Genomic DNA, 57,671 nt, shown 5'->3' with positions numbered 1-57,671 from the left:
CTTCGTCCCTGGCGACAAGGTCACCAAGAAGTGCACGTTCAAGATCGCCGCCACCGGTGACAACCTGAGCGCCGCGGTCACCGCGCCGGCCACCGTGCCGGTCACCACGACGCCCGCCGCGGCGTCCTTCTCGATCGACCTCGGTGCCACCTACGCGCTGTCGGGCGTGACCACGCCGCGCGCGATCGCCAACGGCGGCACGATCACCTCGGCCGACAACAACGGCACGCTGACCGCGACGTTCCTGGCCACGATCCCGTTCGGCACCAACGAGACGGGCACGCCGAAGGTCAACGCCAACGACACCAAGAGCATCAACGCGGCGCTGGCCGGTCTGACCGTCTCGGTCGCCCAGACCAACCCCAACCCGTGATCGGCTGAGTCTCCTCCGAGTCTGAGAACCCGACATCATGTCGACCCTTGTGGCCCCGAGCCGTCACCGCGCCGAGGCATCGCCCTCGACCGGTGACGGCCCGGTGCGATGGATCGTGCGCATCGTCGCCTGGATGCTGATCCTGGCCGCTGCGTTCGTCCTCGCCGCCACCGTGCTGGTGCCGCGCCTGGGCGGAGCCACGCCCTACACGGTCCTGACCGGGTCGATGCAGCCGGGCATGCCGCCCGGCACGCTCGTGGTGGCCAAGCCGGTCGACCCGACCGACATCGCCATCGGCACCGTCGTCACCTACCAGCTCGAGTCCGGCAAGCCGACCGTCGTCACGCACCGCGTCGTGGCGGTTCGCAGCACGATGCAGGGCGAGCTCGAGTTCCAGACGCAGGGAGACGCGAACTCCACGCCCGACCCGAAGTGGGTCCGGCACGAGCAGGTCCGCGGCGAGCGGTGGTACTCCGTTCCCCACCTCGGTCGCCTCAACGCGCTGCTCAACGGGCACGAGCGTCAGCTGCTCGTCTACACCGTGGCCGGAGGCCTCGCGCTGTACGCCGGAGCGATGTTCGCCGGCGGCGCACGTGACCGGCACCGCCGCCGGAGGTCCGCATGACCGTCGTCGGACGCGTCGCTGTCGCCGCCGCGATCGCCTCGCTCGCCCTCGCCCCAGCTCCGGCCCGGGCGGACGGCGACCAGCCGCTCGGCGTGAGCCGCGACGGCATCCACTGGTCCGACGACGTCGACCGCCCGCTGTTCGATCCTCAGGTGCGCTGGGTGCCCGGCGACGTCCGCACGGCGACGTTCTGGGTGCGCAACCAGCGGTCCGACCGCGGCCACCTCACCATCGACCTGCTCCGCACCCGCCGCGACTCCCTCATCGAGACCGGCTGGCTGCACGTCTCGGCCCGTACCGGTGACGGCAGCTGGACCACGGTGTCCGACACCGGCACCCACCGTCTCGACACGTCGGACCTCGAGCCCGGCGTGCCCCTCCCCGTCGAGGTGCGCGTCGGCCTCGACTGGGCCGCCCCCAACGGCACCATGGTGCTCGGCACCGACCTCGACCTCCGGGCCACGCTCGTCGACGCCGACGTCGTCTCTCCCGGAGGCGGCACCGGCAACGGTGACGGCGACGGGGGCGTTGACGGCACCGGCGCGAGCGGCGGCCCCGGCGGAGGAGGCCTGCTCCCCGGCACCGGTTCCGTGGTCCCACCCTGGCTCCCGCCGCTGGCGGTGCTGCTGATCGGTACCGGCGGCTACCTCGTCGTCCGGCGTCGCCGCGAGGACGACGACCACCCCGCGACCGCAGCCGTTGAGCCGATCTTGAGCAACGGCGCCATCGCACTTGAGCCCGGCTTGAACGGCCGTCCGTAGCGTCGGGACCGACGCTCCACCTGGCCCCCCAGCCACCCCCCACCCAGGAGAACGAGATGAGCAACCACCGCGCTGCGACCCCGCGCCGCCGTCGTCGGTCGGGTCGAACGCGCGCGATGCTGGCGCTCGGCGCCGTGGCCGTGCTTGCCTCCGGCATGAGCGTGCAGGGCACCTTCGCGTTCTGGACCGACTCAGCCACCGTCAACGCCGGCGGCTTCACCTCCGGCACGCTCGACATCACCGTCAACGGACAGCTCAGCGGTCAGGGCGGCACCACGGCGATCGCCAACCTCGCACTGGCCAACATCACCCCGGGTGAAAGTGTGGCCGCCTCGTTCCCGATCGCCAACGTGGGAACTACGCCGCTGACCTACAACCTCACCGGGACGGGTTCCGGGGACTTGGCCGTCGCCAACGGGCTCCAGTACCTCGTCGTCTTCGGGACCACCGCGACGAACAGCGGCACGTCGACCGCCGGCAATCGGACGGGTGCCTGCGGGTCGACGACGGCGACCGACGCCAACACCACGCTGCTTAACGCCACCGCTGCGACGCTGGCCAGCAACCGGGCGCTCGCTCCCGGTGCGTCGGAGAACGTGTGCGTGATCGCCCGACTGAACTTCCAGGCGCCGAACGCCCTGCAGAACAAGGCCGGCAACGCACAGCTCCTGTTCGACGCCAAGCAGGTCGGTGCCTGATCGTGGGTCACCGCTTGCGCGAGGCCGTCCTGTGGCTCGGTGCATCCACCGGACTCGTCGCCATCGCCGCCGGCATCGCCGTTGCTATCGGGGGTTTCGGGTTCCTCGTCTTCCGGTCAGGCTCCATGTCTCCCGACATCCCCACCGGCGGCATTGCCCTGTCCCGCACCGTCGACGCCGTCGACATCCACGTGGGCGACGTCGTCAGCGTGACGGCGTCGAACGGTGAGCGGGTCACCCACCGCGTGGTCGAGACGACGCTGCGTGGTGACGAGGCGACCCTCGTCCTCCAGGGCGACGCCAACGAGCGTCCCGACGCCGAGCTCTACGTGGTCGACTCCGCCGAGCGCGTCGTGGCGTCTGCGCCGTGGGGCGGTTACGTCGTCGCTCACCTCCTCACCCCGCCGGGACTGGTCGCCCTCGGCGCACTCAGCCTGATGCTCTTCCTGCTCACCGGTTCGCGGCCCGACGAGGACGACGAGCTGGACGACGATCGGCCCGACCGACAGCGTGGCCCACGGGCAGCCCCCCGTCATCGGGGCGCAGCCGCGACGCGAGGGAGTCGCCGACTCGTCGTCGGGGTGGCGGTGCTCGCCGTCGCGGCCAGCGCCGGGACCGTGCTGGCCCGCACGAGCGGCACCTGGGCCAGCTTCACTGACAGTGCGGCCGTCACGACGGGCACCTTCGGGTCCGCGACCGTCGCGACACCGGGGCAGCCGGCGGTCATCACGCAGCAGACCGGCACGGGTGCGGCGCCGATCTCGTGGACTTCCGTCGGGGTCGGCGGGACCACGGCGCAGGCGTACGACGTCGTCCGCTACGCCCAGGCCAGTGGCGGGACAGGCACGGTGGTCTGCGCCGATGTCACCACCACCAGCTGCACCGAGCCGAAGCCGCCGACGGCCACGTCCGTCACCACCTACTACTACGCGGTCCGTGCCAAGTACGCCGCGAACTGGACGGCGGAGTCCGCCACGCGGAGGCCCTACACGCCGGACGTCGTCGCGCCGGGCGGCTCGATCAACACCCCGGTCCTGACGACGACCGCGTGCGGCATCGACCAGCTCGCCTGCGGCACCGCGACGGACACCGGCGGTGGCGCCGTCGCCCTGATGGAGTACAGCCTCCTGCGACAGCGGACCGCCGCAGGCCAGACGGCCTACGAGTGCTGGAACGGCTTGTCCTACGGTGCCGCCACGAACAACGCCTGTCCGACCTTCAACCAGATGAACGGCACGGCCACGTGGTCCGTGCCCGGGCTCCGGGCCATTGCCTACCCGCCGGCCGCCACGGGTGTGACGCAGAACTGGACCCTGCTGATCCGGCTGACCGACTCGTTCGGCAACAGCCGCGTCGCGGCGCCCTTCACCTTCAACAACTGACGGGCCGCAGAGCCTGGATCAACGGCACTGCACGGCCAATCTCTGGAACTTCTCCGCGTCGGCGGGGTCGCTGGAGCTCAGCTCGGCGATGGTGAGCTCCTGCACGGCACGGGTGGCGAAGCACCGCGCGACGTCGTCGGGCGCGCCGCTGTCGACCAGCTGCGTCGTGAGCGTGGTGCGGATGGCGGGCAACGAGATGATCTCGTCGGCCCTGCCGGACGGCGGCGTCTCGCCCGACTCGCAGGAGGCGAAGGTGAGGCCGTCGTCGGTGCGCTGCAGCAGCGCGGTGTCGGGGCTGTCGGCGATCCACTCCTCGAGCGCGGCGGCCATCTGGTCGACGTCCTGCGGGGTGTCGCCGCGGTAGGCGATGCGCAGGCAGGTCCCTCCGTCGCGCTCGAAGGCCGAGTAGGCGTCGCCGCCCCAGCCGTCGGCGGCCTCCAGAGCCGTGGCGACGTCGACGCGTTGGGCGAGCACGACGTACCAGCCGAACGCGCCGAAGGGCCCGGAGTCGGTCTGCTCCTCGCCCTCCCCGGTCTCCGGGACGTCGACGTCGACCGGCTCGGCGGCGTCCTGGTCGCGCAGCAGCACCCAAGGGTCGAGGATCTCCTCCTCGGTGGTGGGCGGTGCGTCGAAGAGCCCGTCGAGGGCGGCGACGTCGTCGAGGGCCACGGCGAGGTCGACCATCGTCTCGCCCAGGGCGTACGGCGCCCCGAGGAGCGCGACGAGCACCGGCGGGATGTCGGCGGAGGCCGACTCGAACGCCTCGGTCTCAGCGGTGGTCTCCTTCTCCAGCGCCGCCTTCTCCTCGTCGTCGAGCTGCGCCTTCCACGCCGTCCCGACCCGCGAGGCGTCGCCCTCGACGAGCGCACGGAACGCCGTCGACGAGCCGTCCTCCCTCTCGCTCAGCTCCTCGGCACGGTCGCTGATGTCGAAGTGCTGGTCCTGCAGGGCGTGCACGAGCTCGTGCACCAGCGTCGCGCGCGTCGAGGGTGTCAGCTCCGTGCCGCGGACCTTGATGTCGCGGTCGTCGAAGGAGTAGAAGCCGACGACGCCGGCGCCCTGCAGGCGCTGCGACTCGGCGTACAGGTCGACGTCGGGTCCGACGAGACCGAGGGCGCGGAACTGCTCCTGGGCCTGCTCGATCTCGTCGCGGTCCTCGTCGGTGAGCTCCTCGTCGTCGGTGACGGCCTGCTCGAACGCCTTGTCCTTCATGAGCTCGACGTCGACCACCTCGAGGAAGCGCAGGTCGCGCTCCTCCTCGACGAACTCCACGAACGGGCGCAGCTCCTCGGGCCACTCGTCGACGTCGACCGGCTCGCCCACCTCGACCCCGTCGTCGCCGCCGAGGTCGAGGCGCGGGACGACGAGCCACGCGACGACGCCGATCGTCGCCATCACGGCCACGGCCGGGATGACGCGGGCCAGGACTCCGATGGACCTCACGCGCGCAGCGTAGGTCACGGCTCGCCCACCATCGGGTGACCGCGAGCCCCTGCCTACGATCACCCGGGTGACGGTGATCGGTGTCCTCGCCCTGCAGGGCGACGTGCGCGAGCACCTGCGTGCGCTGACCGCTCTGGGCGTCGAGGCCGTCGCCGTCCGGCGTCCAGCCGAGCTCGCCGCCGTCGACGGCCTGGTGCTGCCCGGCGGTGAGTCGACGACCATCGCCCGCCTCGCCCGGACCTTCGACCTGCTCGAGCCGCTGCGCGCCGCGGTGCGGGACGGCTTGCCGGTGCTCGGTACCTGCGCCGGGATGATCCTGCTCGCCGACCGCATCCTCGACGGCGCCGCCGGCCAGGAGACGATCGGCGGGCTCGACGTCACCGTGCGCCGCAACGCCTTCGGGCGCCAGACCGACTCCTTCGAGGGACCCGTCACGGTGCGCGGGCTCGACGCGCCTGTGCACGGTGTGTTCATCCGCGCACCGTGGGTCGAGGCCGTCGGGAAAGGGGTCGAGGTGCTCGCGCGGGTCGAGGTGGCCACGCCGCACGGGGTCCTCGATAGGATCGTCATGGTGCGACAGGGACCGCTGCTTGCGGCGTCCTTCCACCCCGAGGTCGGCGACGACCACCGGGTCCACGGCCTGTTCGTGGATCTCGTGACCCAGACCGTCACCCAGACCTCCTGACGCAGACGTAGATCGGAAGAGGAACGCATGTCCGGGCACTCCAAGTGGGCGACCACGAAGCACAAGAAGGCCGCGCTCGACTCCAAGCGCAGCAAGATGACCGCGAAGCTCATCAAGAACATCGAGGTCGCGGCGCGCATGGGCGGGGGAGACCCCGCGGGCAACCCCACGCTCTTCGACGCCATCCAGAAGGCGAAGAAGTCGTCGGTCACCAAGGACAACATCGAACGCGCGGTCAAGCGCGGCTCCGGCGCCGAGACCGGCGGCGCCGACTACCAGACCATCATGTACGAGGGCTACGGCCCGGCCGGCGTCGCGATCCTCATCGAGTGCCTCACCGACAACAAGAACCGCGCCGCCATGGAGGTCCGCACCGCCATGAGCCGCAACGGCGGCTCACTCGCCGACCCCGGCTCGGTCTCGTTCCTGTTCAACCGCAAGGGCGTCGTGCTCGTGCCGGTCGACCAGGACGGCAAGACCGTCTCCGAGGACGACGTCCTCGAGGCCACGCTCGAGGCCGGCGCCGACGAGGTCAACGTGCTCGGCGACGCGCTCGAGGTCATCTCCGAGAGCAGCGACCTCGTCGCCGTCCGCACCGCGCTGCAGGCCGCCGGCATCGACTACGACTCCGCCGACGCCTCGTTCGTGCCCGACAACAAGGTCGAGCTCGACGCCGACGGCGCCGCCAAGCTGTTCAAGCTCATCGACGTGCTCGAGGACCTCGACGACGTCCAGAACCTGTTCGCCAACTTCGACGTCCCCGACGAGGTCATGGCCGAGCTCGAGGACGCCGACGCCTGACCCACGGTGATCGAGGTGCGAGCGGAGCGAACCTCGAGATCACCGGACCTGGATGCCCGAGCCGAGCAGGGCCGGGTGGTCTCGAGGCTCCTCGCAGAGCTCGTCGCACCTCGACCAGCGTCGACCCTGCGTGTCGCGCACACGGCGGGCCGTCGACGTCGTAACGTTCTCCGAACACACGTTCGACGTCGAGAGGACCTGCAGGTGCGCGTGCTGGGCATCGACCCCGGGCTGACCCGGTGCGGCATGGGCGTCGTCGAGGGCTCGGTCGGCCGGCCGCTCACCCTCGTCGACGTCAACGTGCTGCGCACGACGTCGACGCTGCCGGTGGCCGAGCGGCTGGTGACCATCGAGAAGGGCATCGACGCCTGGATCGAGGAGCACCGCCCCGACGCCGTCGCCGTCGAGCGGGTCTTCGCCCGCTCCGACGTCTCCACCGTCATGGGCACCGCCCAGGCCAGCGGCATCGCGCTGGTCTGCGCGGCCCGGCGCGGGCTGCCGGTCGCGCTGCACACACCGAGCGAGGTCAAGGCCGCGGTCTCCGGCAACGGCCGCGCCGACAAGGCCCAGGTCGGCGCGATGATCACCCGCATCCTGCGGCTCGACGCCGCGCCCAAGCCGGCCGACGCCGCCGACGCCCTGGCGCTCGCCATCACCCACATCTGGCGCGGGGGAGCGCAGTCGCGCATCGACGCCGCACTCGCCCAGCAGAAGTCGCGGCTGCGCGCCGCCGCGGCTGCCTCGAGGAGTCCCCGATGATCGCCTACGTCCGCGGCCAGGTGGCCGCCGTGCACCTCACCAGCGCCGTCGTCGACGTCGGCGGCGTCGGGCTCGAGGTGCTCTGCAGCCCCGGCACGCTGGCCACGCTGCGCACCGGCCAGCAGGCCACGCTGCCCACCAGCATGGTGGTCCGCGAGGACTCCCTGACGCTGTTCGGCTTCGTCGACGACGACGAGAAGTCGATCTTCGAGCTGGTGCAGACCGCCTCCGGCGTCGGGCCGAAGGTGGCCCAGGCGATCACCGCCGTCCTCAGCCCCGACGACCTGCGCCGCGCCATCTCCTCCGACGACGTCAAGACCCTCACGCGGGTGCCCGGCATCGGCCAGAAGGGCGCGCAGCGCATCATCCTCGAGCTCAAGGACCGCATCGGCGCGCCCGTCGGCAGCCGGACCGCAGGGCTGCCGGTCGCGGCGCCGTCCGAGGCCTGGCGCGAGCAGGTGCACGGTGGCCTCGTGGGGCTGGGCTGGTCGGCCAAGGACGCCGACAAGGCCGTGGACGCCGTCGCCGACCAGGCCGGCGACCAGCCCGACGTCGGTGCCCTGCTGCGGGCCGCGCTCCGCACGCTGAGCAAGGCCTGACAGGCTCGCTGCCATGCACGACGACGATCTCGACGTCGCGGAGGAGGCCCATCTCCGCTCGCTCACCGCGGCCGAGGCCGAGGGCGACGAACGCGCCATCGAGGCCGCGCTGCGCCCGCGCACCCTCGACGAGGTCGTCGGCCAGACCCGGGTGCGCGAGCAGCTCGGCCTGGTGCTCGACGCCGCCAAGGGCCGCGGACGCGCGCCCGACCACGTGCTGCTGTCGGGCCCGCCGGGTCTCGGCAAGACCACCCTGGCCATGATCATCGCCGCCGAGCTCACCATGCCCCTGCGTCTGACGAGCGGGCCGGCGATCACGCACGCCGGCGACCTGGCCGCCATCCTGTCCGGGCTCAACGAGGGCGACGTGCTCTTCATCGACGAGATCCACCGGATGAGCCGACCGGCCGAGGAGATGCTCTACCTCGCCATGGAGGACTTCCGCGTCGACGTGGTCATCGGCAAGGGCCCTGGCGCCACGGCGATCCCGCTCGAGATCCCGCCGTTCACGCTCGTCGGCGCCACCACGCGCGCCGGGCTGCTACCGGGCCCGCTGCGCGACCGGTTCGGCTTCACCGCGCACCTCGAGTTCTACGACCCCGCCGAGCTCGACCTCATCGTGCACCGCTCGGCCGCGCTGCTCGGCGTCGAGCTCACCGACGAGGGCTCGGCCGAGATCGCCTCGCGCTCGCGCGGCACCCCGCGCATCGCCAACCGCCTGCTGCGCCGGGTGCGCGACTACGCCCAGGTCCGCGCCGACGGCGTCGTCACCCTCGACGTCGCCCACCGCACCCTCGACCTCTACGAGGTCGACCCGCTCGGCCTCGACCGGCTCGACCGCGCGGTCATCGACGTCCTGTGCCGCCGCTTCGGCGGGGGACCGGTCGGCGTCTCGACGCTCGCCGTCGCCGTGGGCGAGGAGCGAGAGACGGTGGAGGAGGTGGCCGAGCCGTTCCTCGTGCGCCTGGGCTTCCTGGCCCGGACGCCCCGCGGCCGCATCGCCACCCCGGCGGCGTGGCAGCACCTCGGTCTCACGCCCCCTCGACCCGCCGACGAGGGAACTCTCTTCGAGGCCTGACACGTTGGGCATGCTGGCGGCTCGCTCACGAGACGCGGGAATTGGTCCTCGGGACCACCCTCGCGGCTAGACTTGCCCGTCGGCCGGACGGCGCTCCGTCGTCCTGTGCTCCTGCTCGACTGTTGAGAGGTCTCGTTCGTGGAAGGGCTCGTCCCGCTCTTGCCCCTGCTGGGCATCCTGCTCGTCTTCTGGTTGCTGGTCATCCGACCCGCCTCGCGGCGGCAGCGGGAGATGCGCACCATGCAGGCCGCCCTCGCCGTCGGCGACCGCGTCATGACCACCTCCGGCTTCTACGGCACGCTCCTGGTCCTGCACGACGACCGCGCCGAGATCGAGCTGGCACCCGGCACCATCGTGACGATCGCTCGTGGCGCGATCGCCGGCCCCGACCCCACGTCGGCGCCGAGCGAGGAGCCCGAGCCTGACACCGAGTCCAGGCCCCGCCTGGACAAGACCCCCGAGGAGAGCTGACCCGTGGCGAAGAGCAAGGCCCGACCCGGACGCACCCTCGTGGTGTTCCTCCTCGGCGTCGGCATCCTCTACGGCCTCGTGGCCCTGGCCGGCTCCTGGAAGCCGACCCTGGGTCTCGACCTGCAGGGCGGCACCCGGATCACCCTGCAGTCGCAGGGCAACCCGAGCGACGACAACCTCAACGAGGCGCGGCAGATCATCGACCAGCGTGTCAACGGCTCCGGTGTCTCCGAGGCCGACGTCACGACGTCCGACAGCAACATCGTCGTCGAGATCCCCGGCGACCCGCGTCGCGACCTCGTCGAGACCGTGCAGCGCACCGCCCAGCTCCGGTTCCGTCTCGTCGCCTGCTCCGAGGCCCGCGGTGGCTGCCAGCCGCCGGCCGGCGCCACGACCGAGCCGCTCGCGCCCGACGCCCCCGCCGAGGAGGTGCCGGTCCCCGAGCCGAGCGCCACCGGCACGCCGGCCCCCGGCGACGCCCCCGAGGCCACCGGCACGCCCGCGCCCCGCGTGGCCCCCTTCGGCCGCACCGGCACCGGCACGCCCGAGGCCCCGGCCACGACGCCGACGGCTCCCGACGCGGCGCCGACCGACGGCGCCACCGACGGCGCGACCGACGGTGCCACGCCCACCGACGGTGCGACGCCGTCCTCGCCGCCGAGCGAGGACGAAGCCGCCTTCGACACCAACGCCGTCGTGCCCGTCGACGAGGCGATCGCGTTCATGAACGGCGGCTACAGCCAGGCCGACTACGACCTCTTCAACGCCTATGTCTGCAACGACGACGGCACGCTCGCCAAGGCCGACCCGAGCGACACCTCGATCCCCGACGCCCCGGTCGACGACCCGACCAAGGGCCTGGTCGCCTGCGAGGCGGCCACGGAGGCGCGCGGCGAGCAGAACCCGGCCCAGCCCCCGATCAAGTACCTGCTCTCGCCGGCCGTCATCCAGGGCACCGACCTCGACGACGCCAGCTACGGCATCCCGCAGAACCAGTTCAACTACGCGGTGTTCCTCGACATCGGCGGCGCCGGCCAGAAGGCGTTCGCCGACGTGTCCACGCAGTTGCGCAAGGGCCAGAACGGCGACAACTTCGCGATGGTGCTCGACGGCGTCGTGCTCTCGGCGCCCTACTTCGAGAACCCGATCACCAACGGCGACGCACAGATCTCGGGCAACTTCACCGAGTCCGAGGCGCGCAGCCTCTCGACCAGCCTGAAGTACGGCTCGCTGCCGATCGTCTTCGACGCCAACACCGAGGTCATCGGCCCCTCGTTGGCCGGCGACCAGCTCTCGGCCGGCATGATCGCCGGCGGCTTCGGCCTCGGTCTCGTGCTCATCTACTGCCTGCTGTACTACCGCGGCCTCGGTCTCGTGGTCGTCGCCTCGCTGCTCGCCGCCGCCGCCGTGTCCTACGCGCTGGTGCTGCTGCTCAGCGAGACCGCCGGCTTCGTGCTGACCCTGCCCGGCATCGCGGGCCTCATCATCGCGGTGGGTGTCACCGCCGACTCCTTCATCATCTTCTTCGAACGCATCCGCGACGAGATGCGTGAGGGCAAGTCGATGCGGGTCGCGGTCGAGACCGGCTGGAAGCGCGCGAAGGTCACCCGACTCGCCGCCCAGGTCGTCTCGCTGCTCTCGGCCGCGGTGCTGTACATCTTCGCCACCGGCGCGGTGAAGGGCTTCGGCTTCGCGCTCGGCCTGACCACGATCGTCGACCTCGCGATCCTGTTCTGGTTCACCAAGCCGATGGTGTCGTGGCTGGCGAAGTTCCACTTCTTCAACTCCGGCAGCAAGCTCTCGGGCCTCAGCCCCGAGACCCTGGGCATCGACCGACCCGACGAGCCTGCACGACCTACGAAGACCGCGGCGACCGCTGGAGGTAAGGCCTGATGGGCAAGGCATCACGGCTCGGCAACGACCTCTACACCGGTCGGAAGTCCTACGACTTCGTCCACCGGCGCACGCTCTGGTACGCCATCACCGGCGGCATCGTGGCGCTGGCCTTCGTGGCGCTGTTCGTCAAGGGCCTCAACTTCGGCATCGAGTTCACCGGCGGCACCGAGTTCCGCGTGCCGGCCCAGAACGCCTCCCAGACGCTGGCCGAGGAGGTCCGCGACGCGGTCGCCGAGTCTGGCGTCCCCGCTGCGGAGCAGGCCACCACGACCACGGCCGGCAACTCGGTCCTGGTCCAGGTCGAGGAGCTCGACGCGCAGGAGACCGACCAGGTCCGCGCCGCGATCCAGACCGTCCTCGACGTGCCCGACGACGACGTCACCACCTCCGAGCTCGGCGCCAGCTGGGGCCAGGAGATCGCCAACCGCGCGATCCTCGGCGTCATCGTCTTCCTGGTCCTGGTGCTGATCTTCATCGCGTTCTACTTCCGTGAGTGGAAGATGTCGATCGCCGCGCTCGTCGCGCTCGTGCACGACGTCGTCATCACCATGGGCGTCTACGCGCTCTCCGGCTTCCAGGTCACCCCGGCCGCCGTCACCGGCCTGCTCGCGATCCTCGGCTTCTCGCTCTACGACACCGTCGTCGTCTTCGACAAGATCCGCGAGAACACCGCCGACATGCGCAAGAACCGCCAGACCTACGCCGAGGCGGCCAACCTCGCCGTCAATCAGACGCTCGTGCGCTCGATCAACACCGGCATCGTGGCGCTGATCCCCATCGGCGCCATCCTCTGGGTCAGCGCCGTCCAGCTCGGTGCGAGCTCGCTCCAGGACCTCGCGCTGTCGCAGTTCGTGGGCATGGCGGTCGGTGTCTACTCCTCGGTCATCCTCGCCCCGCGCGTGCTCGTGCACCTGAAGTCCAACGAGAGCGAGGTCAAGCTGGCCGAGCGCCGTGCCAAGGCGCGGGCCCGGGCCGGCGACCGCTACGCCTCGGTGCCGGCGTTCGTCGAGGACATGCCCGTCGAGGACGACCCCGACGGCGGCGACGACCTCGACGACGACGAGGTGCGCGCCAGCGGCACCCCGACGCTCACCAAGGCGCGTCCCACGACCTCCTCCGAGCCGGGTCGCGGTCGCACCGTGCCCGAGAACCGGGCGCCGGTCGAGCGCAGCGGCAGCTCGGGCCGCAAGCAGCCCAGCCGCCAGCCCAAGTCGAAGCGCGGTAAGTAGCCGCCGTGGGGGGCGTCGAGAGTGCCGCCGAGGTCCTCGAGCGGCTCGTGCTCGACGTCCCGGACTTCCCCGAGCCGGGCGTGCTGTTCAAGGACATCACGCCCGTGCTCGCCGACGCGGCCGGGCTGGGCGTCGTCCTCGACGCCCTGGCTGCGGCCGGGCGCGGGCCCGACGGCGAGGTCGTCGTCGACAAGGTCGTCGGCATGGAGGCGCGGGGCTTCATCCTCGCCGTCCCCGTGGCGCAGGCACTCGGCGTCGGCTTCGTGCCGGTGCGCAAGGCCGGCAAGCTGCCACGCGAGACCCACGCTGTCTCCTACGCCCTCGAGTACGGCGAGGCCACGCTCGAGCTGCACCGCGACGCCATCGCGCCCGGCGAGCGCGTACTGCTCGTCGACGACGTGCTGGCCACCGGCGGCACCGTCGCGGCCACCCGTCAGCTCGTCGAGGCGTGCGGCGCCGTCGCCACCGCGGTGGCCGTGCTGATGGAGCTGTCGTTCCTGCCCGGGCGGGCCACGGTCGGTGACCTGAGGGTCTCGTCGTTGCTCACCATCTGAGCGCCCCTAGTATCGGTACATGACGGAGGAGCGCACCGCACCGGCGACCGGTCGACGCGCGCCGTCCGCGCCCGATCGGACCTCGCGGCACGACACCGCCGCCGAGCCCACCGGCCCGGCTGGCCCGGGTCGCGGCATGCGGGCCAAGCTGGCCCGTATCGGCAACCGCAGCACCGTGTCGAACCCGGTGCTCGAGCCCTTGTTCCGCGCGGTGCGGGCCAACCACCCCAAGGCCGACCTGGCGCTCCTCGAGCGGGCCTACACCACCGCCGAGAAGCTGCACGGCACGCAGATGCGCAAGAGCGGCGACCCGTACATCACCCACCCCCTCGCCGTCACCACGATCCTCGCCGGCATCGGCATGACCGAGGCGACGCTGGTCGCGGCCCTCCTCCACGACACCGTCGAGGACACGCCCTACACCCTCGAGCAGTGCCGCGACGACTTCGGCGACGAGGTCGCGCAGATGGTCGACGGCGTCACCAAGCTCGACAAGGTCGTCTACGGCGACTCGGCCCAGGCCGAGACCATCCGCAAGATGATCGTCGCGATGTCGCGCGACATCCGGGTGCTCGTCATCAAGCTCGCCGACCGGCTCCACAACATGCGCACCCTGCGCTACGTGCCGCTCAAGAGCCAGGAGCGCACCGCCCGCGAGACGCTCGACATCTACGCGCCCCTGGCCCACCGCCTCGGCATGAACACCATCAAGTGGGAGCTCGAGGACCTCGCGTTCGCGACCCTCCACCCGAAGATCTACGACGAGATCGTGCGCATGGTCGCCGAGCGCGCGCCGTCGCGCGACAGCTTCCTCGCCGAGGTGATCAGCCAGGTCGAGAAGGACCTCCGCGACAACAAGGTCAAGGCCACCGTCACCGGCCGGCCGAAGCACTACTACTCGATCTACCAGAAGATGATCGTCGGCGGCCGCGAGTTCTCCGACATCTACGACCTCGTCGGCATCCGCATCCTCGTCGACGAGGACCGCGACTGCTACTCCGTCCTCGGCGTGCTGCACTCGCGCTGGAACCCGGTGCTCGGCCGGTTCAAGGACTACGTCGCGATGCCGAAGTTCAACATGTACCAGTCGCTGCACACCACCGTGATCGGCCCGCAGGGCAAACCGGTCGAGATGCAGATCCGCACCTTCGGCATGCACCGCCGAGCCGAGTACGGCGTCGCCGCGCACTGGAAGTACAAGGAAGACGGCCGCGAGGGCCGCGACACCGAGAAGATGGGGGACCAGTCCGACATGGGCTGGGTCCGCCAGCTCCTCGACTGGCAGTCCGAGGTCGAGGACCCGGGCGAGTTCCTCGAGTCCCTCCGCTTCGAGATCAACCGTGCCGAGACCTACGTCTTCACCCCCCGCGGCGACGTCATCGCGCTGCCGTCGGGCTCCACTCCCATCGACTTCGCCTACGCCGTCCACACCGAGGTCGGGCACCACACCATCGGCGCCCGGGTCAACGGCCGCCTCGTGCCGCTCGAGTCGACCCTCGACAACGGCGACGTCGTCGAGGTGTTCACCTCCAAGGCCGTCAACGCCGGCCCGTCGCGCGACTGGCTGACCTTCGTCAAGTCGCCCCGGGCCCGCTCGAAGATCCGCCAGTGGTTCACCAAGGAGCGCCGCGAGGAGGCGGTCGAGCGCGGCAAGGACTCCATCGCCAAGCTGATGCGCAAGGAGGGGCTGCCGATCAAGCGGCTCCTCACCCACGAGTCGTTCACCCAGGTCGCCGAGCACTTCAAGCTGCCCGACGTCACCGCGCTCTACGCCGCCGTCGGCGAGAACAACCTCTCGGCCCAGGCCGTCGTGCGTCGCGTCATCGAGATGAACGGCGGCGACGAGGGCGTCCAGGAGGACCTCGCCGAGGCCGTCACCATCACCGGACGCCGCGGACGCGGCAAGGCCGGCGGCGGCGCCGACTCCGGCGTCATCGTCAAGGGCTCACCCGACGTCTGGGTCAAGCTCGCCAAGTGCTGCACCCCGGTCCCGCCCGACGACATCCTCGGCTTCGTCACCAAGGGCGGCGGCGTCTCCGTGCACCGCACCGACTGCACCAACGCCGGCGACCTGCACCGCCAGCCCGAGAAGCTGCTCGAGGTCGAGTGGGCACCCACCGGCCAGTCGTCGTTCCTGGTCAACATCCAGGTCGAGGCCCTCGACCGCGCCCGCCTGCTGTCCGACATCACGATGGTGCTCTCCGACGCGCACGTGAACATCCTCTCGGCCAACCTCTCCACCACCCGCGACCGCGTCGCGAAGTCGAGGTTCACCTTCGAGATGGCCGAGGCCAAGCACCTCGACACCGTGCTCAAGGCGGTCCGCGGCGTGCCGGGCGTGTTCGACGCCTACCGCATCACGAGCTAGTTGGTCCTCGCTTCGCTCGGACGGGCGCGCCGCCTGGAGCGAACGCGCCACGCCGCGTGGCGTGAAGCCCTCGCTCGCGGCGCTCGCGTCGGGCTCCCCGCCACGCGACCTGGCGCGCCCGCGCGGCGCGCCGAGCAGAGATGGTGAGGTCCGGTCCTGGTTGGCGCTGACCGGCGATCCGGCCGCGCTTCTCCCAAGGCGCACGGTGCACCGGCGCCCTGACCACGGGCCGTCTTCACGGCAGGGCGCACGTCGTGGGTGTGCGGCGGCGCCGGGTGCCGGTCCTGCCCGCGTGGTCAGACCTGCGGCAGCGTAGCCAGATATCGCGGGCAGGCGGCACGAGCCGCATGCCCACGACCATCAGGAGGAGTAGTCGGCCGAGACGCGCCGGGCCATCTCGAGGAAGCCGCGACGGGACTCGAGATTCTCCTCGAGCTCGCGCACCTTCTTGTCGTTGCCGGCGGCGTGGGCCTTCTCGAGGTCGGCCTCGACCTTGGTGATGGCGTCCTGCAGCTGGGTGACCATGTCGTTGGCGCGGGCCGACTTCTCGGGGTCGGAGCGCTTCCAGGCGTCGTCCTCGGCGCCGCGGATGGCCTGCTCGACGGCGCGGATGCGGCCCTCGAGCTCCTTCATCCGGTCGCGGGGGACCTTGCCGGCCGCCTCCCACTTCTCGCCGATGTCGCGGAACGCCTTCTTGGCGGCGTCGAGGTTGTCGGCGGTGACCGGCAGCAGCGCCTCGGCCTCGACGATGAGGGCGTCCTTGACCTCGGCGTTCGCGGCGAACTCGGCGTCGAGCGCCGCGTTGGCGGCGTCGCGCGCGCCGAAGAACTTGTCCTGAGCGCCACGGAAGCGCTTCCAGAGGGCGTCGTCGACGTCCTTGGGTGCGGGGCCGGCGGCCTTCCACTCCCGCATCAGGTCGCGGTAGCGGCCCGCGGTCGGGCCCCACTCGGTGGAGTCGGCGAGGGCCTCGGCCTCCTTGCAGAGACGCTCCTTGACGACCCGCGCGCCGGCACGCTTCTCGTCCTGCTCGGCGAAGTGGGTCTTGCGGGCCTTCGTGTACGTCGTCCGGGCGCTGGAGAACCGCTTCCAGAGCGCGTCGTCGGAGGCACGGTCGATGCGGGGGAGCGCCTTCCAGGCGTCGAGGAGCTCGCGTAGACGGTTGGCGCCGTTGCGCCAGTCGGTGCCGGTGGCGATGGCCTCGGCCTCGGCGACCAGCACCTCCTTGGCGTCCTTGGCCTCGGCGGCCTTCTCGGCCCGCTCGGCGCGCCGGGCCTCACGCTGGGTGGCCAGCACCGGGCCCAGGGCGTCGAGGCGTCCGCTGAGGGAGGCGAGGTCGCCGACCGCGTTGGCGTCGGTGACCTGGGTGCGCACGGTCTTGATCGATTCGGCGGCCTCCTCGGGGGAGAGCTTGCCGGAGTTGACCCGCTGCTCGAGCAGCTGGACCTCGAAGGACAACGCCTCGAACCGTTCGGTGAAGAAGGCCAGTGCCTCCTCGGGGGTTCCGGCGGGGTAGGACCCCACGGCGCGTTCGCCGTCGGCGGTCTTCACGTAGACGGTGCCGTCGTCGTCGACGCGGCCCCATTCGCTGCTCGTCACTGCTGTCCCTCTTCGTCGGTCCGTGCGCTGCCCCACCCTAAGGGAAACCTCGCCCGGGGTCAGCGTCGCGCCACCGAGTCACCCTCCTGCGCGCATACCCGGGCGACCCGGGCGCTCCCGGCTCGCTACCCTGACCGCGTGCTGATCGCCGCCTTCCCCGCCGGACCGTGGGGCACCAACTGCTACGTCGCCGCGACCGGCGCCGGCAGCGAGTGCGTGGTGATCGACCCGGGCAAGGACGCCGCCGACGGCGTCGCCCAGGTCGTGCGCGAGCACAGGCTCAAGCCGGTGGCGGTGCTGATCACCCACGGCCACGTCGACCACATGTGGTGCGTCGCGCCGGTCGCCGGCACCTACGACGCCACGGCGTGGATCCACCCGCGCGACCGGCACCTGCTCGCCGACCCGATGCAGGGGATGTCGCGCGAGACGACGCAGATGCTGCTCGGCGGCAAGCACGAGTTCGCCGAGCCCGACGACGTCCGAGAGCTCACCGATCTGCAGGCCCTCGAGCTGGCCGGCCTCACGTTCGTCGTCGACCACACCCCGGGCCACACGGAGGGCTCGGTCACCTTCCGGACGCCGTACGGCGAGTCGAACGGCCTCGCCGACGTCTCCGAGCTGCTGTTCTCCGGCGACCTGCTCTTCGCCGGCTCGATCGGCCGCACCGACCTGCCCGGCGGCGACCACCCCACGATGCTGCGCAGCCTGCGCGACAAGGTGCTGCCCCTCGCCGACGACATCGTGGTGCTGCCCGGTCACGGCGAGCAGACGTCCATCGGTCGCGAGCGCGCGACCAACCCCTTCCTGCGCGACCTCATCGAGACGGACGACGCGGGAACCGTCACCCGAGGTCTCTGAACACATGGCTACCAAGACCACCGCGCTGAGCGGTTTCCCCGAGCTGCTGCCCGCCGCCCGCGTCGTCGAGCGCGAGGTGATCGCCTCGCTGTCGAGCACCTTCGAGCTGCACGGCTTCGCCAACATCGAGACCCGCGCGGTCGAGCCCGTCGACGTGCTGCTCGGCAAGGGCGAGACGTCGAAGGAGATCTACCTCCTCGAGCGTCTTCAGAAGGACCAGGCCGGGACCGACGCCGGGGTGGGTCTCCACTTCGACCTCACCGTGCCGTTCGCCCGCTACGTCCTCGAGCACGCCGGGCACCTCGAGTTCCCGTTCCGTCGCTTCCAGATCCAGCCCGCGTGGCGGGGCGAGCGACCCCAGGAGGGCCGCTACCGCCAGTTCACGCAGGCCGACGTCGACATCGTCGGACGCGATGTCCTGCCGTTCCACCACGACGTCGAGGTGATGCGGGTGATGGTCGAGGCGCTCGAGGCGCTGCCGATCCCGCCGGTGAGCTTCCAGTTCAACAACCGCAAGCTCATCCAGGGCTTCTACCAGGGTCTCGGCCTGCCCGACGTCGAGGCGGCCATCCGCACCATCGACAAGCTCGACAAGGTGCCGGCCGACAAGGTCGCCGAGCTCTTGGTCAGCGACGCCGGCGCCACCCCCGAGCAGGCGCAGCAGTGCCTCGCGCTCGCCACCGTCCGCGTGGCCGACACCTCGTTCGTCGAGCGGGTGCGCGCGCTCGGGGTCGAGCACGACCTGCTCGACGAGGGTCTCTCCGAGCTCGCCGCCGTCGTCGAGGGCTGCTCGCGCGATGGGTCCGAGCAGGCCAGCCCGCGCGTCACCGTCGAGGCCAACCTGCGCATCGCGCGCGGCCTCGACTACTACACCGGCACCGTCGTCGAGATCTTCATGGCCGGCTACGAGCGGCTCAAGTCCGTCGGCGGCGGTGGTCGCTACGACGCCCTCGCCACCGACGGCCGGACGACGTACCCGGGCGTGGGCGTCTCGTTCGGCGTCTCGCGCTCGATCATCCCGCTGCTCGCCGACGGCGTCCTCGCCGGCAGCCGGCCGGTGCCCAGCGCCGTGCTCGTCGCGGTCACCGACGAGTCGTCGCGCTCGCAGAGCGATCTCGTGGCCGCCTCGCTGCGCGCCCGTGGCGTGCCGTGCGAGGTGGCCGCCTCCGCCCAGAAGTTCGGCAAGCAGATCCGTGCCGCCGAGCGCCGGGGCATCCCCTTCGTGTGGTTCGTCCAGGAGGACGGGTCGCACCAGGTCAAGGACATCCGATCGGGGGACCAGGTCGTCGCCGACCCGGCCGCCTGGACCCCGCCAGCAGAGGACCTGCGACCCCAGGTCCTGACCAAGGAGCAACCACAGTGATCCGCACCCACGACGCCGGCGCCCTGCGCGCCGAGCACGTCGGCCAGACCGTCGTCCTCGCCGGCTGGGTCGCCAACCGCCGCGACCACGGCGGCGTCGCCTTCATCGACCTGCGCGAGGCCAGCGGCGTCGTCCAGGTCGTCATCCGCGACGAGGACGTCGCCCACAGCCTGCGCGCCGAGTACTGCCTCAAGATCACCGGCGAGGTGGTCGCGCGCAAGGAGGGCAACGAGAACCCCAACCTCGCCACCGGCGCGATCGAGGTCGTCGCCTCCGAGGTCGAGGTGCTCAGCGCCGCCGCGCCGCTGCCCTTCCCCATCAGCGACCACGTCGACGTGGGGGAGGAGGCGCGGTTGCGCCACCGCTACCTCGACCTGCGCCGCAGCGGCCCGGGCGACGCGATCCGCCTGCGCAGCAAGGTCAGCAAGGCCGCCCGCGAGGTGCTCGACGCCCGCGACTTCGTCGAGATCGAGACGCCGACGCTCACGCGCTCGACGCCCGAGGGCGCACGTGACTTCCTGGTGCCGGCCCGGTTGCAGCCGGGCAGCTGGTACGCCCTGCCGCAGAGCCCGCAGCTGTTCAAGCAGCTGCTCATGGTCGCCGGCATGGAGCGCTACTATCAGATCGCGCGGTGCTACCGCGACGAGGACTTCCGCGCCGACCGCCAGCCGGAGTTCACCCAGCTCGACATCGAGATGAGCTTCGTCGAGCAGGACGACGTCCTCGCCCTCGGCGAGGAGATCGTCTCGGCGCTGTGGGCGCTGATCGGCGTCGAGCTGCCGACCCCGTTCCCGCGGATCACCTACGCCGAGTCGATGGCCCGCTTCGGCACCGACAAGCCCGACCTGCGCATGGGGCTCGAGCTCGTCGAGTGCACCGAGTTCTTCGCCGACACCCAGTTCCGGGTCTTCCAGGCGCCCTACGTCGGCGCCGTCGTCATGCCCGGCGGGGCGAGCCAGCCGCGCAAGAAGCTCGACGCCTGGCAGGAGTGGGCCAAGCAGCGCGGAGCGCGCGGCCTGGCCTACGTCCTCGTGCAGGACGACGGCAGCCTGACCGGCCCGGTCGCCAAGAACCTCACCGAGGCCGAGACCGCCGGCATCGCGGCCCACGTGGGCGCCGCCCCGGGCGACTGCATCTTCTTCGCCGCCGGCCTGCCCAAGCCGAGCCGGGCGCTGCTCGGTGCCGCACGCCTCGAGATCGGCCGCCGCGGCGGCCTCATCGACGAGTCGGCATGGAGCTTCCTGTGGGTCGTCGACGCCCCGCTCTTCGAGCCGGCCGACGACGCCACCGCCGCGGGCGACGTCGCCGTCGGCAGCGGGGCCTGGACCGCCGTCCACCACGCCTTCACCTCGCCGCAGGACGTCGACGGCTTCGACGCCGACCCCGGCAACGCGCTGGCCTGGGCCTACGACATGGTCTGCAACGGCAACGAGATCGGTGGCGGGTCGATCCGTATCCACCGCGAGGACGTGCAGAAGCGGGTCTTCGCGATCATGGGTCTCGGCGAGGAGGAGGCGCAGGAGAAGTTCGGCTTCCTGCTCGACGCCTTCGCCTACGGCGCCCCGCCGCACGGCGGCATCGCCTTCGGCTGGGACCGCATCGTCGCCCTGCTCGCCGGCACCGACTCGATCCGCGACGTCATCGCGTTCCCCAAGTCCGGCGGCGGCTTCGACCCGCTGACCTCCGCCCCGGCGCCGATCACGGCGCAGCAGCGCAAGGAGGCCGGCGTCGACGCGTCGGCGAAGCCCGCCGAGAAGGACGACGACGCCACGGCTCCGGCCTGACGACGAGCGCCCGACGACCTCCCGCCGTGCCTGAGGCCCGGAACGCCGCAGGGCGTCCGGGCCCCAGCGCATTTCGGCGAACACCCCGGGGGGAGTCCACGCGCTGAGACCCAATTGTTACGGCCACCGCGCCCCATCCTCCGGTGTATTCCCCTAAGGTCGCTGCGGGCGCCCGCCAGGGCGTGTCTCGAACCGATGAAGGAGAACGACGCATGCGACGTGTTTCACGTTCCATGACCACCGTCCTCGCCGTCGGCGCCCTGGGCCTTGCGCTCGCGGCGTGCGGTGGCGACAGTGACAGTGACGGCGGCAGCAGCAACAACAACTCGAGCGAGGGCTCCGGCGGAGGCGGCGGCGAGATCGTCGTCCGCGGTTGCAACCCCGAGAACCCGCTGGTGCCCGGCAACACTGCCGAGACCTGTGGTGGCGACGTGCTCGACACGACCACGGCGAAGCTCATCCACTACAACGCCGAAGACGCCGCGCCGGAGATGGACATCGCCGAGTCGATCGAGACCGACGACAACCAGAACTTCACCGTCACGCTCAAGTCCGACTACAAGTTCTCCGACGGCACGCCGGTCACGGCCAAGAGCTTCGTCGACGCGTGGAACTACACCGCCTACGGCCCCAACGCCCAGCAGGGCAGCTACTTCTACGAGCCCATCGAGGGCTTCGCCGACGTGCAGTGCACCGGTGAGGGCGACGACCCGTGCGCCGACGCCGGCGCTCCCAAGGCCGAGACGATGACCGGTCTCACCGTCGTCGACGACACCTCCTTCACGATCAAGACCACCAACAAGGTCTCGAACCTGCCGGTCCGCCTCGGCTACTCGGCCTTCGCGCCGCTGCCCGAGTCGTTCTTCGCCGACCCCGAGGCCTACGCCGACAACCCGGTCGGCGCCGGCCCGTACATGGTCGAGTCCAACACGCCCAACGACTCGATCGTGGTCGTCAAGAACCCCGAGTACACCGGCGACCACCCGGGCACGGCCGACAAGATCACCTTCAAGATCTACGCCGACGCCAGCGCCGCCTACGCCGACCTGCTCGGTGGCCAGCTCGACGTGCTCAACGAGATCCCGACCGACGCCCTGCCCGACGAGCGCTGGAAGCAGGAGCTCGACGGCCGTGGCACCTCGCGCGAGATCGGTGTCATCCAGATGGCCGGCATCGACCCGACCGTCGACACGCGCCTCGAGAACCCCGACCTGCGCAAGGCCATCTCGATGGCCATCGACCGCCAGTCGATCATCGACGCGGTCTTCGCCGGTACCCGTGAGCCCGCCACCGGCTGGGTCTCCCCGGTCGTCGACGGCTACAAGGCCGACCAGTGCGGCGAGGCGTGCGTCTTCGACCCCGAGGCCGCCAAGGACCTCTGGGACTCCGCCGGCGGCATCGAGGGCGACCTCACCCTGACCGTCAACGGCGACGCCGACCACGGCCCCTGGGCCGAGGCCGCCTGCAACTCGATCCGCCAGACGCTCGACGTCGAGTGCACCGTCACCCCGACCGTCGACTTCTCCACCTTCCTCACCGACCTCGGCGAGAAGAAGGTCAAGGGCCTGTTCCGCCAGGGCTGGCAGATGGACTACCCGTCGATCGAGAACTTCCTCGTGCCGCTGTACTCGAAGGACGCCGCGTCGAACTACTACAGCTACGACAGCCCGGACTTCCAGCGCCTGACCACCGAGGCCGCCGCGGCCGAGGACCTCGACACCGCCAACGGTCTGTACCAGCAGGCCGAGGCGCTGCTCGCCGAGGACATGCGCATCATCCCGCTGTGGTACTCGGTCGGTAACGTCGGCTGGTCCGACCGCGTCGACAACGTGTCGATCAACGCCTTCGGCGTGCCGAACTACGGCGAGATCACCGTCAACTGATCCACCCGGTGCGCGCCGGCCGGCCGCGGACGGCGCGCACCACCCCCACGACGACCCGACCCGGAAGGGCACCATCTCCGGGTCGGGTCGTCGTGCGGTGCACGACCGCGCCCGGGCCCGTCTGTTCGGCCCGGCGTCCTCGGACTCGACCTCCTGCCCCCGAACGTGGCAGTCTCGGAGGTCGCGTCGCCCTGACTTGATGTGGAGGCATGGTGGGCAAGTACACCGTTCGCCGGTTGCTCCAGATGATCCCGGTCATCCTCGGAGTCACCTTCTTGATCTACGCGATGGTCTACGCCCTCCCGGGCGACCCCACCGCCGGCAAGTGCGGCGAGCGGCCGTGCCCGCCGACCTTCGTCGCCGAGTTCCGCGAGAGGTACAACCTCAACGACCCGCTGTGGATGCAGTACGTCAAGTACCTCGGCAACCTCCTGCAGGGCGACTTCGGCACCAGCCAGTACGGCGTGCCGATCAGGGAGGAGCTCGTCGAGCGGTTCGGCGTCACCTTGAAGCTCGGCATCGTGGCGCTCGCCTTCGAGGCGATCATCGGCATCCTGGCCGGCATCCTGGCCGGTCTGCGCCGCAACGGCTTCTTCGACAACCTGGTCCTGGTCAGCACCCTGTTCGTGATCTCGGTCCCGATCTTCGTGACCGGCAACGTGCTGCAGCTGTGGATCGGCGTCAACCTCGGCTGGGTGCCGCCCACCGTCTCCTCCGAAGCACCCTGGAACGAGCTGCTGCTCCCCGGGTTCGTGCTCGGCTCGACATCACTGGCCTACCTGGCCCGGCTGATGCGCACCAACCTCGGCGACAACATCAAGTCCGACTACGTGCGCACCGCCCACGCCAAGGGCCTGCCCGAGCGACGCGTGATCGGCATCCACACGCTGCGCAACTCGATGATCCCGATCGTGACCTTCCTCGGCTACGACTTCGGCGGCCTGCTCGGCGGCGCGGTCATCACCGAGGGCATCTTCAACATCCCCGGCGTGGGCCAGTACGTGTTCCGCGCCATCGGCGACCGCGACGGCGGGGTGGTGGTCGGCACCGTCACCGCCCTGGTGCTCGTCTTCCTGCTGGCGAACCTGCTCGTCGACCTCGTCTACGGCTACCTGGACCCGAGGATCTCCCATGACTGAGTCCGTCCCTCCCGACCTGATGGTCGAGACCACCGAGAAGGCTCCCGAGGGCGAGCCCAGCAAGCTGGTCGTCCGCTCGCTGCGCCAGGACGCCTGGCGCGAGCTGCGGGCCAAGCCGCTGTTCTGGGTCTCGGCGTTCATCATCGCCGTCTTCGTGCTGATGGCCGTCGCACCCGGCCTGTTCACCAACACCGATCCGCGCGAGGCCGTGCTCAGCGAGTTCTCGAAGGCTCCGGACGGCGAGAACTGGTTCGGTCGCGACCGGCAGGGCTACGACATCTACTCGCGCTGCATCTACGGCGCGCGCGCCTCGATCCTGGTCGGCCTGCTCGCCACCATCGGCACGGCCGCCCTCGGCTCGGTGCTCGGCCTGATCGCCGGCTACGCCGGTGGCGCCGTCGACGGCATCATCAGCCGGGTCTCGGAGATCTTCTTCGCCCTGCCGCTGATCCTCGGCGCGATCATCATCCTCTACACGCTGCGCGGCGACGACGACGGCTACTTCTGGATCATCGGACAGGTCGTCGTGGTGCTCGTGGTGCTCGGCTGGCCCGGCATCTTCCGGCTCATGCGATCGTCGGTGCTGCAGATCAAGCCCAACGACTACGTGCAGGCCGCGCGCGCCCTCGGCGCCTCGCCGACCCGCATCTCGTTCAAGCACATCCTGCCCAACGCCGTCGGCCCGGTGATCGTGGTGACGACCATCAACCTCGGCGCCTACATCTCGGCCGAGGCCGCCCTGTCCTTCCTGGGCATCGGCCTGCGGCCGCCCACGGTGTCGTGGGGCGTCATGATCTCCGACGCCACCCAGTCGATGCGCTCCGCGCCGTGGACGCTGTGGTTCCCGGCGGCGTTCCTGAGCATCGCGGTGCTCGGCTTCATCATGCTGGGCGACGTCGTGCGCGACGCCTTCGATCCCAAGTCCCGAGCACGCTGAGAGGCGACGGCCACATGACCAGCTCCATCCAGCTCTCCGAGTCCGAGGGCGGCCCGTCGCTGCGCAAGCGCGAGCGGGTCCTCGAGGTCCAGAACCTGCACGTCGAGTTCCACAGCCGCGACGGCGTCGCCAAGGCGATCAACGGCGTCGACCTCTACCTCGACCAGGGCGAGACGCTCGCCATCCTGGGCGAGTCCGGCTCCGGCAAGTCCGTCACCGCCCAGGCGATCATGGGCATCCTCGACATGCCCCCGGCCAAGATCCCGCAGGGCAAGATCCTCTTCCAGGGTCGCGACCTGCTCACGATGAAGCCGGCCGAGCGCCGCAAGCTCCGCGGGCCGGGCATCTCGATGATCTTCCAGGACGCCCTGTCGTCGCTGAACCCGGTCTTCCCGGTCGGGTGGCAGATCGGCGAGATGTTCCGGGTGCACCGGGGCACGAACCGCTCCGACGCCAAGGCCGGCGCGATCAAGCTCATGGAGCGCGTCGGCATCCCGGCGGCCAAGCAGCGCGTCAACGCCTACCCGCACCAGTTCTCCGGTGGCATGCGCCAACGCATCATGATCGCCATGGCGCTCGCGCTCGACCCGACGGTGCTCATCGCCGACGAGCCGACCACGGCTCTCGACGTGACGGTCCAGGCCCAGGTCATGGAGCTGCTCGCCGAGCTGCGCGACGAGTACGACATGGGTCTGATCCTCATCACCCACGACCTGGGCGTCGTCGCCGACATCGCCGACCGCATCAACGTGATGTACGGCGGGTCGATCATGGAGACCGCCGACGTGCGCGACCTCTACGCCAAGCCCGGCCACCCCTACACCCAGGGGCTCCTCGACTCCATCCCGCGGCTCGACATGAAGGGCCAGGAGCTCTTCGCCATCAAGGGCCTGCCGCCGAACCTGCTCGACATGCCGAAGGGTTGCCCGTTCAGCCCCCGGTGCGTGCACGTGCAGGACCTGTGCCGCCAGGAGTTCCCGCCCGTCGTCGACCTCGGTGCCGGCCACACCAGCACCTGCCACTACGCCAAGGAGGTCGTCCGTGACTGAGACCGTCCTGACCGCCGAGAACCTGGTCAAGCACTACCCGATCAAGAGCGGCATCCTGCGCCGCACCATCGGGCACGTCCGCGCCCTCGACGGCGTCTCGTTCGAGCTGAAGGCCGGCGAGACGCTGGGCATCGTGGGCGAGTCCGGCTGCGGCAAGTCGACCCTCGGGCGCATGCTCATGCGGCTCGAGGAGCCGACCGACGGCACGCTGACCGTCGACGGTGTCGACGTCTACTCGCTGGGCCGCTCGGAGATGCGGCGCATGCGCCGCGACATCCAGATCGTCTTCCAGGACCCCTACACCTCGCTCAACCCGCGCAAGACCGTCGCCGACATCATCGGCGAGCCGTTCGACATCCACCCGGAGGTCGTGCCGAAGGGCGGACGTCGCAAGCGCGTGCAGGAGCTGATGGAGCAGGTGGGTCTCGCCCCCGAGCACATCAACCGCTACCCGCACCAGTTCTCCGGCGGCCAGCGTCAGCGCATCGGCATCGCGCGCGGCATCGCGCTCAACCCCAAGGTGCTGGTCTGCGACGAGCCCGTCTCGGCGCTCGACGTCTCGGTGCAGGCCCAGGTCGTCAACGTGCTCGAGAAGCTGCAGGACGAGCTCGGCCTGGCCTACGTCTTCATCGCCCACGACCTCGGCGTGGTGCGCCACATCTCCGACCGCGTCGGCGTGATGTACCTCGGCAAGATGGTCGAGCTCGGCACCGAGGACGAGATCTACGAGCGGCCCACGCACCCCTACACGCGGGCGCTGCTGTCCGCCGTCCCCGTGCCCGACCCGACCCTGCGCGGCACCCGCGACCAGATCAAGCTGCAGGGCGACGTCCCCTCGCCGGCGAACCCGCCGAGCGGGTGCCGGTTCCACACCCGGTGCTGGATGGCGCAGGACATCTGCTCGAGCGACGAGCCGCAGCTGATCGCCCGTGCCGACCTCGGCGGCGCCCACCCGTCGGCGTGCCACTTCGCCGAGGACTCCGTCGTCTCCGGCACGCGCAAGGCCAGCGACTGAGCACACGATCGCGCACAGCCACGACAGGGTGCCGCTCGTCCCTCACTAGGCTGGGGGCATGAGCGGCACCCTGTTCGACGTCCCCGGGGCGGGTGACTCCGCGTCCGGCGGCGGGTCGCTCAGCTCGACGGTGCACGCCTCGGCCCCGCTGGCGGTGCGCATGCGACCGCGCACCCTCGACGAGCTCGCCGGGCAGGAGCAGCTGCGCGCCCCCGGTGCCCCGCTGCGCCAGCTGATCGAGGGCGACCAGTCGATGTCGCTGCTGCTCTGGGGCCCGCCCGGCACGGGCAAGACGACGATCGCCTCGATCCTGTCCGGCCAGACCGGCCGTCGGTTCGTCGAGGTCTCGGCGGTCTCGGCGGGCGTCAAGGAGGTGCGCGCGGCCATCGACGCGGCCCGGCGCGACCTCGTCGCCGGGCGTGGCGAGACGGTGCTCTTCGTCGACGAGGTCCACCGCTTCAGCAAGGCCCAGCAGGACGCCCTGCTGCCCGGCGTCGAGAACCGCTGGGTCACCCTCGTGGCCGCCACCACCGAGAACCCGTTCTTCTCGGTCATCTCCCCGTTGCTCTCGCGCTCGCTGCTGCTGCGCCTCGAGTCGCTGACCGACGACGACGTCCGCAGCGTGATGCTCGCCGCGATCGCCGACGAGCGCGGGCTCGACGGCGCCGTCGAGGTCGACGACGACGCGCTCGACCACCTCGTCCGGCTCGCCGGCGGCGACGCCCGGCGCTCGCTGACCTACCTCGAGGCCGCGGCCGGTGCGGCGACGTCCCGGGGCTCCGAGCGCGTCGACCTCGAGACCGCCGAGACCGCCGTCGACCGGGCCGCCGTCCGCTACGACCGGCAGGGCGACCAGCACTACGACGTCACCAGCGCCTTCATCAAGTCGATCCGCGGCTCCGACGCCGACGCGGCGATGCACTACCTGGCGCGGATGATCGAGGCGGGGGAGGATCCCCGCTTCATCGCCCGGCGCCTGGTGATCCTGGCCTCGGAGGACATCGGGCTCGCCGACCCGACGGCGCTGCAGACCGCCGTGGCGGCCGCGCAGGCGGTGCAGCTGATCGGCATGCCCGAGGCGTCCTTCAACCTCGGTCACGCCGTGATCGCGCTCGCCGTCGCACCGAAGTCGAACGCGGTGACGATCGCGCTGGCCGAGTCGCGCGCCGACGTGCAGCAGGGCAAGGTCGGGCCGGTGCCGCCGCACCTGCGCGACGCGCACTACGCCGGGTCGAAGAAGATCGGGCACGGCACCAGCTACACCTACAGCCACGACGAGCCCTACGGCATCGCCGAGCAGCAGTACGCCCCCGACGTCGTCGCCGACCGCGACTACTACCGGCCGAAGGAGATCGGCGCCGAGGCCGGGATCAAGGAGCGCTGGGAGCGGGTCCGGCGCATCATCCGCGGTCGGTAGGCTTGCTGCCCATGACCGACGCAGACCTCAGCGTGCCCGCCTGGGCCGTGCTGGCGACGCTCGTCGCGCTGGTGCTCGTCGTCGTCGGTCTCACCGTCGCCCTGGTCCGGTCCCACTCCCGCACCCGGGCCGCGGTGGCCGAGGCCCGCGCCGACGCCGCCGGGCTCGCCGAGCAGGTCGCGGCCATCGAGCGCCGGCTCGACCAGGCCGCCCGTCCGGCCAAGGTCGACGAGCACGAGTACGTCGTCACGATGCTCGGCCGCGACGACGACCGCGTGCCGGCCGAGCCCGCGCCCGTCGTCCCGGGGCCGCTGTTCGCCGACCTGGTGCTGCGCGAGAGCGCCGTCCAGGCCGCCTCCTACGCCGCCGGGCTGCGTCGTGCCCTCGCTCCCGAGGTGCGGCACCGCATCCGCTGGGCGATGAAGCGCGAGGTCAAGCGTGCGCGCAAGCAGCGCAAGGCCGACCTGCGCCAGGCCAAGCGCGACTTCGACGCGCGCGAGCGCGATGGTCTCGCCACCGAGGAGAACGCTGCATGAGCCCGACCCCACGACGTTCTCCGTCGACGGGGCTCCACCGTGGAGCAGGACGACGCCGCGGGAGCCCCGAGTGAGCCGCACCCTCTGGTTCGCCGCCGGCACCGGGGTGGGCCTCTACGCCGCCGCGCGCGCCCGCCGGCTGGCCGAGACGTTCACCGCCGAGGGTCTGCAGGACCGCGTCGGCGCCGCCGTCGTCGGGCTGCGGATGTTCCGCGACGAGGTCGCCCAGGGCAAGGCCGACGCCGAAACCGGCTTGCGGGAGCGGATGGGCCTGGCGCTCCATGAACACCACGAGCTGACGTCGTCGGCCCGTCACGAGCTGGCCGGCACCGAGCCGGACCCGGCACCGAGCATCGAGAAGGAAGTAGGCAGCAGCTGATGGACACCTCGGAGATCCGACGGAGGTTCGTGGCGCACTTCGAGCGCGCCGGTCACACCCCCGTCCCGTCGGCCTCCCTGCTGCTCGACGACCCCAACCTGTTGTTCGTCAACGCCGGGATGGTGCCGTTCAAGCCGTACTTCCTCGGGCAGGAGACGCCGCCGTACGACACCGCGACCAGCGTGCAGAAGTGCATCCGCACGCCCGACATCGAGGACGTCGGCAAGACCACCCGTCACGGCACGTTCTTCGAGATGTGCGGCAACTTCTCCTTCGGCGACTACTTCAAGGAGCGGGCCATCGAGCTCGCCTGGGAGCTGTGCACCAAGCCGCTGGCCGACGGCGGCTGGGGCCTCGAGGAGAGCCGGCTCTACCCGAGCGTCTACGCCGAGGACGCCGAGGCGCTGGCGCTGTGGGTGAAGGTCACCGGCCTGCCCGCCGACCGGATCCTCAAGCTCGGCAAGCGCGAGAACTACTGGTCGATGGGCGTGCCCGGCCCCGGCGGTCCGTGCTCGGAGATCCTCTACGACCGCGGCGACGCCTTCGGTCCCTCCTTCGACCCCACGCAGCTCGGCCCCGACATGCCGGTGCCCCTCGAGGACCGGCTGCTGGAGATCTGGAACCTCGTCTTCATGCAGGACGAGCTCAGTGCCGTGCGGTCGAAGGAGGACTTCGACATCGCCGCGTCGCTGCCCAAGAAGAACATCGACACCGGCATGGGCCTCGAGCGCGTCGCGCTGCTCCTGCAGGACGTCCACAACATGTACGAGGTCGACGTCGTCTTCCCGGTCATCGAGCGCGCCATGGCGCTGACGGGCAAGAAGTACGGCGCCGACCCGGTCGACGACGTGCGGTTCCGCGTCGTCGCCGACCACGTGCGCAGCTCGATGATGCTCATCGGTGACGGCGTCACCCCCGGCAACGAGGCGCGCGGCTACGTGCTGCGCCGCCTGCTGCGCCGCGCCGTCCGCTCGATGCGCCTGCTCGGCTACGACGACCCCGCGCTGCCCGAGCTGCTCCCGGTGAGCCGCGACAAGATGGGTGAGACCTACACCGACCTCGTCTCCGACTGGGACCGCATCTCGCGGGTCGCCTACGCCGAGGAGGACACGTTCCGCAAGACGCTCCAGGCCGGGTCGACGATCTTCGACCAGGCGGCGCTCACGGTGAAGCGGTCCGGCGGCACGGTGCTCGGCGGTGCCGAGGCGTTCCAGCTGCACGACACGTTCGGCTTCCCGATCGACCTGACCCTCGAGATGGCGAGCGAGGCCGGGCTCACCGTCGACGAGGACGGCTTCCGCGGGCTCATGGCCGAGCAGCGGCAGAAGGCGAAGGACGACGCCCGGGCCAAGAAGGGCCAGCACGCCGACACCACCGTCTACCGCGGCGTGCTCGACGAGAACGGCCCGACCGAGTGGCTCGCCTACGAGACGCTCGAGACCGAGTCCCGTCCGCTGGCCCTGCTCTCGGGCGGTGCCCGTGTCGACGTGCTCGGCAACGGCGAGGTCGGCGAGCTCGTGCTCGACCGCACCCCGTTCTACGCCGAGTCGGGCGGCCAGGCCGCCGACGCCGGCACGATCGAGTTCGACGGCGGGCGACTCGAGGTGCTCGACGTCCAGCGGCCGATCAAGGGACTGGTCGTGCACCAGGTGCGAGTGGTCGACGGCGAGCTGCCGGCGTCCCTCGGCTCCGGCGCGCTGCACGCCCGGGTCGACCCCGAGTGGCGCACGGGCGCGCGCCAGGCGCACTCCGGCACCCACGTCGTGCACGCGGCGCTGCGCCAGGTGCTCGGCCCGAGCGCGCTGCAGTCCGGCTCCTACAACCGGCCCGGCTACCTCCGCCTCGACTTCGGCTGGACGACGTCGCTGACGCCCGCGCAGGTGCGCGACATCGAGCAGGTCTCCAACGAGGCGCTGCGGGCCGACCTGCCGGTCGGCTGGCAGTACATGACGCTCGAGGAGGCCAAGGAGTGGGGCGCCGTGGCGCTCTTCGGCGAGACCTACGACACCACGAAGGTGCGCGTCGTCGAGATCGGCGGCCCGTGGTCGCGCGAGCTGTGCGGTGGCACCCACGTCGAGCACTCCTCGCAGATCGGCACCGTCGTCGTGACCGGCGAGGCGTCGGTCGGCTCGGGCAACCGCCGCATCGAGGCGTTCACCGGCGTCGAGGGGTTCGCCTACCTCGCCCGCGAGCGCGACGTCGTCGGCCAGCTCACCTCCCTGCTCAAGATCCAGCCGCAGGACCTCGTGCCGCGGGTCGCCGACCTCGTCGAGCGTCTCCGCGCCGCGGAGAAGGAGATCGAGAAGGCCCGTCTGCAGCAGCTGCTCGCCGGTGGGGCCGAGCTGGCGGCCGCGGCCACCGACGTCGACGGCGTCCGGGTCGTGGCGCACCGGGTCGACGGCGCGGGCGGCGGCGACGTCCGCACGCTCGCGCTCGACGTCCGGGGCCGGCTCGGCAACGACGCGCCCGGCGTGGTCGTCGTGCTCGGCGCGGCCGACGGCAAGGTCTCGGTCGTCGCGGCGCTCAACGAGGCGGCGCAGGCGCGTGGACTGAGCGCCAACGACCTCGTGCGCGCCGTCGGGCCGTTCGTCGGCGGCAAGGGCGGCGGCAAGGCCGACGTCGCCCAGGGGGGCGGCACCGACACCTCCCGCCTCGACGAGGCGCTGGCCGCGGTCACCGCGGCGGTCGCGGGCTCGTGAGGCCGGGGATCCGTCTCGGGATCGACCCCGGCGACGCCCGGATCGGCGTCGCCAGGAGTGACCCGTCGGGCTTCCTCGCCACCCCCGTCGAGACGGTGCGGCGCGGCAAGGGGGACCTGAAGCGGATCCGTCAGATCCTGCGCGAGGCCGGCGACGACACCGTCGACGGCGTCCTGGAGGTCGTCATGGGCCTGCCGCGCTCGCTGTCCGGCGGCGAGGGACCGGCCGCGACGAAGACGCGCGAGTTCGCCGTCCGGCTCGCGGCGTCCGTCGCCCCGGTCGGCGTGCGGCTGGTCGACGAACGACTGACCACCGTGTCGGCGGAGGCTATGCTGCGCGAACGTGGCACCAAGGGCGCCCAGCGCCGCGCGGTCGTCGACCAGGCCGCCGCCGTCCTGATCCTGCAGCACGCGCTCGACACCGAGCGAGCCACCGGACTCCCGCCCGGGGAGCTCGTCCCCAGCACCGAGGAGCCCGATGTCTGACCAGTACGGCGCGTCGCCGACGTCCCGGGGCGGGCGTCGCCGCCGGCGCAAGCGGTCGGGCTGCCTGCCGATGCTCGTAGTCCTGGCCGTGCTCGTCGCCGGCGGCTACTTCCTGGTGCGCTCGATCGACCTGTCGAACCCGTTCGCCTCCGACGCCGAGGACTTCGACGGTCCAGGCACCGGCTCGGCGGTGTTCACCGTCTCCGGCGGCGACTCGATCCGCGTGATGGGCCAGAACCTCGAGGACCTCGGCGTGGTCGCCTCCGACGACGCGTTCGTCGAGGCCGCCGACGGCGGTGGGGCGATCACCGAAGGCGTCTACAAGGTGCAGAAGCAGATGAAGGCCGCCGACGTCGTCGACCTGCTCGTGAGCGGCACGACCCGCGGCTCGTCGTACACCTTCACCTCGGGCAAGACGGTGCGCGAGATCGTGGCCCTGCTCGCCGAGGACACCGACAGCACCCGGCAGCAGTACCAGGCCGTGCTCGACGCGCCCGAGTCGATCGGGCTGCCGGCGAGCGCCGAGGGCAACGCCGAGGGCTACCTCTCGCCCGGCAGCTACACCTTCTTCCCCGACGACGACGCCGCCACGATCCTCTCGGCCATGGTCGCACGCACGACGCAGACGCTCGGCGAGGTCGACCTCGCGGCGGCCGCGGAGCGTCTCGGCTACTCCGAGCACGACCTGATGACCGTGGCCAGCCTGATCGAGACCGAGGGCAGCCTGCTGAACGAGCAGGGCAAGGCCAAGATCGCCCGGGTCATCTACAACCGCCTCGCCGACCCGACCGCCGAGACGATCGGCCGGCTGCAGCTCGACGCGACGGTCAACTACGCGCGCGGCGAGAAGGTCGCCGTCCCGACGCAGGCGCAGATCGACGAGGTCGCCGACAGCCCGTACAACACCTATACCAACGCCGGGCTGCCGCCGGGGCCGATCGCCACGCCGAGCAACGACGCCCTGCAGGCGGCCATGGCGCCGGCCGACGGGCCGTGGTTCTACTACGTGACGGTGAACCTGGAGAGCGGACAGACGAAGTTCGCCGTCGACTACGACGAGTTCCTCGAGCTCAAGGGCGAGCTGCGCTCGTACTGCGACACCTCCGACCGCTGCTGAGGCGGGGCTCGAACGTGCGCTGTGCTGTTCTCGGGGACCCGATCGGCCACTCGCTGTCGCCGGTCCTGCACCGTGCGGCCTACGCCGCCCTCGGGCTCGACTGGTCCTACGAGGCGGTGCGCGTGCCGTCCGGTGGGCTGGCCGGCTTCCTGGCCGGGCTCGACGACGCCTGGCGCGGCCTGTCGCTCACGATGCCGCTCAAGCGCGAGGTCGTCGCGCTCGGCCCCAGGTGGGCGGGGGAGTCGTCCGACGTCGTCCGGCTGACCGGCGCGGCCAACACCGTCGTCCTCGACGGCGACCGCCTGCTGCTCGACAACACCGACCTCCCGGGCGCCGCGGCGGCCATCCGGGAGCGCTGGGACGGCGACGTCTCGCGCGCGGTCGTGCTCGGCGCCGGCGCCACCGCCGCCTCGGTGGGCCTGGCGATGTGCGACCTCGGCGCGCGCGAGGTGCACCTTCTGGCCCGCTCGCCCGGACGGGCCGCCGAGACGGTCGCGGTGGTCTCGGCCCACGCGTCGGCCCCGCGCGTGAGCGTCGGTGGCCTCGACGAGCCGGTCTCGGGCGACGTCGTCGTCTCGACCATCCCGGTGGCCGCCCAGACCGACGACCTGGTGCGTCGCTGCGGCGAGGTGCCCGTGACGTTCGAGGTGGTCTACGACCCCTGGCCCACGCCGTTGGCCGCGGCGGCCGAGGCCGGCGGCCGCGTGCTCGTCGGCGGTCTCGACCTGCTCGTGCACCAGGCGGTGCTGCAGGTCGAGCGCTTCACGGGCACGCCAGGCCCGCTCGAGGTGATGCGCACCGCCGGCGCCGAGGCGCTGGCCGCGCGGGTGAGGTCGTCGTGAGCGGCGACGTGGTGCTGGTCGCCGCCCTCGCCGCGATCGCCGCCGGCCTGGCCGGCCTGTTCGTTCCGCGCGCCATCGCCGCGCTGCGCGAGCCGCCCCCCGACCCCGTGCTCGCCGAGCTCGAGGCCAAGGCGCTCGAGGGCCCGCTGACACCGCGCCAGCAGGTCCGGCTCGACGAGGGCCCGAAGCGGCTCTACCGCGACATCGGCGCCGAGCCCGGACTCGCGGCGATCACGAGCGTCGTCGCCGCCCTCGTCGCGGTGGCGATCGTGCTGGCCGTCGGCGTCGACCCCGACCTCGTGGTGCTGCTGCCCGTCGTCCCGATCGGGGTGCTGCTCGCCGTCGTCGACCTACGCACCCGGCTGCTGCCGTCGCGGGTCGTGTGGGCCGGCCTCGGTCTCGCGCTGGTCTGCGCGGCGGCCCTGGTGCCGTTCACCGACACCGCCGGCGCCGACCTGGTGCGCGCGCTGATCGGCTTCGTGCTCGGCTTCGGGTTCTTCTTCGTCCTCTGGTTCGTCTACCCCGCCGGCATGGGCTTCGGCGACGTCCGGCTCGCCGGCCTGTGCGGTTTCCTGCTGGCCCACCAGGGCTGGGGGGAGTGGGTCGTCGGGCTCTACTCGGCGTTCCTGCTCTCGGGCGTGCCAGCGCTCGTGGTCGCCCTGCTGCGCCGCAGCACGACGGTGCTGAAGTTCAACATCCCGCTCGGTCCGTTCCTGCTGGTCGGCGTCCCGATCGGTCTGGCGGTCGGCGCCTGGGTCGGGCAACGTCTCGTCGGCGGGTGAGGGGTCATCGGCGCCGCGGGGCCGATGACAGACTGACCCCATGTTGCGCTGGTTGACCGCGGGTGAGTCCCACGGCCCGTCCCTGGTCGCGATCCTCGAGGGCCTGCCGGCCCACGTCGAGGTGACGACGTCCGACATCGCCGACTCGCTGGCCCGGCGCCGGCTCGGCTACGGCCGCGGCGCCCGGATGAAGTTCGAGCAGGACGAGGTGACCATCAACGGCGGCGTCCGCCACGGGCGCACGCAGGGCGGCCCCGTCGCGATCACCGTCGGCAACACCGAGTGGCCCAAGTGGGAGACCGTGATGGCGGCCGACCCGGTCGACCCGTCGCTGCTCAAGGAGACCGGCCGCAACGCCCCGCTCACCCGCCCTCGGCCCGGCCACGCCGACCTCGCCGGCATGCAGAAGTACGACTTCGAGGAGGCGCGGCCGATCCTCGAGCGCGCCTCGGCCCGCGAGACGGCGGCACGGGTCGCGCTCGGCCGCGTGGCCTCCAACTTCCTCGAGCAGTCGGTCGGGGCCCGCATCGTCTCGCACGTCATCGAGCTCGGCGGGGTGCGCGCGCCGTCCGGGCTGTGGCCCGCGGCCGACGACGTCGAGCGGCTCGACGCCGACCCCGTGCGCTGCCTCGACCCCGACACCTCGGCCGCGATGGTCGAGCGCATCGACCAGGCCCACAAGGACGGCGACACGCTCGGTGGCGTCGTCGAGGTCGTCGTCCACGGGCTGCCGCCGGGGCTCGGCTCCCACGTGCACTGGGACCGCCGCCTCGACTCGCGCCTCGCCGGCGCGCTCATGGGCATCCAGGCCATCAAGGGCGTCGAGGTGGGCGACGGCTTCGAGCTCGCGGCCACGCCGGGCTCGCTCGCGCACGACGAGATCGTGCCGACCGACGACGGCATCCGCCGCGTCTCCGCTCGCTCCGGCGGCACCGAGGGCGGCATGACCACGGGCGAGGTGCTGCGCGTGCGGGCGGCGATGAAGCCGATCGCCACCGTGCCGCGCGCGCTGCGCACCGTCGACGTCGCCACCGGCGAGGAGGCCGTGGCCCACCACCAGCGCTCCGACGTGTGCGCCGTCCCGGCGGCCGGCATCGTCGCCGAGGCGATGGTGGCGCTCGTCGTCGCCGACGCCGTCGTCGAGAAGTTCGGCGGCGACTCCCTCGGCGAGACCCGCCGCAACTGCGAGACCTACCTGTCGTCGCTGAGGTACCGGTGACCGCACCGGGCCCGCGCGTCGTGCTGGTCGGGCCCATGGGGGCCGGCAAGACGACGGTCGCCGGCGTGCTGGCCGCGCGGTGGGGCGTCGAGGCCCGCGACACCGACAGCGACGTCGAGGCCACCGACGGGCGGGCGGTCTCCGACATCTTCGTCGAGTCGGGCGAGGCGCACTTCCGTGGCCTGGAGCGTGAGGCGGTGGCCGCCGCGCTGGCCGACCACGACGGCGTCCTGTCGCTCGGCGGCGGGGCCGTGCTCGACCCCGCCACCCGCGAGGCTTTGGCCGGACACAGTGTCGTCTTCCTCCGCGTCGGGCTGAGCGAGGCGGTGAAGCGCGTCGGCCTCGGCACCGGTCGCCCGCTGCTGCTCGGCAACGTGCGGGCCCGCATCAAGGCGCTGCTCGACGAGCGCACCCCGATCTACGAGTCGGTCGCCACGATCGTCGTCGACACCGACGACGCCTCGCCCGACGACGTCGCCACCCGCATCCAGGAGGCCCTCGCATGACCGACGCCGACGAGACCGTGCTCCACGTCGGCGGCGCGTCGCCCTACGACGTCGTCGTCGGTCACGACCTCGCCGACCACCTGCCGGCGATGGTCGGCGACGCGCTGCGGGTCGCGGTGATCGTGCCCGAGTCGCTGGTCGAGCTCGCCGAGGACGCCGCCCACGGACTCGTCGAGGCGCTCGCCGAGCGCGACGTCACGATCCTGACGGTGCCCGACGGCGAGGAGGCGAAGTCGGCCGACGTGCTCAACGGCTGCTGGGAGGCGCTGGGCGAGGAGGGCTTCACCCGCTCCGACGTCGTCGTCACCCTCGGCGGCGGCGCCACCACCGACCTGGGCGGGTTCGTGGCGGCGTCCTGGCTGCGGGGCGTGCGGGTCGTGCACGTGCCCACCACGCTGCTCGCCATGGTCGATGCCGCCGTGGGCGGCAAGACCGGCATCAACACCGCCGCCGGCAAGAACCTGGTCGGGGCGTTCCACGAGCCGTCCGGGGTCATCTGCGACCTCCACCTGCTCGAGACGCTGCCCCGCGAGGAGCTCGTCGCCGGGCTCGGCGAGGTCGTCAAGTGCGGCTTCATCGCCGACCCCGAGATCCTGCGTCTGGTCGAGACCACCGCCCCGGCCGACCTCGTGCCGTCGTCCCCGGTGCTGCGCGAGCTCGTCGAGCGCGCGATCAAGGTGAAGATCGACGTCGTCGTCGCCGACCTCAAGGAGACCGGCGGGGCCGGGGGCGGGCACCCCGGGCGCGAGGCGCTCAACTACGGCCACACGCTCGCGCACGCCATCGAGCGCGCCGAGGACTACGTGATCCGCCACGGCGAGGCCGTCGCCATCGGCTCGGTGTTCGTCGCCGAGCTGGCCCACCGCGCCGCCGGCCTGCCGGCCGAGGTGGTCGAACGGCACCGGACGGCGTTCGGCCGGGTCGGCCTGCCGACCACCTACGACGGCGCCCCGTTCGAGGACCTGCTGGCCACGATGCGCATCGACAAGAAGTCGCGCGGCGCGACCCTGCGCTTCGTCGTCCTCGACGACGTCGGGTCGCCGACGATCCTCGCCGGCCCGTCGGAGGAGCACCTGCGCGAGGCGTTCGAGGCGATCGCGGGCGATCCGCTGTGAGGACGCTCGTGCTGAACGGCCCGAACCTCGGCCGTCTCGGCCGCCGTCAGCCCGAGATCTACGGCCACACGAGCCACACCGAGCTCGCCGAGCAGTGCGTGGCGTGGGGGAGCGCGCTCGGCCTCGACGTCGAGGTGCACCAGACCAACCACGAGGGCGTCCTGCTCGACCTGCTCAACACCGCCGCCGACGACGCGACCCCCGTCGTCCTGAACGCCGCGGCCTGGACCCACTACTCCTGGGCGATCTTCGACGCCTGCGCCCAGCTCACCGCGCCGCTCGTCGAGGTCCACATCAGCGACCCCCGCCAGCGACCCGAGCAGTTCCGCCACACCTCCGTCGTCACCACCCACGCCGCCGAGGTCATCGCCGGTCACGGTGTCGACGGGTACCGGCTCGCTCTCGAGTCGATCGCGCGCCTGACCGCCTGCGGGGGATAGTTCGACACTCAGTCGACCTGCTCGGGGGCCGCGGAGGTCGACCAGGTGTCGAACTACCCCGGCGCGGCCTGTTGAAGGAGCCACGAATCGTCCACAGGCGCCTCCCGGCTCGGGGTTCTCCACAGCTCGCGAGCGAGTCGTTGGAGTCCGGTGCTCTCGATCGGAACCTCGATCCATGGAACGAGGATCGTGGAGTGCCACCTGTCCTAGACCTGACGGCCTGGTGCGTCCGATGCGTACCGGAGGGCGCACGGGCGACATCACCTGGCGCGTCGCCAACGGGTCGGGGTACGACAAGGTAGGGCCCGGCCTGTACGCACCGGTGGATCGACCACCCGTGGTCGAGCAGCGGATCCTGGAGGCAGGTGCGAGGCTCCCACCCGAGGGGTGCGTGTCCGGGTGGGCGGCGCTTCGTTGGCGGGGTGCGGCCTACTTCGACGGGCTCGGTCCAGAGGGGAGGGGCGAGGTCCCGGTCGAGCTGGTCATTCCGACCTACCGGAACATGCGGGCGTCGCCCGGCGTGCTACTTCGCCGGCGAGCGATCGGGCCTCGTGAGCGAGAGATCATCGGTGGACTGCCGGTCGCCACCGTCGGACGCGCGCTGTTCGACGAGATCGCCACTCGGGACGACCTGTGGTCGGCAGTCCAGGCCATCGACATGACGGCGGCGGCCCGCCTCATCTCGGTCTGGCTCTTCGCGACGTTCGTCAGCAACTGCACGTCGCGCATCGGTGCGCCACTGGCTCGCGAGGCGGCGTCGTACGCCGTCGACGAGTCCCTCTCGCCCCGAGAACCCTGGCTGCGGCTGGTCTGCGAGCTCCGAGCCGGCCTCTGGGGCCTGCTCGTCAACCGACCGGTCTTCGACCTGTCGGGCCACCTGATCGGCATGCCCGACCTGTTCGACGCGGTCGCCGGACTGGTCATCGAGTACTTCGGCGAGGTCCACCGCAGCGCCACACGCCACCGCAAGGACCTGGTGCGCGAGGAGCTGTTCCGCTCGCACGGGCTCGAGTACGTCGCGATCGCGCGAGGCGACTCACGACAGGAGGCGGCGTCCCGCATCCTCGCCGCAAGGTCTCGCGCGGGGTTCCTCGAGCCCGCCGCCCGAGCGTGGACGGTGGAGCCGCCGTCCTGGTACCGGGAGCCGGAGACCCTCGATGCCTTCCTGGAGCGGACCGGTCAGGCGGAGCGGCTCGTCGCGAGCGACGGCGGGCTCGGCTTCGTCGGCATCGAGGTGGCAGGAGGGGATACCTCGACACTCCATCGACCTGATTCCGCCGAATGAGGTCGACTGAGTGTCGAACTATCCCCGCCCGGGCCGGGTTAGGGTCCGAGGAGGTCGAACCGAGCCAGGAGGAGCACCGATGACACAGCACGTAGGTCACCGTCGTCCCGTTCGTACGTTCACGGTCGTGGGTGCGGCACTCGCGGCCGCGGTGGCGTGCCTGGTGGGGCCCGGGACGTCGCCGGCGTCGGCCGAGTCGAAGACCTTCGAGCCGGCGAAGCCGCGACCCTACCTCGAGAGCGTCACGGTAGCCAGCACGCCGAAGGCGTGGCGGTTCACGATCAGGACCAAGCAGCCGCAACGGGTGATCGGCTACGAGATCTACCTCGACTTCGGGCCGTCGGGGCGCGACCCGGGCGCGTCGGCCGACTACATCCTGCAGTCGGTGCTCGGCACCACGCGGCTGTACCAGACCTTCGACGGCACGCGGCAGGTCAGCCGGCCGGCGAACTGCGCCGGCAAGAAGTCGGTGAGGCTCAAGGGCGCGGCCGGGCCCGGACGACGCTTCGTGATCCCGCAGAGCTGCCTGCGTGAGTTCGACGCCGTCGCCGGGACGACGGGTGGCCCGGTCGGGCGGCTGCGCGCGCGGGTCGCCGTGATCGCGCAGCCGCCCGAGGGCAACTGCGTCTACAGCTGGTCGCCGAAGCGCGGGCGGTCGGTGTTCCACGGCTGGGTGCGCAACGACCTCCCGCCGGCGGCGGTCGAGCCGCCTGCGAGGACGCGCGGCGCGTCGATCCCGACGTCCGCACCGGCCCGCCGGGGCTGCTGACGCACCGATCGGCCCAGCCCGTCCGGGCGGCCGACCGGCGCGATTGAGGGTGTTCGGGCGTCGTCCCGATAGACTCGCTCGCTGTTGTCCTGGCGCCGTGGCGCCGACGACCATCGACCACTCCTCGATCGGGGCGTCCGCGCCCGCCGATCCCTACGACGAAGGCTGACCTGCGCGCATGGCTACCACCAACGACCTCAAGAACGGCATGGTCCTCAACATCGACGGCCAGCTCTGGGCCGTCGTCGAGTTCCAGCACGTCAAGCCGGGCAAGGGCCCCGCGTTCGTGCGCACCAAGCTGAAGAACGTCGAGTCGAACAAGACCGTCGACAAGACCTTCAACGCCGGCACCAAGGTCGAGACCGCCACGGTCGACCGCAGCACGATGCAGTACCTCTACAACGACGGCACGAACTTCGTGTTCATGGACACCTCGACCTACGAGCAGCTCGAGATCAGCCCCGAGATCGTCGGCAACGCCGCCAACTTCCTCCTGGAGAACCAGGAGGCCGTCGTGGCCACCAACGAGGGCCGCGTGCTGTTTATCGAGCTGCCGGCCTCGGTCGAGCTCGTCATCACCTTCACCGAGCCCGGCCTCGCCGGCGACAGCGCCACCGGTCGCACCAAGCCGGCCACGCTCGAGACCGGTCACGAGATCCAGGTGCCGCTGTTCATCAACCAGGGCGAGAAGGTCAAGGTCGACACCCGCGACTCGTCGTACATGAGCCGCGTCAAGTCCTGATGGGGGCTCGTTCCAAGGCGCGCAAGCGCGCGCTCGACACGCTGTACGCCGCCGACCTCCGGGGGGAGTCGGCGGTCGAGGCGCTCGACCGCGCCATCGCGGCCGGTGAGGGCCCGCCGAACGACTACACGGCCACGCTGGTGCGCGGCGTCGTCGCCGAGTCGGCGTCGATCGACGCGCTGCTCAGCCGCTACTCCACGGGCTGGACGCTCGACCGGATGCCGGCCGTCGACCGCAACGTGCTGCGTCTCGGCGTCTGGGAGCTCCTGCACGCCGACGACGTGCCGGGCACCGTCGCGATCACCGAGGCGATGGCGCTCGTGCAGGACCTCTCGACCGACGAGTCGCCGCAGTTCGTCAACGGTGTCCTCGGGGCCATCCAGCGGGCTGAGGCGGCCGAGTAGTCATCTACGCCATGCTGGCGTCATGACAGATCCCTACGACGTCGTCGTCATCGGACTCGGACCCGGCGGCGAGTCGCTCGCCACCACCGTCGCGAAGGCCGGACGCCGCGTGCTCGCGATCGACAAGCACCTCGTCGGCGGCGAGTGCCCCTACTACGGCTGCATCCCCTCGAAGATGATGGTGCGCGCCGCCGACACCCTCGCCGAGGCCCGCCGTGCCTCCGAGCTGGCCGGCGACGTCACCCTCACCCCGAGCTGGGAGCCGGTGGCGCGCCGCGTGAGCGAGCAGGCCACCGCCGGCTGGGACGACGAGGTCGCCGTCCGCCGTCTCGAGGACGCCGGCGCCGAGGTCGTGCACGGCGTCGCCCGGCTCACCGGACCCCGGTCGGTCGAGATCGAGCTGGCCGACGGCACCCGGCGCTCGGTGACCGCCCAGGTCGGCGTCGTGCTCAACCCCGGTACCCGTCCCGCGGCGCCACCGGTCGACGGCCTCGAGGGCACGCCCTACTGGACCAACCGCGACGCCGTCCGGACGACGTCGCGCCCCGGCTCGCTGCTCGTCCTCGGAGGTGGCCCGATCGGGTGCGAGCTGGCGCAGGTCTTCGCCCGGTTCGGCAGCCGGGTCACCATCGTCCAGCGCGGCGACCGGCTCGTGCCGGGCGACGAGCCCGAGGCGAGCGCACTGCTCGCCGACGTGCTCGCGGGCGAGGGCATCCGGGTGCTGACCTCGGCCATCACGCAGCGCGTCTCGCACGCCGACGGCACCTTCACCCTCGCGCTCACGACCGACGGCGGCGACGAGGAGGTGCGTGCCGACCAGCTGCTCGTGGCCGCCGGACGCACGCCCAACCTCGACGACCTCGGCCTCGAGACCGTCGGGCTCGACCCGACGGCCCGCACGCTCGACGTCGACGAGCGACTCCGCATGAGCGGCGTCGACGGCCTGTGGGCGATCGGCGACGTCACCGGCAAGGGCGCCTTCACCCACGTCTCGATGTACCAGTCGGCCATCGCCGCGCGCGACCTGCTCGGCGACGACGGCCCGCCCGCCAGCTACCACGCCCTCCCGCACGCGACGTTCACCGACCCCGAGGTCGCCGGCGTCGGACTCACCGAGCAGCAGGCCCGCGACGCCGGCCTCAGCGTGCGGGTGGGCCACGCGAAGCTGGAGGAGTCCTCGCGCGGCTTCACCCACGGCCCCGGTGCCCGTGGCCTCGTCAAGGTCGTCGAGGACGCCGACCGCGGCGTGCTCGTCGGCGCCACCGCCGTCGGTCCGGCCGGGGGAGAGATCCTCGGCTACCTGGCCGTCGCCGTGCACGCCGCGGTGCCGGTCGAGACGCTCCGCACGATGATCTTCGCCTACCCGACCTTCCACCGGGCGATCGAGACCGCGCTGGGAGACCTGTCGTGACGTCGTCGGCGACCGACGCCGCCCGCGACGCGAACGACAGCGAGTGGCTCGACCGTCTCGCGCGGGTCGGCCTCGTCGCGCTCGGGGTCGTGCACCTCGTGCTGGCCTGGCTGATGATCACCCTCGCGCTCGGCGACCGGGAGGGCTCGGCCACCAGCGAGGGCGCGATGCGCCAGCTCGCCGACACCCCGCTCGGGGCGGGGCTGGTGTGGGCCGTCGCGATCGGGCTCTTCCTGCTCGCGCTGTGGCAGGGCCTCGAGGCGGCGGTCGGCCACCGTGACGCCGACGGCACGACCCGGCTGCGCAAGCGCGCCGTCTCGGCCGGCAAGGCGGTGGTCTACGTCGTCATCGGCGCCAGCGGCGTCTCGGTCGCCACCGGCTCGGGCGGCGGTGGCGACGGCACCAAGACCTGGACGGCGCGACTGCTCGACGCCCCCGGTGGCCAGGTGCTCGTCGCCCTGGTCGGACTCGCGGTGATCGGGGTCGGCGTGGCGCTGCTGGTCTACGCCTGGCGCGAGAAGTACCTCAAGCACCTCGACGGCCAGGGCCGCTCCGGCGACACCGGGACGGCGTACCGCTGGCTCGGGCGCATCGGTCACGTCGCCAAGGGCCTCGCCCTGGGCGCGGTCGGCGCGCTGTTCCTCCACGCCGCCGCGACCCACGAGGCCGACAAGTCGGGCGGGCTCGACCAGGCGCTGCGTCGTCTGCTCGACGCCACCGGTGGCCCGGCCCTGGTGATCGCCGTCGGGCTCGGCTTCGGGGCCTACGGACTCTTCTGCTTCGCCTGGTCCCGCCACCTCGACCGATGACCCCGACCACCCGGGCCCAGCCCGGCTCCACGACGTTTCCCCCGGCCACGCGACGGGCACGACCCGGGGGACGTCGGCCCCGATCTAGTCTGGGCCGGTCGTGACACCGTTCTCGGAGGAGCCCTCATGACGCAGCCCCCCACCTCGTCGGGCGACGAGGCCGTGACGAGCACGAGCGACCGGCTCTACACCGCCGCCGAGCTCGACGAGTTCGCGCGCCGGCGCGCGGCCGAGGCGCGCGAGCACACCTCGCCGGGGCACCGTCGGGCCGACGTGCCGACCGATCACCCCAGCCGGGCCGACCTCACGAGCCCGGCCGCGCCCCGACCGCCGATGCCGGCCGGCCCGCCACCGGCCGGCCCCCCGCCGGCCGCATGGCCGACCGCCCCACCGCCCGCGACCCCGCCCGTCACCCCGCAGCCGACCCCGCAGCCGACCCCGCAGCCGACCCCGCCGCCGACCCCGCAGCCGACCCCGCAGCCCGAGCCCGAGATCCGGCGCTTCATGAGCGCGACCGACTTCCTCGACCGTCGCGACAGCGACCAGCAGCTCGGCCCGGCCACGTGGGGCTGGCGGGGCCGGGTGCGCCGGTGGAGCGGCGGCACCATCAAGCCGTCGATGGGCGCCAAGGAGGTCGCCTTCGAGCGCGAGCGCTCGGCCATCCAGCGCGACTTCGACGGCCCGCGCACCATCGTGTTCATCAACCCCAAGGGCGGCGCGGCCAAGACCACCGGCGTGCTCGCGGCCGGCTACACGTTCGGGACCGTGCGCGGCGGTGGCGTCGTCGCGTGGGACAACAACGAGACTCGCGGCACCCTCGGCATCCGGGGCATCCGGGGCTCCCACCGCAACACCACCCGCGAGCTGCTCGAGGACCTCGGCCGGTTCAAGGACGTCTACCAGTCGCGCATCGGCGACCTCGGCGCGTTCGTGCGGGCCCAGGGCGACGCGCACTTCGACGTGCTCGCCTCCGACGAGCGCCCCGACGTCACCGGCATGATCCGCGCCGAGGACTTCCGCGAGGTGCACCGGCTGCTCGAGCGGTTCTACCGGATCCTGCTGGTCGACACCGGCAACAACATGCGCGCCGAGAACTGGCTCGCCGCGGCCGAGGCCGCCGACCTGCTCGTCGTCACCAGCACCGTGCGCGAGGACACCGGCTACAGCGGACTGTGGATGCTCGACGCCCTCCAGGACGCCGGGCTGACCGACCTCAAGCGCAAGTGCCTGACGGTGCTCTCCGACCCGTCGCCGCAGGTCGACGGCAAGCTCGCCGCCGACCTCGTCGACGTCTACGAGCAGCGCACCCGGGGCGTGCACCGGGTGCCCTACGATCCCGTGCTGGTCGCAGGTGGCGTCGTCCCCTACGGCCAGCTCTCGCAGGCCACCAGGCGCTCCTGGCTCACCGCCTGTGCGGCCATGGCCGAGGCGTTGTAGGCCGGGTCGCGACCCGCCTCCACCGCCGATGGAGTAGACCGGAGCCATGCGCGCAGTCGTCTACTCCGAGAACGGTCCGTCGTCGGTGCTCCACCTGGTCGAGCTGCCCGACCCCGAGCCGGGGCCGGGGGAGGTCGTGGTGCGGGTGGTGCGGGCCGGGGTGAACCCGACCGACTGGAAGTTCCGCGCGGGCGTCTCGCCCAAGCAGCACGACGTCGTCTCGCCGGGCCAGGACGGCGCGGGCGTGGTCGAGTCCGTCGGCGAGGGGGTCGTGCACGTGGCCCCGGGCGACCGGGTCTGGCTGCGGATGGCCCAGCACGGCCGCGCGGTCGGCACGGCGGCCGAGCTCACGCTGCAGCCGGCCGACCACGTCGTCCCGCTGCCCGACGAGGCCTCCTTCGACCTCGGGGCGAGCCTGGGCGTGCCCGCGCTCACCGCGCACCGGGCGCTCACGCTCGACGGCGAGTCGCTGGGCGCCGGGTCGATGAGCGGTCGCTCGGTGCTGGTGCAGGGCGGCGCGGGCGCGGTCGGCAACGCTGCGATCCAGCTCGCGACCTGGGCCGGCGCCACGGTGCTCACCACGGTCAGCAGCGACGCCAAGGGTGACCTCGCGCGGGCCGCCGGTGCCCGGCACGTGGTCGACTACACCCGCGACGACGTCGCGGCCCGCGTGCGCGAGGTCGCCCCCGACGGCGTCGACCTCGTCGTCGAGGTGGCGCCGGCGACGAACCTGGCCCTCGACCTCGACGTCGTGCGCAACGCCGGCACCATCGCCTACTACGCCAACAACGGCGGCGACGAGGCGACGCTGCCCCTGCGCCCGAGCTTCTCCAAGAACGTGCGGCTGCAGGGCATCCTGCTCTACACCGCGCCCGCCGACCGGCTACGGGTCGGCGCCGACGAGGTCAGCGCCGCGGTCGCGGCCGGGGCCCTGCGCGTGGGCGAGGAGGCCGGCGTCCCGCTGCACCACTACCCGCTGTCGGAGACCGCGGCCGCCCACGACGCCGTCGAGGGAGGCGCCGTCGGCAAGGTGCTCGTCGACATCGCCGGCGCCTGAGCCTGCTGCTAGTCTCGCCGCGCACCGACATCCTTTAACGAGCCGTCCCGTGAGGCGGAGAAGGAGGTCCGGCAGACGACATGTCCGCTGAATCCGACGCAGTAGCCCCCGAAGGACGCACCGTCCTCGAGCCCGGTGACATCGCCCGGGCCCTCACCCGCATCTCCCACGAGATCCTCGAGCGCAACAAAGGCGCCGGCGACCTCGTGCTCCTCGGCATCCCGAGCCGCGGCGTCCCGCTCGCCCGTCGCATCGCGGCGCGCATCAAGGACGTCGAGGGCGTTGCCGTCCCGGTCGGCGCGCTCGACGTGACGATGTACCGCGACGACCTGCGCCGCCACCCCGCGCGCAGCCCGCACCCCACCGACGTGCCGCCCGGCGGCGTCGACGGGCGCACCGTCGTCCTCGTCGACGACGTCCTCTACTCCGGCCGCACGGTGCGCTCGGCGCTCGACGCCCTCAACGACCTCGGCCGGCCCGACGTCGTCCGGCTCGCGGTGCTGGTCGACCGCGGGCACCGCGAGCTGCCGATCCGCGCCGACCACGTCGGCAAGAACCTGCCCAGCGCCCGCACCGAGCGGGTGATGGTGCGCCTCGCCGACGTCGACGACCTCGAGGGGGTGTGGATCTCCTCGTGAAACGTCACCTGCTCTCCATCGACGACGTCTCGGCCGACGACGCCGCCACGCTCTTCGCGACCGCCGCCGAGATGCACGACGTGCAGAAGCGCCAGGTCAAGAAGCTGCCCGCGCTGCGTGGCCGCACGATCATCAACCTGTTCTTCGAGGACTCCACCCGCACCCGCTCGAGCTTCGAGATCGCCGGCAAGTGGCTCTCGGCCGACACCATCAACATCGCCGCCAAGGGCAGCTCGGCCAGCAAGGGCGAGAGCCTGCGCGACACCGTGCTCACCATCGCCGCGATGGGCGTCGACGCGCTCGTGATGCGCCACCCGGCCAGCGGTGCCGCCCTCCAGGTCAGCCAGTGGGTCGACGCCGCGGTGCTCAACGCCGGCGACGGCACCCACGAGCACCCCACGCAGGCCCTACTCGACGCCTACACGCTGCAGCGCCGCCTCGGCTCGCTCGAGGGCCGCCACGTCGCGATCGTCGGCGACCTCACCCACAGCCGGGTCTTCCGCAGCAACGTCAAGCTGCTCACCAAGCTCGGCGCCGAGGTCACCGTCGTCGCGCCCCCGACGCTGATGCCGAGCGGCGTCGGGTCGTGGTCGGCCGAGGCCGGCTTCGCCACCGCCTACGACCTCGACGAGGTGCTGCCGACGGCCGACGCCGTGATGATGCTCCGCGTGCAGCGCGAGCGCATGAGCGGCGGGTTCTTCCCCAGCGCCCGCGAGTACACCGTCGGCTACGGCCTCACCCGCGACCGGCTCGCGGTGCTCGGCCCCGACGTGCCCATCTGCCACCCCGGGCCGATGAACCGCGGCCTCGAGATCGCCGCCGACGCCGCCGACGCGGCGCAGTCGCTGGTGCTCGAGCAGGTCTCGGCCGGCGTCGCGGTGCGCATGGCGATCCTCTACCACCTCCTCGCAGGAGACGACGCGTGACCGACATCCTCATCAAGGGTGCCGCCCCCTACGGCGGCGCACCCACCGACCTGCTGCTGCGCGACGGCGTGATCGCCGAGATCTCCACCGGCCCGATCGCCGGCGGCAGCGCGAGCAGCGTGACCGTCGTCGACGCCGACGGCCTGGTCGCGCTGCCCGGGCTCGTCGACCTGCACACCCACCTGCGCGAGCCCGGCCGCGAGGACGCCGAGACCGTGCGCACCGGCTCGCGCGCCGCCGCGGTCGGCGGGTTCACCGCCGTGCTCGCGATGGCCAACACGAGCCCGGTCACCGACACCGCCGAGGCCGCCGAGCGCGTGCACGACCTCGGCCGCGCGGCCGGCCTGGTCGACGTCCACCCGGTCGGTGCGGTCACCCGCGGCCTCGGGGGCGAGGAGCTCGCCGAGCTCGGCCTCATGCACCGCTCGCGCGCCGGCGTCACCGTGTTCTCCGACGACGGCCGGTGCGTCGCCGACGCGCGCGTGATGCGCCGCGCGCTGGAGTACGTCAAGGCGTTCGGCGGCGTGGTCTCGCAGCACGCTCAGGAGCCCTCGCTCGCCGGACCCACCGCGTGCTGCCACGAGGGCGAGCTCTCCGGGCGCCTCGGTCTGCCCGGGTGGCCCGGCGTCGCCGAGGAGGTCATCGTCGCCCGCGACGTCATGCTCGCGCGCCACACCGGCTCGCGCGTGCACGTCGCGCACGCCTCGACCGCGGGCACCGTCGAGGTGCTGCGGTGGGCGAAGGCGCAGGGCATCCAGGTCACCGCGGAGGTCACGCCGCACCACCTGCTGCTGACCACCGACCTGCTCGGCTCGGTCAACGGGGGCTACGACCCGACCTTCAAGGTCAACCCGCCGTTGCGTCCGCAGGAGGACGTCGACGCACTTCGCACCGCGCTCGCCGACGGCACCATCGACGCCGTCGCCACCGACCACGCCCCGCACGCGCGCCACGACAAGGAGCACGCCTTCGTCGACGCCGCGTTCGGCATGCTCGGCCTCGAGACCGCGCTGCCGCTGGTCGCCTCGGTCATGGTCGACTCCGGCCTGCTCGACTGGCACGGCGTCGCGCGGGTGATGTCGGCCAACCCGGCCCGCATCGCCGGGCTGTCCGGCCAGGGAGCCGACCTCGAGGTCGGCGCCCCGGCGAACCTCGTGCTGGTCGACCCGGCCACGCCGCTCGTCGTCGACCGCGACGCCTCGGTCTCGCTGTCGCGCAACAACCCGTGGCACGGGCGCACGCTCGGCGCCTCCGTCGTGGCGACGTTCCTGCGCGGCACGCCGACCGTGCTCGACGGGGCGCTCGTCTGACGGCGGTCGAGGTGCGAGGTGCCCTGGCGACGAGCCTCGAGACCTCGTGACCCCGCTCGAGCGGCTCCTCGCCCACCCGCCCGACCTGCCGGTCGCGGCCGGCCTCACCGCGATCTCGGACGCCGTCCGCGGACGCGGCGCGGTCGTCGTCCAGGCGCCACCGGGGTCGGGCAAGACGACCCTCGTGCCGCCCGCCGTCGCGGTGGCCGCCGGCGGCCGGGTGATCGTCACGCAGCCGCGGCGGATCGCGGTGAGAGCGGCCGCGCGCCGGCTCGCCCACCTGGTCGGCGAGCCCGTCGGGGGCACCGTCGGCTACGCCGTGCGCGGCGAGAGCCGCACCAGCGCCGGGACGCGGGTCGAGGTGGTCACCACGGGCCTGCTGCTGCGGCGCCTGCAGCGCGACCCCGAGCTCGCCGGCGTGGGCGCCGTCGTCCTCGACGAGGTGCACGAGCGCCAGCTCGACGCCGACCTCGCGCTGGCCTTCCTCGTCGACGTGCGCCGCCACCTGCGCGACGACCTGGCCCTCGTCGCGATGTCGGCGACGATCGAGGCCGGGCGCACCGCCGCCCTGCTCGGGGCCGAGGTCGTCGACGTCCCGGGCGCCCTGCACCCGGTGGAGCGACGCTGGCACGCCCCACCGCCCGGCGTGCTCACCCGCGACGACCGCGGTGTGACGCCCGGCTTCCTCGACCACGTCGCCGCCACGACCCGCCTCGCGCTCGACCACGACGACGGCGACGTGCTCGTCTTCCTTCCCGGCGTCGGCGAGGTCGGCGGTGTCGTGCGGCGCCTGGCCGGGGTCGACGCCGACGTGCTCGAGCTGCACGGCCGCCTCGACGTCCGCGACCAGGACCGCGCGCTCACCCCCGGCCCACGGCGGCGCGTGGTGGTCTCCACCGCGGTCGCCGAGTCGAGCCTCACCGTGCCCGGCGTCCGGGTCGTCGTCGACGCCGGCCTCGCGCGCCGTCCGCAGACCGACCACCGGCGCGGCCTGGCCGGGCTCGTCACCGTGCGGGCGAGCCGGGCGGCGGCCGGCCAGCGCGCCGGCCGTGCCGGTCGCGAGGGCCCGGGCGTCGTCCACCGGTGCTGGTCGGAGGCCGACCACCTCCACCTGGCCGAGCACCCCGAGCCCGAGGTGCTCACGGCCGACCTCGCCTCCTACGTGCTCGAGCTGGCCGCGTGGGGCGACCCCGACGGCGCGGGCCTCGCCCTGCTCGACCGCCCGCCCGCCGCCGCGCGCGACGCCGCCCACGAGACCCTGCGGGCCCTCGGCGCCCTCGACGGCGGCGCCATCACCGACCGCGGCCGCGCGATCGCCCGCGTGCCCGCCGACCCGCGCCTGGCCCGCGCCCTGCTCGACGGCGCCACCGCCGTCGGACGCCGCCGCGCGGCCGAGGTCGTCGCGCTGCTCGCCGACGACGTCCGCGCCCCCGGGGCCGACCTCGTCGCGGCGCTGCGCGAGGCCCGACGCCACCGCGACTGGCGCAGCAGCGTCGCGCGGCTGGAGCGTTCGGTCGGCGACGTGCCGGGGGAGGGCCACGACGGGCTCAGCGACGACCAGGCCGTCGGCCTCGTCGCCGCCCTCGCCCACCCGGACCGGATCGCCCGCCTGCGCCCCAACGGCACCTCCTACGCCACCGTCGGCGGCACGGGCGCGGTCCTGCCACCCGGCTCGCCGCTGGCCGGCACGCCGTGGCTCGCGGTCGCCGACGCCGAGCGCCGTCCGGGGCAGCGCGACGCGACCGTCCGCGGCGCCGCCCCGATCGACGAGGACACCGCGCTCGAGGCCGCGGCCGCCCTGTGGGCCGAGGACGACGTCGTCACCTGGCGCGACGGCCGCACCACCGCCCGCCGCGTCACCCGGCTCGGCGCGATCGAGCTGACCTCGACGCCGGTCGGCGACCCCGACCCGGCCGCCGTCGCCGCCGCCGTCGCCGACGCTCTCTGTCGCGACGGGCTCGGCGTCCTGCGCTGGACCGAGCCGGCGACCGGCCTCCGGCAACGCCTGGCGTTCCTGCACGGCGCCCTCGGCGAGCCGTGGCCCGACGTCTCCGACGACGCCCTGCTCGACCGCGCCACCGACTGGCTCGACGGCACCACCGACCCACGCCGCCTCGACGTCGTCCAGGCGCTGCGCCGGCTGCTGCCCTGGCCCGAGGCCGGCCGCCTCGACGAGCTCGCGCCCGAGCGGGTCACCGTGCCGAGCGGCTCGCAGGTGCGCATCGACTACGGGGCGGGGGAGAAGCCCGTGCTCGCCGTCCGCGTGCAGGAGGTCTTCGGCTGGACGACGACCCCGACGATCGCCGACGGCCGCGTCCCGCTGCTGCTGCACCTGCTCTCGCCCGCCCGCCGACCGGCCGCCGTCACCGACGACCTCGCCCGGTTCTGGACCACCGGCTACCCGCAGGTGCGCGCCGACCTGCGCGGGCGCTACCCCAAGCACGCCTGGCCCGAGGACGGCGCGTCCGCGCCCGCGTCCCGTGGCACCGCACGCCGCGGCCGCTGATAGGGTCTGCGACGGCTCATACATCCTTTAACCACCGTCCTGTGAGGCGGAGAAGGAGGTACGGCGTGCCTGTGCATGCCCCCGCGATCCTGGTCCTCGAGGACGGTCGCACCTTCCGCGGCGACAACTACGGTGCCGAGGGCGAGACCTTCGGCGAAGCGGTCTTCAACACCGGCATGACCGGCTACCAGGAGACGCTGACCGACCCGTCCTACCACCGGCAGGTCGTCGTCATGACCGCGCCGCACATCGGCAACACCGGGGTGAACGACGACGACCCCGAGTCGTCGCGCATCTGGGTCGCCGGCTACGTCGTGCGCGACCCCGCCCGGGTGCCGAGCAGCTGGCGCAGCGTGCGCAGCCTCGACGACGAGCTGCGCGCCCAGGGCGTCGTCGGCATCTCCGGCGTCGACACCCGCGCCCTCACCCGTCACCTGCGCGAGCGCGGCGCGATGAAGGTCGGCATCTCCACCGTCGAGACCGACCCGGCCGCCCTGCTCGAGCGGGTCAGGGCGTCCGGCGAGATGGCCGGCACCGAGCTGGCCAGCCAGGTCTCCACCGAGGCCGCCTACGTGGTGCCGGCGCTCCCCGGGCCTTGGGGCGAGAAGCGCTTCACCGTCGCGGCCCTCGACCTCGGCATCAAGACCATGACGCCGCACCGCATGGCCGAGCGCGGCTGCGAGGTGCACGTGCTGCCCGCGACGGCGAGCCTCGACGACGTCAACGCCGTGAACCCCGACGGGCTCTTCTACTCCAACGGCCCCGGCGACCCCGCCGCGACGACCCACCAGGTCGAGGTGCTCCAGGCCGCGCTCGCGCAGGGCCTGCCCTACTTCGGCATCTGCTTCGGCAACCAGCTCTTCGGTCGCGCGCTCGGCTTCGGCACCTACAAGCTCAAGTACGGCCACCGCGGCATCAACCAGCCCGTGATCGACCGCACCACCGGCAAGGTCGAGGTCACCGCGCACAACCACGGCTTCGCCGTCGACGCCCCGCTCGAGGGCTCCACCACGACGCCCTACGGCGAGGCCTCCGTCTCCCACGTGTGCCTCAACGACGACGTCGTCGAGGGCCTCGAGCTGCGCGACGCCTCCGGCGCGCTGACCGGCTTCTCGGTCCAGTACCACCCCGAGGCCGCGGCCGGCCCCCACGACGCGGCTTACCTGTTCGACCGGTTCGTCGATCTGATGTCGACGGGTCCCGAGGCTCGCTCCGCTCGCACCTCGACCGACGCCGACGCCGACGCCGACGAGAAGGAGGCCTGAGATGCCGAAGCGCGACGACATCAAGTCCGTGATGGTGATCGGCTCCGGGCCGATCATCATCGGCCAGGCCTGCGAGTTCGACTACTCCGGCACCCAGGCCTGCCGGGTGCTCAAGGAGGAGGGCCTGCGCGTCGTCCTGGTCAACTCCAATCCGGCCACGATCATGACCGACCCGGAGTTCGCCGACGCCACCTACGTCGAGCCGATCACGCCCGAGTTCGTCGAGATGGTCATCGCCAAGGAGCGCCCCGACGCCCTGCTGCCCACCCTCGGCGGCCAGACGGCGCTCAACGCCGCGATCGCGCTGCACGAGAACGGCGTGCTCGAGAAGTACGGCGTCGAGATGATCGGCGCCAGCTTCGAGGCCATCCACCGCGGGGAGAACCGCGAGCAGTTCAACGCGATCGTCGCGAAGGTCGGGGGACAGGTCGCCCGCAGCCGGGTGTGCCACACCCTCGCCGACTGCGAGGCCGCGGTCGCCGAGCTCGGCTACCCGGCCGTCGTCCGACCGTCCTTCACGATGGGCGGCACCGGCTCGGGCATCGCCTACGGCCCCGACGACCTCGAGCGCATCGCCGGCGCCGGCCTGGCCGCCAGCCCGACGACCGAGGTGCTGATCGAGGAGTCGATCATCGGGTGGAAGGAGTACGAGCTGGAGGTGATGCGCGACAAGGCCGACAACGTCGTCATCGTCTGCTCGATCGAGAACCTCGACCCGATGGGCGTGCACACCGGCGACTCGATCACCGTCGCGCCGGCCATGACGCTCACCGACCGCGAGTACCAGTACCTGCGCGACCTGGCCATCGGCATCATCCGCGAGGTCGGCGTCGACACCGGCGGCTGCAACATCCAGTACGCCGTCAACCCCGCCGACGGCCGGGTCATCGTCATCGAGATGAACCCGCGCGTCTCGCGCTCCTCGGCCCTGGCGAGCAAGGCCACCGGGTTCCCGATCGCCAAGATCGCCGCCAAGGTCGCCGTCGGCTACACCCTCGACGAGATCCGCAACGACATCACCGAGGAGACCCCCGCCTCCTTCGAGCCCACGCTCGACTACGTCGTCGTCAAGGTGCCCCGGTTCGCGTTCGAGAAGTTCCCCGGCGCCGACCCCACGCTCACCACGCACATGAAGTCGGTCGGCGAGGCGATGGCCATCGGGCGCAGCTTCACCGAGGCCCTGCAGAAGGCGCTGCGCAGCCTGGAGTCGAAGGACGCCCCCTTCGACTGGCACCAGGAGTGGGTCGACCTCGACAAGGCCGCGCTGCTCGAGGAGATCAAGGTCCCGCACGACGGCCGGCTGAAGAAGGTCATGGACGCCATGCGGGCCGGCGCCACGCCGGAGGAGATCTTCGAGGCGACCAGGATCGACCCCTGGTACGTCGACCAGCTCGCGCTCATCAACGAGGTCGCCGCGGCGGTCACCGAGGCCCCCGAGCTCACGCCCGACCTGCTGCGCCTGGCCAAGCGCCACGGCTTCTCCGACGCCCAGATCGGCAAGATCCGCGGCATGACGCCCGACGTCGTGCGCGGCGTCCGGCACGCGCTCGGCATCCGACCGGTCTACAAGACCGTCGACACGTGCGCGGCGGAGTTCGCGGCCAAGACGCCCTACCACTACTCCTCCTACGACGAGGAGAGCGAGGTGGCCCCGCGCGAGCGGCCGGCCGTGATCATCCTCGGCTCCGGGCCCAACCGCATCGGCCAGGGCATCGAGTTCGACTACTCCTGCGTGCACGCCTCCCTCGCGCTGAGCGAGGCCGGCTACGACACCGTGATGGTCAACTGCAACCCCGAGACGGTCTCCACCGACTACGACACCTCCGACCGGCTCTACTTCGAGCCGCTCACGCTCGAGGACGTCCTCGAGGTCGTGCACGCCGAGCGGCAGGCCGGCCCCATCGCCGGCGTGATCTGCCAGCTCGGCGGCCAGACGCCGCTCGGCCTCGCCCAGGGCCTCGCCGCGGCCGGCGTCCCGATCGTCGGCACCTCGCCCGACGCCATCGACCTCGCCGAGGACCGTGGCCTGTTCGGGCGCGTGCTCGCCGACGCCGGTCTCGTCGCGCCCCAGCACGGCACCGCCACCTCGGTCGACGAGGCCGCCGTCGTCGCCGCCGAGATCGGCTACCCGGTGCTCGTGCGCCCGTCGTACGTGCTCGGCGGTCGCGGCATGGTCATCGTCTACGACGACGAGACGCTGCGCACCTACCTGGGCAAGTACGTCACCTCCGGGCTCATCGGCCGCGACGCACCGGTGCTCGTCGACCGGTTCGTCGACGACGCCGTCGAGGTCGACGTCGACGCCATCTTCGACGGCGACGAGCTGTTCCTCGGCGGCGTGATGGAGCACATCGAGGAGGCCGGCATCCACTCCGGCGACTCCTCGTGCGCGCTGCCGCCGATCACGCTCGGCGAGCGCGAGGTCGGCCGCATCCGCACGGCGACCGAGGCCATCGCCCGCGGTGTCGGCGTCCGCGGCCTCATCAACATCCAGTTCGCTCTCGGCTCCGACGTGCTCTACGTGCTCGAGGCCAACCCCCGCGCCTCGCGCACCGTGCCGTTCGTCTCGAAGGCCACCGCGACACCGCTGGCCAAGGCCGCGGCCCGGGTGATGCTCGGCGAGTCGGTCGCCGACCTGCGCGCGGCCGGTCTCCTGCCGGCCACCGGCGACGGCGGCGCGCTGCCACCCGACCAGCCGATCGCGGTCAAGGAGGCGGTGATGCCGTTCAACCGGTTCCGCACCCCCGACGGCCAGCAGGTCGACACCGTGCTCGGCCCGGAGATGAAGTCGACCGGCGAGGTGATGGGCTTCGACCGCGACTTCGGGGCCGCGTTCTCCAAGAGCCAGGCCGCCGCGTTCGGACCGCTGCCCACCGAGGGCAAGGTGTTCGTCTCGATGGCCAACCGCGACAAGCGCTCGATGATCTTCCCGGTCAAGGTGCTCGCCGACCTCGGCTTCGAGATCCTCGCCACCCAGGGCACCGCGGAGGTGCTGCGCCGCAACGGCGTCACCTGCACCGTCGTCCGCAAGCAGCACGAAGGCCCCGGCCCGCAGGGCGAGAAGACCACCGTGCAGCTCATCCACGACGGCGAGATCGACCTCATCGTCAACACGCCCTACGGCGCCGGCACCGGCGGCAACGTGCGCCTCGACGGCTACGAGATCCGCACCGCGGCTGTCATGGCCAACGTCCCGTGCATCACCACCGTGCAGGGGCTCGGCGCCGCCGTCCAGGGCATCGAGGCCAGGCGGCGCGGCGACATCGGCGTCCGCTCCCTCCAGGACTGGGCAGCTTCCCGGTGATCTACCAACGGCTGTTCGAGCACGGCTTCCGCCGCATGGACGCCGAGAGGGCCCACCACCTGGGCTTCCGCGCGATCCGGACGGCGGCGCCGGCCGTCGGCCGGTGGCGCCCGCAGGGCCGCCCGGTCGAGGCCATGGGCCTCACGTTCCCGCACGCGCTCGGCCTCGCGGCCGGCTTCGACAAGAACGCCGTCGGCATCGACGCCCTCGGTGCGCTCGGGTTCGGCCACGTCGAGATCGGCACCGTCACCGCCCAGGCGCAGCCGGGCAACTCGCAGCCGCGTCTGTTCCGGCTCGTCTCCGACCGGGCCGTCGTCAACCGGATGGGCTTCAACAACGACGGCGCCGAGGTCGTGGCGGCCCGCCTGGCCGAGCGGGGCGCCGCCGGCCCGGCCGACGGCAGCCGCACCGTGCTCGGCGTCAACATCGGCAAGACCAAGGTCGTGCCCGACGACGACGAGCAGGCCGTGCTCGACGACTACGCGGCCTCGACGCGCCTGCTCACCCCGCACGCCGACTACCTCGTCGTCAACGTCTCCTCGCCCAACACCCCCGGCCTGCGCAGCCTCCAGGCGGTCGAGCGGCTCGGCCCCCTGCTGGCCCACGTGCGTGGGGTGGCCGACGACGTCACGCCGAGCAGCCGCGGGCGGGTGCCGCTGGTGGTCAAGATCGCCCCCGACCTCGCCGACGACGACGTGCTCGCCGTCGCCGACCTCGCCGGCGAGCTGGGTCTCGACGGCATCAGCGCGACCAACACCACCATCAGCCGTGACGGCCTGCGCAGCCACCCCTCGCAGGTCGAGGAGGTCGGCGCCGGCGGACTGTCCGGTCGCCCGCTCCTGGCCCGTGCCACCGAGGTGCTGCGCCTGCTGCGCGGCCGCGTCGGGCCCGACCTCACGCTGATCGGCGTCGGCGGCATCTC

At 72.2% G+C, this 57,671-nt stretch carries 52 protein-coding genes (2 of these 52 cut by a window edge); 50 read left to right on the top strand and 2 right to left on the bottom strand.

The window, feature by feature from the left end:
- The 5 genes in view from ABFT23_RS16870 to ABFT23_RS16850 are tightly spaced (at most 56 nt apart) and all read left to right on the top strand, a layout consistent with a single transcriptional unit that may run on beyond the window.
- Window positions 1–373, top strand: the 3' portion of a protein-coding gene (locus tag ABFT23_RS16870) for an alternate-type signal peptide domain-containing protein (RefSeq protein WP_347897253.1). It extends 230 nt beyond the left edge of the window; only the last 373 of its 603 coding nucleotides appear in the window; the start codon falls outside the window, past its left edge; it ends in the stop codon at window positions 371–373.
- 37 nt (window positions 374–410) lie between these two features.
- Window positions 411–998, top strand: coding sequence for a signal peptidase I (locus tag ABFT23_RS16865; protein WP_347897251.1), 588 nt, complete (start codon window positions 411–413; stop codon window positions 996–998).
- Window positions 995–1,759 (top strand): LPXTG cell wall anchor domain-containing protein, encoded by a 765-nt coding sequence (locus tag ABFT23_RS16860; protein WP_347897249.1) that lies wholly within the window; start codon window positions 995–997, stop codon window positions 1,757–1,759. Before ABFT23_RS16865 ends, ABFT23_RS16860 begins: the two co-directional genes overlap by 4 nt.
- A gap of 56 nt (window positions 1,760–1,815) precedes the next feature.
- Complete coding sequence (locus tag ABFT23_RS16855) at window positions 1,816–2,457, top strand: TasA family protein (RefSeq protein WP_347897247.1); 642 nt, start codon at window positions 1,816–1,818, stop codon at window positions 2,455–2,457.
- Between the two features lie 14 nt (window positions 2,458–2,471).
- Window positions 2,472–3,839, top strand: a complete 1,368-nt coding sequence (locus tag ABFT23_RS16850) for a signal peptidase I (RefSeq protein ID WP_347897245.1) — start codon at window positions 2,472–2,474, stop codon at window positions 3,837–3,839.
- Between the two features lie 18 nt (window positions 3,840–3,857).
- On the opposite strand, the gene ABFT23_RS16845 is transcribed toward ABFT23_RS16850, so the two are convergent.
- A complete protein-coding gene (locus tag ABFT23_RS16845; RefSeq protein ID WP_347897244.1) occupies window positions 3,858–5,282 on the bottom strand; it encodes a hypothetical protein in 1,425 nt (474 codons plus the stop codon).
- A gap of 67 nt (window positions 5,283–5,349) precedes the next feature.
- Here ABFT23_RS16845 and pdxT point away from each other — a divergent pair, with 67 nt between their 5' ends.
- The 10 genes from pdxT (at window position 5,350) to ABFT23_RS16795 (ending at window position 15,722) form a co-directional block, all read left to right on the top strand.
- The gene (gene pdxT, locus ABFT23_RS16840) at window positions 5,350–5,967 is read left to right on the top strand and encodes a pyridoxal 5'-phosphate synthase glutaminase subunit PdxT (protein WP_347897242.1); all 618 of its coding nucleotides are present in this window, start codon (window positions 5,350–5,352) and stop codon (window positions 5,965–5,967) included.
- 27 nt (window positions 5,968–5,994) lie between these two features.
- Window positions 5,995–6,768, top strand: coding sequence for a YebC/PmpR family DNA-binding transcriptional regulator (locus tag ABFT23_RS16835; RefSeq protein WP_347897241.1), 774 nt, complete (start codon window positions 5,995–5,997; stop codon window positions 6,766–6,768).
- Window positions 6,769–6,981: 213 nt separating this feature from the next.
- Window positions 6,982–7,527 (top strand): crossover junction endodeoxyribonuclease RuvC, encoded by a 546-nt coding sequence (gene ruvC / locus ABFT23_RS16830; protein ID WP_347897960.1) that lies wholly within the window; start codon window positions 6,982–6,984, stop codon window positions 7,525–7,527.
- Window positions 7,524–8,126: a Holliday junction branch migration protein RuvA gene (ruvA, locus tag ABFT23_RS16825; RefSeq protein ID WP_347897239.1), complete on the top strand. Its 603-nt coding sequence runs from the start codon at window positions 7,524–7,526 to the stop codon at window positions 8,124–8,126. Before ruvC ends, ruvA begins: the two co-directional genes overlap by 4 nt.
- 13 nt (window positions 8,127–8,139) lie before the next feature.
- Window positions 8,140–9,204 (top strand): Holliday junction branch migration DNA helicase RuvB, encoded by a 1,065-nt coding sequence (ruvB, locus tag ABFT23_RS16820; RefSeq protein ID WP_347897238.1) that lies wholly within the window; start codon window positions 8,140–8,142, stop codon window positions 9,202–9,204.
- A gap of 138 nt (window positions 9,205–9,342) precedes the next feature.
- A complete protein-coding gene (gene yajC / locus ABFT23_RS16815; protein ID WP_347897236.1) occupies window positions 9,343–9,675 on the top strand; it encodes a preprotein translocase subunit YajC in 333 nt (110 codons plus the stop codon).
- A gap of 3 nt (window positions 9,676–9,678) precedes the next feature.
- On the top strand, window positions 9,679–11,568 hold the full coding sequence (gene secD, locus ABFT23_RS16810) for a protein translocase subunit SecD (RefSeq protein ID WP_347897235.1): 1,890 nt from the start codon (window positions 9,679–9,681) through the stop codon (window positions 11,566–11,568).
- Entirely contained in the window at window positions 11,568–12,800 is a 1,233-nt protein-coding gene (gene secF / locus ABFT23_RS16805; RefSeq protein WP_347897233.1) for a protein translocase subunit SecF, read from the top strand. Before secD ends, secF begins: the two co-directional genes overlap by 1 nt.
- A gap of 5 nt (window positions 12,801–12,805) precedes the next feature.
- On the top strand, window positions 12,806–13,354 hold the full coding sequence (locus ABFT23_RS16800) for an adenine phosphoribosyltransferase (RefSeq protein ID WP_347897231.1): 549 nt from the start codon (window positions 12,806–12,808) through the stop codon (window positions 13,352–13,354).
- A 136-nt stretch (window positions 13,355–13,490) separates the two neighbouring features.
- On the top strand, window positions 13,491–15,722 hold the full coding sequence (locus tag ABFT23_RS16795) for a RelA/SpoT family protein (protein ID WP_347897958.1): 2,232 nt from the start codon (window positions 13,491–13,493) through the stop codon (window positions 15,720–15,722).
- 360 nt (window positions 15,723–16,082) lie between these two features.
- Here ABFT23_RS16795 and ABFT23_RS16790 read toward each other — a convergent pair whose 3' ends face one another.
- Window positions 16,083–17,318, bottom strand: coding sequence for a DUF349 domain-containing protein (locus ABFT23_RS16790; protein WP_347897229.1), 1,236 nt, complete (start codon window positions 17,316–17,318; stop codon window positions 16,083–16,085).
- 138 nt (window positions 17,319–17,456) lie between these two features.
- On the opposite strand from ABFT23_RS16790, the gene ABFT23_RS16785 reads away from it, so the two are divergent.
- The 35 genes from ABFT23_RS16785 to ABFT23_RS16615 form a co-directional block, all read left to right on the top strand.
- Window positions 17,457–18,179: an MBL fold metallo-hydrolase gene (locus ABFT23_RS16785; protein WP_347897227.1), complete on the top strand. Its 723-nt coding sequence runs from the start codon at window positions 17,457–17,459 to the stop codon at window positions 18,177–18,179.
- A gap of 4 nt (window positions 18,180–18,183) precedes the next feature.
- A complete protein-coding gene (hisS, locus tag ABFT23_RS16780; RefSeq protein ID WP_347897225.1) occupies window positions 18,184–19,542 on the top strand; it encodes a histidine--tRNA ligase in 1,359 nt (452 codons plus the stop codon).
- Complete coding sequence (aspS, locus tag ABFT23_RS16775) at window positions 19,539–21,326, top strand: aspartate--tRNA ligase (RefSeq protein WP_347897223.1); 1,788 nt, start codon at window positions 19,539–19,541, stop codon at window positions 21,324–21,326. The genes hisS and aspS overlap by 4 nt, the downstream gene beginning before the upstream one ends.
- Before the next feature lie 233 nt (window positions 21,327–21,559).
- Window positions 21,560–23,209, top strand: coding sequence for a peptide ABC transporter substrate-binding protein (locus ABFT23_RS16770; RefSeq protein ID WP_347897221.1), 1,650 nt, complete (start codon window positions 21,560–21,562; stop codon window positions 23,207–23,209).
- 212 nt (window positions 23,210–23,421) lie between these two features.
- Window positions 23,422–24,348 carry an ABC transporter permease gene (locus ABFT23_RS16765; protein WP_347897219.1) on the top strand — a complete coding sequence of 309 codons (927 nt, stop codon included), beginning with the start codon at window positions 23,422–23,424 and terminating at the stop codon, window positions 24,346–24,348.
- A 19-nt stretch (window positions 24,349–24,367) separates the two neighbouring features.
- On the top strand, window positions 24,368–25,285 hold the full coding sequence (locus ABFT23_RS16760; protein ID WP_457623726.1) for an ABC transporter permease: 918 nt from the start codon (window positions 24,368–24,370) through the stop codon (window positions 25,283–25,285).
- Between the two features lie 14 nt (window positions 25,286–25,299).
- Entirely contained in the window at window positions 25,300–26,334 is a 1,035-nt protein-coding gene (locus tag ABFT23_RS16755) for an ABC transporter ATP-binding protein (protein WP_347897215.1), read from the top strand.
- Window positions 26,282–27,349 carry an ABC transporter ATP-binding protein gene (locus ABFT23_RS16750; RefSeq protein WP_457623610.1) on the top strand — a complete coding sequence of 356 codons (1,068 nt, stop codon included), beginning with the start codon at window positions 26,282–26,284 and terminating at the stop codon, window positions 27,347–27,349. Before ABFT23_RS16755 ends, ABFT23_RS16750 begins: the two co-directional genes overlap by 53 nt.
- A 58-nt stretch (window positions 27,350–27,407) precedes the next feature.
- Window positions 27,408–28,766, top strand: coding sequence for a replication-associated recombination protein A (locus ABFT23_RS16745; protein WP_347897211.1), 1,359 nt, complete (start codon window positions 27,408–27,410; stop codon window positions 28,764–28,766).
- Between the two features lie 11 nt (window positions 28,767–28,777).
- A complete protein-coding gene (locus ABFT23_RS16740) occupies window positions 28,778–29,302 on the top strand; it encodes a hypothetical protein (protein ID WP_347897210.1) in 525 nt (174 codons plus the stop codon).
- Window positions 29,303–29,372: 70 nt separating this feature from the next.
- Window positions 29,373–29,681, top strand: a complete 309-nt coding sequence (locus ABFT23_RS16735) for a DUF6167 family protein (protein WP_347897208.1) — start codon at window positions 29,373–29,375, stop codon at window positions 29,679–29,681.
- The gene (gene alaS, locus ABFT23_RS16730) at window positions 29,681–32,380 is read left to right on the top strand and encodes an alanine--tRNA ligase (protein WP_347897206.1); all 2,700 of its coding nucleotides are present in this window, start codon (window positions 29,681–29,683) and stop codon (window positions 32,378–32,380) included. The genes ABFT23_RS16735 and alaS overlap by 1 nt, the downstream gene beginning before the upstream one ends.
- A complete protein-coding gene (gene ruvX / locus ABFT23_RS16725) occupies window positions 32,377–32,865 on the top strand; it encodes a Holliday junction resolvase RuvX (RefSeq protein ID WP_347897204.1) in 489 nt (162 codons plus the stop codon). The genes alaS and ruvX overlap by 4 nt, the downstream gene beginning before the upstream one ends.
- Window positions 32,858–33,982 (top strand): endolytic transglycosylase MltG, encoded by a 1,125-nt coding sequence (mltG, locus tag ABFT23_RS16720; RefSeq protein WP_347897202.1) that lies wholly within the window; start codon window positions 32,858–32,860, stop codon window positions 33,980–33,982. Before ruvX ends, mltG begins: the two co-directional genes overlap by 8 nt.
- Window positions 33,983–33,996: 14 nt before the next feature.
- The gene (locus tag ABFT23_RS16715; RefSeq protein WP_347897200.1) at window positions 33,997–34,824 is read left to right on the top strand and encodes a shikimate dehydrogenase; all 828 of its coding nucleotides are present in this window, start codon (window positions 33,997–33,999) and stop codon (window positions 34,822–34,824) included.
- Window positions 34,821–35,606, top strand: a complete 786-nt coding sequence (locus tag ABFT23_RS16710) for an A24 family peptidase (RefSeq protein ID WP_347897198.1) — start codon at window positions 34,821–34,823, stop codon at window positions 35,604–35,606. The genes ABFT23_RS16715 and ABFT23_RS16710 overlap by 4 nt, the downstream gene beginning before the upstream one ends.
- A 40-nt stretch (window positions 35,607–35,646) precedes the next feature.
- Complete coding sequence (gene aroC, locus ABFT23_RS16705) at window positions 35,647–36,825, top strand: chorismate synthase (RefSeq protein ID WP_347897197.1); 1,179 nt, start codon at window positions 35,647–35,649, stop codon at window positions 36,823–36,825.
- Window positions 36,822–37,331, top strand: coding sequence for a shikimate kinase (locus ABFT23_RS16700; protein ID WP_457623605.1), 510 nt, complete (start codon window positions 36,822–36,824; stop codon window positions 37,329–37,331). Before aroC ends, ABFT23_RS16700 begins: the two co-directional genes overlap by 4 nt.
- Entirely contained in the window at window positions 37,328–38,446 is a 1,119-nt protein-coding gene (aroB, locus tag ABFT23_RS16695; RefSeq protein ID WP_347897195.1) for a 3-dehydroquinate synthase, read from the top strand. Before ABFT23_RS16700 ends, aroB begins: the two co-directional genes overlap by 4 nt.
- Window positions 38,443–38,886: a type II 3-dehydroquinate dehydratase gene (locus tag ABFT23_RS16690; protein ID WP_457623603.1), complete on the top strand. Its 444-nt coding sequence runs from the start codon at window positions 38,443–38,445 to the stop codon at window positions 38,884–38,886. Before aroB ends, ABFT23_RS16690 begins: the two co-directional genes overlap by 4 nt.
- A 658-nt stretch (window positions 38,887–39,544) precedes the next feature.
- A complete protein-coding gene (locus tag ABFT23_RS16685) occupies window positions 39,545–40,171 on the top strand; it encodes a hypothetical protein (RefSeq protein WP_347897191.1) in 627 nt (208 codons plus the stop codon).
- Window positions 40,172–40,298: 127 nt separating this feature from the next.
- On the top strand, window positions 40,299–40,940 hold the full coding sequence (locus ABFT23_RS16680; protein ID WP_347897189.1) for a hypothetical protein: 642 nt from the start codon (window positions 40,299–40,301) through the stop codon (window positions 40,938–40,940).
- A 178-nt stretch (window positions 40,941–41,118) separates the two neighbouring features.
- Window positions 41,119–41,682: an elongation factor P gene (gene efp / locus ABFT23_RS16675; protein WP_347897188.1), complete on the top strand. Its 564-nt coding sequence runs from the start codon at window positions 41,119–41,121 to the stop codon at window positions 41,680–41,682.
- The gene (gene nusB, locus ABFT23_RS16670; protein ID WP_347897186.1) at window positions 41,682–42,086 is read left to right on the top strand and encodes a transcription antitermination factor NusB; all 405 of its coding nucleotides are present in this window, start codon (window positions 41,682–41,684) and stop codon (window positions 42,084–42,086) included. The genes efp and nusB overlap by 1 nt, the downstream gene beginning before the upstream one ends.
- A 22-nt stretch (window positions 42,087–42,108) precedes the next feature.
- On the top strand, window positions 42,109–43,497 hold the full coding sequence (locus ABFT23_RS16665) for a dihydrolipoyl dehydrogenase family protein (protein ID WP_347897184.1): 1,389 nt from the start codon (window positions 42,109–42,111) through the stop codon (window positions 43,495–43,497).
- Window positions 43,494–44,306, top strand: coding sequence for a DUF1206 domain-containing protein (locus ABFT23_RS16660; protein ID WP_347897182.1), 813 nt, complete (start codon window positions 43,494–43,496; stop codon window positions 44,304–44,306). The genes ABFT23_RS16665 and ABFT23_RS16660 overlap by 4 nt, the downstream gene beginning before the upstream one ends.
- A gap of 126 nt (window positions 44,307–44,432) precedes the next feature.
- Window positions 44,433–45,743, top strand: a complete 1,311-nt coding sequence (locus tag ABFT23_RS16655) for a MinD/ParA family ATP-binding protein (RefSeq protein ID WP_347897181.1) — start codon at window positions 44,433–44,435, stop codon at window positions 45,741–45,743.
- Window positions 45,744–45,789: 46 nt separating this feature from the next.
- Window positions 45,790–46,800 carry an NADPH:quinone reductase gene (locus tag ABFT23_RS16650; RefSeq protein WP_347897179.1) on the top strand — a complete coding sequence of 337 codons (1,011 nt, stop codon included), beginning with the start codon at window positions 45,790–45,792 and terminating at the stop codon, window positions 46,798–46,800.
- Between the two features lie 80 nt (window positions 46,801–46,880).
- Window positions 46,881–47,438, top strand: coding sequence for a bifunctional pyr operon transcriptional regulator/uracil phosphoribosyltransferase PyrR (gene pyrR, locus ABFT23_RS16645; RefSeq protein WP_347897177.1), 558 nt, complete (start codon window positions 46,881–46,883; stop codon window positions 47,436–47,438).
- Window positions 47,435–48,364 (top strand): aspartate carbamoyltransferase catalytic subunit, encoded by a 930-nt coding sequence (locus ABFT23_RS16640; RefSeq protein WP_347897175.1) that lies wholly within the window; start codon window positions 47,435–47,437, stop codon window positions 48,362–48,364. Before pyrR ends, ABFT23_RS16640 begins: the two co-directional genes overlap by 4 nt.
- On the top strand, window positions 48,361–49,674 hold the full coding sequence (locus ABFT23_RS16635; protein WP_347897174.1) for a dihydroorotase: 1,314 nt from the start codon (window positions 48,361–48,363) through the stop codon (window positions 49,672–49,674). The genes ABFT23_RS16640 and ABFT23_RS16635 overlap by 4 nt, the downstream gene beginning before the upstream one ends.
- A 46-nt stretch (window positions 49,675–49,720) precedes the next feature.
- Window positions 49,721–52,180: an ATP-dependent helicase HrpB gene (gene hrpB / locus ABFT23_RS16630; protein ID WP_347897172.1), complete on the top strand. Its 2,460-nt coding sequence runs from the start codon at window positions 49,721–49,723 to the stop codon at window positions 52,178–52,180.
- 65 nt (window positions 52,181–52,245) lie between these two features.
- The gene (gene carA / locus ABFT23_RS16625; protein WP_347897170.1) at window positions 52,246–53,445 is read left to right on the top strand and encodes a glutamine-hydrolyzing carbamoyl-phosphate synthase small subunit; all 1,200 of its coding nucleotides are present in this window, start codon (window positions 52,246–52,248) and stop codon (window positions 53,443–53,445) included.
- Between the two features lies 1 nt (window position 53,446).
- The gene (gene carB / locus ABFT23_RS16620; RefSeq protein WP_347897168.1) at window positions 53,447–56,749 is read left to right on the top strand and encodes a carbamoyl-phosphate synthase large subunit; all 3,303 of its coding nucleotides are present in this window, start codon (window positions 53,447–53,449) and stop codon (window positions 56,747–56,749) included.
- Window positions 56,746–57,671, top strand: partial view of a quinone-dependent dihydroorotate dehydrogenase gene (locus ABFT23_RS16615; RefSeq protein ID WP_347897166.1) — the 5' portion only. 118 nt of this gene lie beyond the right edge of the window; only the first 926 of its 1,044 coding nucleotides appear in the window; it begins with the start codon at window positions 56,746–56,748; the stop codon falls past the right edge of the window. The genes carB and ABFT23_RS16615 overlap by 4 nt, the downstream gene beginning before the upstream one ends.

It is taken from the genome of Nocardioides secundeburneus, assembly GCF_039939255.1.
Lineage (GTDB): Bacteria > Actinomycetota > Actinomycetes > Propionibacteriales > Nocardioidaceae > Nocardioides.
The sequence above is the reverse complement of the archived record's forward strand: the minus strand, read 5'-3'. Positions and strand labels throughout refer to the sequence as shown.

Coding starts and splice junctions, on each gene's coding strand:
- ABFT23_RS16865 (WP_347897251.1), top strand. CDS start 411: ATGTCGACCCTTGTGGCCCCGAGCCGTCACCGCGCCGAGGCATCGCCC.
- ABFT23_RS16860 (WP_347897249.1), top strand. CDS start 995: ATGACCGTCGTCGGACGCGTCGCTGTCGCCGCCGCGATCGCCTCGCTC.
- ABFT23_RS16855 (WP_347897247.1), top strand. CDS start 1,816: ATGAGCAACCACCGCGCTGCGACCCCGCGCCGCCGTCGTCGGTCGGGT.
- ABFT23_RS16835 (WP_347897241.1), top strand. CDS start 5,995: ATGTCCGGGCACTCCAAGTGGGCGACCACGAAGCACAAGAAGGCCGCG.
- ruvA (WP_347897239.1), top strand. CDS start 7,524: ATGATCGCCTACGTCCGCGGCCAGGTGGCCGCCGTGCACCTCACCAGC.
- ruvB (WP_347897238.1), top strand. CDS start 8,140: ATGCACGACGACGATCTCGACGTCGCGGAGGAGGCCCATCTCCGCTCG.
- secF (WP_347897233.1), top strand. CDS start 11,568: ATGGGCAAGGCATCACGGCTCGGCAACGACCTCTACACCGGTCGGAAG.
- ABFT23_RS16795 (WP_347897958.1), top strand. CDS start 13,491: ATGCGGGCCAAGCTGGCCCGTATCGGCAACCGCAGCACCGTGTCGAAC.
- hisS (WP_347897225.1), top strand. CDS start 18,184: ATGGCTACCAAGACCACCGCGCTGAGCGGTTTCCCCGAGCTGCTGCCC.
- ABFT23_RS16770 (WP_347897221.1), top strand. CDS start 21,560: ATGACCACCGTCCTCGCCGTCGGCGCCCTGGGCCTTGCGCTCGCGGCG.
- ABFT23_RS16760 (WP_457623726.1), top strand. CDS start 24,368: ATGGTCGAGACCACCGAGAAGGCTCCCGAGGGCGAGCCCAGCAAGCTG.
- ABFT23_RS16755 (WP_347897215.1), top strand. CDS start 25,300: ATGACCAGCTCCATCCAGCTCTCCGAGTCCGAGGGCGGCCCGTCGCTG.
- ABFT23_RS16745 (WP_347897211.1), top strand. CDS start 27,408: ATGAGCGGCACCCTGTTCGACGTCCCCGGGGCGGGTGACTCCGCGTCC.
- ABFT23_RS16740 (WP_347897210.1), top strand. CDS start 28,778: ATGACCGACGCAGACCTCAGCGTGCCCGCCTGGGCCGTGCTGGCGACG.
- alaS (WP_347897206.1), top strand. CDS start 29,681: ATGGACACCTCGGAGATCCGACGGAGGTTCGTGGCGCACTTCGAGCGC.
- mltG (WP_347897202.1), top strand. CDS start 32,858: ATGTCTGACCAGTACGGCGCGTCGCCGACGTCCCGGGGCGGGCGTCGC.
- aroC (WP_347897197.1), top strand. CDS start 35,647: ATGTTGCGCTGGTTGACCGCGGGTGAGTCCCACGGCCCGTCCCTGGTC.
- aroB (WP_347897195.1), top strand. CDS start 37,328: ATGACCGACGCCGACGAGACCGTGCTCCACGTCGGCGGCGCGTCGCCC.
- ABFT23_RS16685 (WP_347897191.1), top strand. CDS start 39,545: ATGACGGCGGCGGCCCGCCTCATCTCGGTCTGGCTCTTCGCGACGTTC.
- efp (WP_347897188.1), top strand. CDS start 41,119: ATGGCTACCACCAACGACCTCAAGAACGGCATGGTCCTCAACATCGAC.
- nusB (WP_347897186.1), top strand. CDS start 41,682: ATGGGGGCTCGTTCCAAGGCGCGCAAGCGCGCGCTCGACACGCTGTAC.
- ABFT23_RS16665 (WP_347897184.1), top strand. CDS start 42,109: ATGACAGATCCCTACGACGTCGTCGTCATCGGACTCGGACCCGGCGGC.
- ABFT23_RS16655 (WP_347897181.1), top strand. CDS start 44,433: ATGACGCAGCCCCCCACCTCGTCGGGCGACGAGGCCGTGACGAGCACG.
- ABFT23_RS16650 (WP_347897179.1), top strand. CDS start 45,790: ATGCGCGCAGTCGTCTACTCCGAGAACGGTCCGTCGTCGGTGCTCCAC.
- pyrR (WP_347897177.1), top strand. CDS start 46,881: ATGTCCGCTGAATCCGACGCAGTAGCCCCCGAAGGACGCACCGTCCTC.
- carB (WP_347897168.1), top strand. CDS start 53,447: ATGCCGAAGCGCGACGACATCAAGTCCGTGATGGTGATCGGCTCCGGG.